The organism is Rubricoccus marinus (assembly GCF_002257665.1).
GTDB classification, from domain to species: domain Bacteria; phylum Bacteroidota; class Rhodothermia; order Rhodothermales; family Rubricoccaceae; genus Rubricoccus; species Rubricoccus marinus.
This window is the reverse complement of record NZ_MQWB01000001.1, coordinates 2,845,723-2,890,315: the sequence shown is the minus strand read 5'-3', so window position 1 is coordinate 2,890,315 and position 44,593 is coordinate 2,845,723. Positions and strand designations below refer to the sequence as shown.

The window sequence follows — 44,593 nt, the reverse complement described above, 5'->3', positions numbered from 1 at the left end:
GGCCAGCTTCTCCGCCGACACGATCCTCGTGGATCAGAATGCCCGCATCAAGGCGGACTACGAGTTCCAGTTTTCGTTCGACCTCACGCAGGACGACGGGCTCGTGGTCGGCCGCATCCGCGCGATGCGCGAGGGCGACACCGTGTACCGCGAGGCCGGCTTCACCGCCGACACCACCCGCTACCAGAGCGGCGTCATCACCAACGACGATATCGCGGGTGGCACGTTTGTCGAGCCCGTGCTGGAGCTAGATGTGGAGGACGGACCGTACTCCGACAACCTCTGGACCTTCGAGGTCATCGGCAGCCGCGCCGACTCGGAGAACTACATCCTTCACGAGCGCACCTTCGTGCGCCGCGCCACGGGTGAGGAGTTCACGCTCACGCTCCGCAGCGACAAGCCGTTCACGATGTACCGCCGGGACCGCCCGGAGGAACTGGAGCAGCCCGAGACGAAGACCGCCTACGCCGAGCGCTTCCGCGCCGCCGCGGCTTCCCTCCTGCACCGCTCCGAGCAGTAAACGACGTCGTCCCAATCGCGGGCCCACTTTTTCCGCCACGCGAACGGCCGCCTGCACACGGGGCAGGTCTTCGTGGGCAGGTGGGGCTTCTTGTGGGCCATCGGATGATCCGGCCTCTGGCGCAGACCCGCGCCAGAGGCCGCTTTGCGTGAGCGGGGAGTGGAAAACCCCGAACGGGCAGACGGGTTCACGGCCTGAACCCGCCCGCGACGCGTTGACGACACATTCGATCGAAACCCTCCGCACAGCCCGCTACCTCACGCTGGGCGGCCCCCCGCCAGAGGACCTGACGGCAGATGCGTTGGGCGGCGTGCGCGAGGTGTGGCTGGCGTGTCACGGCTACGGCCAATCCGCGGCGCGGTGGGCGCGGCACTTCGAGCCGCTGGCGAGCGCCGAGCGGCTGATCGTGGTCCCAGAGGCGCTAAGCAAGTTCTACCTGGACGACCGCTACCAGCGCGTCGGCGCGAGCTGGATGACGCGCGAGAACCGCGAGAGCGAGGTCGCCGACCAGATCCGCTACCTGGACGCGGTGATGACCGAAGCCTGTGGCCGCGCGGGAGTCGATCTCGCTAGCGTTCGCCTGGTCGGGTTCGGCTTCAGCCAGGGCACGGCGACGATCATGCGCTGGCTGGAGCAGAGCGCACTCGTGGCCCAACGCCCGCGCCGGGCCAACCGCGTGATCCTCTGGGGCGGCCGCGTGCCGACCGATCTCGACCTCGGCGCGCAGCGCCCATGGTTGGAGCAGGCCGACCTCCACATCATCGCCGGGGACCGTGACGCGGTCGCGACGCCGGGCCGCGTGATCGCGCAGGAGACCGCGCTCCGCGAAGCGGGCATCCCTTACCAGACGATCACCTTCTCGGGTGAGCACCGCCTCAACGCGCGCGTCCTCGCAGGCCTGGGGGCGCTGTGAGCCCGGCGCCGCCCCGGTCCGGTACGCCGCCAGAGGCCTCTGGCGAGCGCCTTGCAGCCGGGCGCTTCGCGCCGAGCCCGACGGGCGATCTGCACTTGGGCAGCGCTCTGGCACTTGTGGCATCGTGGGCAAGCGTGCGGACCAAGGGGGGGCGCTTCGTGTGGCGCGTGGAAGACCTCGACGGGCCGCGCACCGTGCCCGGAAGCGCCGAGCGCCAGATGGAGGACGCACGCTGGCTCGGCTTGGACTGGGACGAAGGGCCGGACCCCGCCTCTGGCGAGGACGTGGGGCCACACGGGCCGTACTGGCAATCCAGACGGAGCGCGCTCTACGACGCGGCGCTGGCGGACCTCGCCGCCAGAGGCCTGCTGTTCCCATGCCGACGCTCGCGGAAAGACCTCCAGTCCCTCGCGAGCGCGCCGCACGGAGCGGCCTCTGGCGCGTCGGCGGGCCTGCCGCCGTACCCGCGCCGCTGGCGTCCTGCAGACCTCGCGCCCGAATGGTTCGATGACCTCGGCCCCCGTCCCGACTGCGCGCTCCGCTTTCGCGTCGATGGCGCGCCGGTCACGTTCGAGGACCGCGTGGTGGGGCGCGTGACCGAAGACGTGCAGCGAGCCGTCGGCGACGTAGTGCTGAAGCGGCGGGACGGCGTGTTCGCGTACCAGCTCGCCGTCGTCGTGGATGACCTCGCGATGGGCGTGACCGAAGTCGTGCGTGGCATGGACCTCTTGGACTCCACGCCGCGGCAGATCCTGCTCCTCCAAGCGCTCGGCGGCGCCGTTCCCACCTACGCCCACGTGCCTTTGCTCGTCAACGGCTCGGGCGAGAAGCTCTCCAAGCGCGACGGCGCGGTGTCGCTCCGCGAGATCCGCGACGCCGGCGCCTCGCCAGAGGCGGTCCTCGGCTGGCTCGCGTGGGCGCTCGGCCAGATCCCCGAACCGCGGCCTCTGGCGCCAGAGGCCCTCGCACAGGACTGGCAGTGGGGTGCGGTCCGTCCCGATCCTGTCGCGGTCCCACGAACTCTCAGCCGCACGCTCTCTCACCGATGACCCACCCCGCCATGCGCATCGCCTCCCTCGCATTCCTCTTCGCTCTCGCTGGCTGCGCGAGTTCGGGCAACGGCGTCTCGGAGCCGCCCCCGCTCGGGACGTGGCGCGGGACGCTCCTCTCGCTTGACGCCGGGACCGCCATCCCAGCCCAACTCATCATTGAGGAGGGCGTCCGCGTAACGCTGATCGCGGGGGCCGCTCGCGCGATGGGCACGGACGCACGGAGCGCGGGCACACGCCTCATTTTCCGCGTAGACCAGTTCCCGGTCACCAACACCACGCGGCGCTCGCTGCGGTGCGATCTCGCGAACACCGGGACGGACGCCTGGGAGGGAGACTGCCGCGCGGGCGCCGCCACGTACAGGCTTCGCCTCTTGCAGTCTACGCGGGCCTAGAGGCGACGCGCCAGAGGCCCTGTAAGGTTTAGCTCGCCGCCCGGCGCTCCTCCAAAATCGGCGCCTCGCCGTGCTCCACCACGCCGCGCGTGACGCGGACCACGGTGGAAGGCTTGGCCTCTGGCGCGTCGAACATGAGGCCAAGCATGGACTCCTCCAAGACCGCGCGGAGGCCTCTGGCGCCGGTCTTGAGCGCGAGCGCCTTTTCCACGACCGCATCCAGCGCGTCGTCGTCGAAGACGAGCTCCACGCCGTCCATGGCGAAAAGCTTCTCGTACTGCTTGGTGAGCGCGTTCTTGGGGTCCGTGAGGATGCGGCGGAGGTCTTTGGCCGTCAAGCCGTCCAGCGGCGCCATGACGGGCAACCGCCCGATCAGCTCCGGGATCAGCCCGTAGCGCATGAGGTCCTCGGGGCGGGCGTCGCGGAACAGGTGCGGATCGTCGGCCTCGACGCGCACGCCCCCGGCGTTGAAGCCGATGGCGGAGTGCGAGCGCCGCCGCGCGATAAGGGGCGCGAGCCCGTCGAACGCGCCACCGCAGATGAACAGCACGTGGCGCGTGTCGAAGGAGATCAGGTTTTGCTCCGGGTGCTTGCGTCCACCTTTTGGCGGCACGCCGGCCACGGTCCCCTCCAGCATCTTGAGCAGCGCCTGCTGCACGCCCTCGCCGCTCACGTCCCGCGTGATGCTCGCGTTGTCGCCCTTGCGCGCCAGCTTGTCGATCTCGTCGACGTAGATGATGCCGCGCTCGGCGCGCTCGATGTCGAAATCGGCCGCTTGGAGTAGGTGGCTGAGGATGCTCTCCACGTCCTCGCCCACGTAGCCGGCCTCGGTCAGCGCCGTGGCGTCGGCGATGGAGAACGGCACGTCCAGGACCTTCGCGAGCGTGCGCGCCATGAGCGTCTTGCCCGTACCGCTCGGGCCCACGAGCAGGATGTTGCTCTTCTCGATCTCCACGTCGTCGTAGGCGTGGAGATGCTCCTCGGCCTCGATGCGCTTGTAGTGGTTGTAGACGGCGACCGAGAGCGCGCGCTTGGCGCGGCTCTGCCCGATCACGTGCTCGTCCAGCGCCGCGTTGATCTCGCGCGGCGTCAGCCGGTTGTTCCGCGCGTTGAACGGCCGCCGCGCCGGCGCCGGGTACGGCTGCATGTCCCCGCGCACGATGCCGTTGGCGTCGTAGATGCAGCGGTCGCAGATGTACACGTCCGGCCCGGCCACCATCGAGGAGACCTCGTGGGCGGTGCGTCCACAAAACGAGCAGCGAATGAGGTCGTCGGCCGGGACCATCTGACGGGGAGCCGTGGGTGGGAAAGCGCGGGGCACATGTTAAGGCCCCGCCTCTGGCGGTGACGGTGGAGGGTGCGAGGAGCGGCGCGTTTCGCCAGAGGCCTCTGGCGGGCGCGATCTTGCGGGCACACCTCCGCCCGCAAGATGCCCTACCTCGACCACGCCGCCACGACGCCCCTCCGCGAAGAGGCGCTGGACGCCATGCTGCCGTGGCTGCGCGAGGAGTACGGCAACGCGTCCTCCCAGCACGGCCCGGGGCGGCGCGCGCGCGTGGCCGTCGAGAACGCGCGGAAGGCCGTGGCCGCCGTCCTGGGCTGCGAGCCGGCCGAGGTCCTCTTCACTTCGGGCGGGACCGAGGCCGACAACGCCGCCCTTCGAGGCGCGCTCGGGCCTCTGGCGCCGGAGGCCCGCACCGGGCTCGTGACGAGCGCTGCGGAGCACGACGCCATCCTGCGCACGGCCGAGGCGTGGCGCGAGGCCGGGCACGCCGTAGCGGTCGTACCGCCTCTGGCGAGCGGCGCGGCGGACCCGGAGGGCCTCGCCGCAGCCACGTCAGAGACCACCGGGCTGGTCTCCGCGATGCTCGTCAACAACGAGGTGGGCGCCGTGTCGGACATCACGCGGATCGCGGCGGACGCGCACCGGGCTGGCGCGCTCGTGCACACCGACGCTGTGCAGGCGCCTGGCTTGCTGCCTCTGGCGGTGGACGCGCTGGGCGTGGACCTGCTCTCGCTTTCCGCCCACAAAGTGAATGGCCCCAAGGGCATCGGCGCGTTGTTCGTGCGCGCGGGGACCGCGTTCGCGCCCTCCGTGCACGGCGGGGCACAGGAGCGCGGCCGGCGCGGCGGGACCGAAAACGTCGCCGCTATCGTCGGCTTCGCGACTGCGCTGACACTCGCGGAGCAAGAGCGCGAAGAGACCTATGCGCGCCTCTCGCGCCTGCGCCAGAGGCTCGCGGCCCAGATCCGCGCGGCGCTCCCGGAGGCCGTCTTCAACACCGCCGATGCGACGGAAGGGGAGAGCCCGTCCTCGCCAGAGGCCTCTGGCGCCCTCGATCCCCAGAACGCAATCCCGACCGCTCCCCACATCCTCAGCGTCTCGTTCCCGCCCGGCCCCCACGGCCCCCTGGACGGCGAAATGATCCTGCTTGGGCTCGACCTCGCGGGCGTCCACGCCTCCGCCGGAAGCGCCTGCACCAGCGGTGCGCTCACGCCCAGCCACGTGCTCCTCGCGATGGGCGTCCCGCGCGAGACGGCTGCCGCGACCGTGCGCTTCTCCCTCGGCCGCACTACCACCGAGGCCGACATCGACGCGGCCTCTAGCGCGCTGGCCGCCGTCGTTCGTCGCGCGCGAGGCGTGTAGATTGGGGGATCGTGACCGATCCTCCACCCGACCACCTGCCGCCACTCCTGCTCGGGGATGTCCCGTGCGACGGAGAGGTCGTGAGCACCTGGGACGCGTTCCGCGAGGCCGTCGCCGCGTCGCCTCGCCGCATCGGCGTCATGCGGGCGTCGGCCCCCGGCGGCCCGTCCGCCCACGACCTCACGGCGTGGCTGCGGGGCCCCGGGCGCACGCCGCGCGTGGTCGTCATCGGCGGCGAGGACGAGCTCGCTCTGCTGGCCTCTGGCGCCAGCGAGGTGCTGGAGGCCGATGCGAGCCGCGCCGAGACCGAGCGCGCCGTCGCGCGCGCCCGCGCCAGAGGCCTCTGGCGCGCCGACGCCGAGCGCTTCCGCGTGATCGTGGAGCACTCCCGCGACGTGGTGACCGTGGTGGACGAAAAGGGCCGCTACGTCTACTCCAACCCCGCCACGGAGGAGCACCTTGGCTACGCGCCAGAGGCGCTCCGGGGCACGAGCGCCTTTGACATGTTGCACAAAGAGGACGTGCCGCACGTGATGGGCGTCTTTCTCGAAGCCATCGGGACGCCGGGAACGTCGCGGTCGGTCTCGTACCGCGTGCGGATGGCCTCGGGCGAAGTCCTGAACATGGAGGCCGAAGGCCGCGCGCTCGTGGGCGCCGACGGCGAGCCGTACGCCATCATCACCTCGCGCGACGTGACCGAGCGCGTGCGCGCCGAGGCCGCGCTCCGCGACAGCGAGGCCCGATACCGCTCGCTGCTCGGCGCGCTGCCGGACGTGATCTCGCGGATCCGCCGCGATGGTCTCGTGCTCGCCTTCCACGTGCCGCCCGTGTTTACCACGGAGTTCCCCGCCGACGCCCTTCTCGGGAAGGTGCTGCCGCAGGAGATCCCGGCGCCTCTGGCGAAGAAGTTCAAGGACGCCATCGCCCAGATCGAGGCCGGGGCGCCGGGGCCGGTGACGTACCGCTACGAGGTGGAGGTCCAGGGCGAGGCGCGCCACCGCGAGGTGCGCATCGTGCCGCACGGGCCAGACGAGGTGCTCTCCATCCTGCGCGATGTGACGCCGGAGGTCAACGCCGAGAGGGGCATCCGGCAGAGCAAAGCGGAACTGGAAGCCTCGCAAGCTGATCTCCGCGCGCTCGCGGCACGCCTCCAGGACGTGCGCGAGGAAGAGCGAACGCACCTCTCGCGCGAGGTCCACGACTCCCTCGGCCAGCAACTCACCGCCATTCGCTACGCCGTCGGCTGGTTTGGGCGGCAGCTCCCCGGCCATGCCGAGGCCGAGCGCCGCCTCGCCGACGCCAGAGGCCTCATCGACGAGACCATCCAACAGGTCCGCCGCATCTCCGCCGACCTCCGCCCGGGCGTGCTGGACGATTTCGGGCTCGTCACCGCGCTGGAGTGGTTCGCCGAGCGCACGTCGGAGCGTACCGGCCTGGACATCTTGGTCAAGGCCTCTGGCGACGCCAGCGGCGCGCCGGACGACGTGGCGACGGCGGCCTTCCGTATCGTGCAGGAGGCCCTCACCAACGTGGCGCGCCACGCCGAGGCAACCTCGGTGGTGATCAACGTGGAGGTGGAAGACTCCCGCCTGCACGTGCGCGTCACCGACGACGGCGTTGGCCTAGACGCCGACGCGTTGCAAGCGCGCCGCTCGTTGGGCGTGCTCGGCATGCGCGAGCGCGCCCGCGCCCTCGGGGGCACGTTGCGCCTCGCGGGATCCCCTGGCAGGGGTGCCACCGTTCTGGTCTCCTTCCCGCTCCCCCCGCCCCCATGATCCGCGTTTCCATCGCCGACGACCACGCCGTGGTCCGCCGCGGCCTCGCCGAGATTCTTCGCCAGACCGACGACATCGAGGTGCTGGCCGAAACCGCCGACGGCGACGCGCTCCTGGATTCCCTCCGCGAGCGCAGCCCCGATGTCGTGGTCATGGACCTCCGGATGCCGGGCCCCAGCGGGCTCGACCTCGTCAAACACCTCCGCGCCGAGTTCCCGCAGTTGAAGGTCCTGGTGCTTTCGGCCAACCCGGAGGACCAGTACGCCGTCCGCATCGTCCGGGCCGGGGCCTCTGGCTATCTCACCAAGGAGAGCGCCGAGGCCGAACTGGTGAGCGCCGTCCGGCGCGTCGCGGGCGGCAAGAAGTTCCTCACGCCCGGCATGGCCGAGGCGCTGCTGGACCAACTGGACTCTGACCCCGACGAGGCCCCGCACGCGCAACTCTCCGACCGCGAGTTCCAGGTCATGCGGCTTATCGCGTCGGGCCTCCCGGTGAGCGCCGTCGCTGAGAAGCTCTCGCTCTCGGTCAAGACGATCTCGACGTACCGCACGCGCCTGCTCCAGAAGATGGGGATGGCCAACAACGCCGAGATCACGCGCTACGCCATCGAGCAGGACCTCGTGGATTGACCCGCGCGCTCAGTGCAGGCGCTTCGCCAGAGGCCACGTTGTAGGACAGACGCGGACGGGAAGCGGGGGCGGGAGCCGACGCGAGGACAGGGCGCGCCCAGGGGGCTTCTCAGCCTCGTCAGAGTAGGTTAAGGCATGCATCCTCCCCTCCGCGTTTTCGTCGCCGACGACTCCCAGATTATCCGTGGTCTCATCGCCGACCTGCTCCTCGCCTCCGATGACCTCGAACTGGTCGGTGAGGCCGCGGACGGCGTTGAGGCGATCACCCGCGCGCAGGAGGTCCGCCCCGAGGTGGTAGTTCTGGATTTGCAGATGCCGCGCATGAGCGGGCTTCAAGCGCTCCGCGCGCTCCAGGTGCGCCTGCCCGAGACGAAGGTGGTCATCCTCACCAACCACGGCGATGCGGTGTACCGCCGGACGTGCATGGACGCGGGCGCTACGCACTTCCTGGACAAGTCTCTGGACCTCGACGGCATCGGGGATGTCCTCCGTCAGGTAGCCAGAGCGCGGGCGTAGTCCAGACACGGACGGGCCGTTGGAGGTCGCTCCGATAGCGGGCCGCCGGGCCGTTCCGGACCTTTGCACGAGGCGTCCACGGTGCCTCGTATGGAGTGCCCTCGTGGCGCACCGTTCTACCCGGGAGCGCAGCACATCTAATGCGCTCCCGCGTGCCGCCCCAGGTCGAGAGGGTCCTGGGGCGGCTTTTTTTGTGCTGCTCGCCCGCGCCAGAGGCCTCTGGCGTCAGCGGAGCCCGTAGGCGGACAAGGCCTCCCGGAAGACCGTCGCGTGGAGGTCGGCGGTGTCGTGCGCGGACGTGCGGCGGTCTGCGCGTGCGCCGCGCGTGGCGTAGCCGCCGGAGAGGAGCAGGCACAGCGGCACGCCCGAGGCTCGGACGGTCTCGCATACGTAGCGGTCTCGGACCGCGAGCCCCTCGCGCGTGAGCGAGAGGCGTCCGAAGCGGTCGTCGGCGAGCACGTCCACGCCCGCGAGGTACACCACGAGATCGGGGTCGCTCTCGCGCAGCGCCAGAGGCAGGTGGTGCGCGAGCGTCGCGAGGTACTCGTCGTCCCCCGTCCCGTCCGCCAGCGGCACGTCGCGCGTGGACGGCGGCTTGACGAACGGGTAGTTCTTGGCGCCGTGGAGCGAGAGCGTGTACACGCCGCCGCGCGGCCACGCGCGTTCGCCGCCGAACACGAACGCGTTGCCGTCGCCCTGGTGCACGTCCAAGTCTACCACGAGCGCGCGCCGTAGCCAGCCCGCACGCTGGAGGCTGATCAGCGCGACGGCCACGTCGTTGAGCACGCAGAAGCCACGGCCGCCCTCGGGGTGAGAGTGGTGCGTGCCGCCGGCGAGGTTGCCGGCGAGGCCTCTGGCGTCCGTAAGCGCGGCGAGGCAGGCGTTCATCGTCCCCTGCACGGCAAGGCGGCTGCGGCGCCAGAGGCCGGGGCTCTGCGGCAGGCCCATGCGGCGCTCGGCCTGACGCGTGAGCGTGGAGGTGGCAAGCGCGTCGAGGTACTCGCGCGTGTGGACGAGGAGGAGGTCGCTCCAGTCGGCCTCGCGCGGCGTCATCACGTCCTCTGGGGCGATCACGCACTCCGCTAGCAGGATCTCGTGGAGCGCGGAGAACTTGCCCATCGGGAAGGCATGCTTCTCGGGCAGCGGTACAACGTAGCCGGGGTGGTAGGAGACTTTCAGGGCGGGAACGCGTGGGGCGCGGCCTCTGGCGCCAGAGGCGAGGGTTTGGTGGAGTTCCGAACGGCCGTAACCTGTGCGCCGATCCTTCCCCCGATCTCATGATTCGCACCTCCGCTTTTCTCTTCGTGCTCAGCGCGCTCGTTGGGTGCAACCCGCTGATGTACGTGCCGCAGCCGATCCCCGCGGCGCCCCGGACGACGGGCGTAGAGGTCCAGGGCGACCTCGGCATGGCGTTCCTCTCTGGGCAGGTCCGCGCGACGGGCTCCCCTGCCGATGGCCTCGGTCTCTACGCCAGCGGCCACTTCGCGGGCGGGGGCTCGGGCAGCGACGGCGACTGGAACCACAGCGGGCGCGGCGGCGAGGTCGGCGTGCTCGGGCTCGGGCGCTTTGGCGAGATCGGGTTCGTCGAGGGCGGCATCGGCGTCGGCACGACGAGCGTCCGGGCGTACGATTACTACTTCGACAGGGGCCCGGACGACATCCGCGCCGACGTGGTCCGCTCCAGCGCCCACATCGGCGTCGGCGTGGAGCGTGATCTGGAGCCGGGGTACGGGCGGACGGAGTACATGTCCGTCGGCTTCCTCGTGCGTGGGACGTACGTCAACGTGCAAAACGTGAGGGCGACCGACGGTGGCTTCACGTCGTACGAGGACGAGGCGCAACGCTTTATCGAGCCCGCTTTCCGCTTCCGCTACGACGCGGACGTGTTCGCGATCGAGACGCAGGCGGGGATCAGCCTCCCGCTGGAAACGGATGCGTACCGGCAATACGATGCGTACCCGTTGTTCGGCGGCGTGGGCCTGAGCTTCCGACTGGACCGCCTGTTCAGCTCGCGCCCGCCTTCGCGCCCGGCCATCCCCAACGCTCCGTAATGGTGGCCTCTGGCGCCAGAGGCCTGCGCCCTCGGTCCGCGCGGACGGCTACGCCGCGACGGCGCGCCTCTGGCGCTCGGGACGGAGCCACAGCGCCCGCTCGGTGAGCAGCAGCAGCAGCGCCAGCGCCAGAGGCCACTGGTAGCGCTCGGCGTAGGTCTCGTAGCGCTCGCCGCCTGCCACGGCGCGGTCCAAGCCGTCCAGTCGGCGGTCCACGTCGGCGGCGACGGAGCCGCGGCGCCCGAGGCGGAACACGCTCCCGCGCCCGGCGACGGCCCGGAGCGAGGCGTCCTCGTACCGCGTCGTGACCTCGGCGCCCTCGCGGTCGGTTTTATAGCCCACGATGGCGCCCTGGCGGCGAAGCGGGATCTTCCCGCCGTCGTCAGTCCCCACGCCGATGGCGAACAACTCGGCGCCGCTCTCGCGCAGCGCGTCCGCGCCAGAGGCCCCGCTGCCTTCGTGAGCCTCGCCGTCGCTCACGACGAGGACGGCGCGCGGGCGGTCGGCTTCGGCGGCCTCTTCGAACGCGGCGCGGGTCACGTCGAGCGCCGCGCCGAGGTCGGTCCCTTGGAGCGGGACGAGCGACGGCTCGGCGGCGTCGAGGAACAGGCGGAAGGCGGAGCGGTCGGTCGTGAGCGGGCACTGCAAAAACGCCTCGCCCGCGAAGACGACGAGCCCGACGCGCGCGCCCGGACGCTCCTCCACGATGCGCTGGATCTCCAGCTTCGCGCGCTGCAGCCGGCTCGGCGCCACGTCCTCGGCCTCCATCGACTGCGAGACGTCGAGCGCCACCATGAGGTCCAACGACTCCTGCGTCGTCTCGCGCAGGGTGCGCCCAAACCGCGGCCCTGACAGCGCGATCACCACGCACGCCACCGCTCCGGTCACGAGCGCGGCCCCGACGACGCGCCGCCGGACCACCCCTCCAGAGGCCGCAACGGCCGGTGAGGCGCCGGGCCCGAGGAACAGCGCCAGTGCCGCCTGCCTCTGGCGCGCCGCGTACGCGTAGAGCGCCGCCGCCAGAGGCGCGAGGAGCAGGAGCCAGAGGGCTTCGGGGGTGGAGAAGTTCATGGGTGAGGAGAAGGGAGAATGCCGCCAGAGGCCATTGCTCGGGACCGGGCCTCTCGCGTTACGGGACGGTGCGGAGGCGCGTGGTGCTCAGGGCGATGGAGAGCGCCAGAAGCCCGAGCGCAGGCCAAAGCGCGAGCGGGTACTTCTCGTCAACGTCCAGGAAAACGGTTTCCTCGATCTCGGTCTTTTCCAACTCGCCGATGGCCTCGTAGATGGAGCGGAGTGCTTCGGTGTCGGTTGCGCGGAAGTAGCGCCCGCCTGTCTGGCGTGCGACGGCCTGGAGCGTCTCTTCGTCCACGTCCGCGGCGGGACCGAGAAGGCTGCCCCCGAACGGGAGCCGGCCGCGCTGGTTGGCGCCGTCGCCGCCCACGCCGATAGCGTAGACGCGCACGCCGAGCGCTTCGGCGGCCTCGGCGGCCGTCAGCGGGTCCACCTCGCCGCGGTTGTTCTGGCCGTCGGTGAGGAGGATGACCACCTTGCTGTCCGCGTCCGAATCCCGCAGGCGCGAGACCGCGGTCGCCAGCGCCGTGCCGATGGCCGTCCCGTCCTCCACGACGCCGATGCGGACCTCGCCGAGCATCCGCTGGAGAAAGCGGTAGTCCAGCGTCAGCGGCGCCTGGGTGTACGCCCGCGCAGCGAAGACCACGAGCCCGATGCGGTCCGACGTGCGCCCTTCGACGAACTCGCCCGCGACACGTCGCGCGGCCTCGAACCGGTTGGGCACGAAGTCCTCGGCCGTCATCGAAGTCGAGATGTCCAGCGCGAGCACGATGTCGATGCCCTCGGACGTGCGCTCAACGCTGGCGTCGCGGGTTTGAGGCCGCGCCATCGCAAGGGTGCCGAGGACGAGCGCCGCCAGGAGCAGCGCCTCGGGAAGCCACCGCAGACGCGCCCAGACCGTTGTCGGCACGCCAGAGGCATCGGCAGTGGCGGGGAACGAGACCGCCTGCCCGGTCCTGCCTCTGGCGGCCCACGTGCGCCACGCGAGCCACGCGATGGGGAGGAGCAGGAGGAGCCAAAACGGCTGAGCGAGGATCACGCCAGAGGGTCGGGTGCGGGCGGCTCAAACTCGCCACGCGGCGCCCCTCGTGCCCGGCGCAAGGCGGCCTCTGGCGCCAGAGACTTCCCCTTTTAGAACTTCGGCCTTGGGCTCTTTGGGCGGTGCCCAGTGTCGTCACGAAGAGGCGCGCGGATGCGGGAGCAGTCCCGCCAGAGGCCGCGTCCCGGAGATCGGGTCCTCGGAATGCCCGCTCAGGAGGGGCAGTCGCTGGCGTCCATCCTGCCGCCCTCCAGAGCAGCGGCGTCCATCGTGATATTGGCCTCGTCGATCCCGGTCACTACCGCAGTGCCGCCGGCGGACTGTGCCTTGTTGCAAAACGTGATCGCGATCTGGGTTGGGCTGCTCACTGCGATCGCGAAGCGCGCGTTGTACCCCTCGTAGTACGCGTTCCCGCCGGTAGAGTACCCGATGGCATCGAGCGTGAGGCCGGTGTAGGCACCCTGCCCACCGCCGTGGAGCTTCGGCTTGAGTGCCCACACCTGGCTGTCCGAGATCATGCGGAGCGCGTCGTTGACCATCGCGTCGCCGGCGGCCTGTTCTTGGTTGCGCTCGAACGCCTGCAGGCCCACGACGACCGCGAGGCCGACGATTACGATGCCGAGGACGAGGAGGAGAAGCTGTTGCTGACCCATGGAGAAGAGCGTAGGGGAGGAGTGCCCGCGAGGAAGGGCTGACCCCTGATATCGGCCTCTGGCGCTACATCTCGCGTTCCGAGGCGTTTATGGTGCCGCTATGGACATCTCCTCGTGCGGTTTACGCCCCTCAAAGAGAGGCCCAGTGGCTACCGCCAGAGGCCTCTGGTGGCTACGCGCTCGCGGCACGGACGGCGTCCACAAGCGCGGGCAACACGTCTCCGGCGCGGCCCCCCACGGTCTCGTCTAACTCGTGCGCGATGGCGCTAGGCTCCGGGTTGACCTCGGCGACATAGGCGCCGGCCGCGCGCGCTGTCAGGGGCAGCCCGGCAGCGGGAAACACGACCGCGCTCGTACCGACGGAGAGGTACACATCGGCGTCCAGCGCGGACTGCTCGGCGCGGTGAATGGGCTCCTCGGGGAGCATCTCGCCAAACCAAACCACGTCGGGACGGATGAGGCCGCCGCAGGCGGGGCAGACGCCGGGCTCGCCTCTGGCGATGGCGCCGGTATTGTCGCCAGAGGCCGGGCGCTCGCACGCGATGCAATGGGAGCGGAGCAGCGAGCCGTGGAGTTCGACGACGTGCTCGGAGCCCGCGCGGACGTGAAGGCCGTCCACGTTCTGGGTCGCGAGGAGGAACGATCCGCCTCTGGCGACGACGAGGCGCTCCAACTCGGCCAGGGCCTCGTGGCCCGGGTTCGGCGCCACCTCCTCCACGACCTGCCGCCGGTGCGCGTACCAGCCCTGGACAAGCGTCGGGTTGGCGAGAAACGCCTCGACGTTAGCGAGCTCCTCGGGCCGGAACTGTTGCCAGAGGCCGTCGGGATCGCGGAACGTTGGCACGCCGCTCTCGGCGGAGATCCCCGCGCCCGTCAGCACGCCGACGTGCCGGGCCGTGGCGAGGCGTTGGACGAGGGCGGTCGAGAACAGCATGGCAGCGGGCCTCTGGCGTTAGAGACGGGGAGTGGTTACGGCGTAGCGTCCGATTTTTGCGTGGCTTCCGCGGCTTCTCGCGCGGCTTCCTCCTGCGCCTTGAGGTGCGCTTCGACGGCGTCCAGACCCGTGCGAGCGCGCGTGAGCACGTCGCCAGAGGCCTCGGGGCCCGGGCGGAGGTCGGCGAACTTGACGCGGTCTGCGGCGCGGAGGGCCCCTCGGAAAGCGGCGCGGGGCTCGTCGGGCAGGCGCGAGGCAAGCGTGGCGTCGATCTCGCGAGTGGTGCGCTCGCGAGCCGGGACGCCCACGCGGCGCTCCAGGTAGACCCGGAGCGCGTCGGCCAACTCCACGAACCACGCCTGCGACGCCTCTGGCGTGGGCGGCGACGCCGCGAGCGCGTCGAGCCGCGCGAGGGCCTCGGGGTACGGGCGCGCACGCGGCGTGGGCCGCTGGCGTGCAGGCTTTTTCCATAGGCGCCAGAGGCCCCAGCCAGCGAGCGTGAGGACCGCGAGGCCGAGAATGCTGAGCAGCGCCCAGACCGGCCGTGGATCGGGGAACGCGAACGGCTCAGCAGGCGGCTCCGGCTCGGCGTCGGGGCCCGGGACGAGGCGGCGCACGCGGACCTCGCGCGAGGCAGAGGTCACCTCGGTCGTGTCCGCGCCAGAGGCGAAGCGCACGGAGACGGACACCATCGCGGAGTCCGCAGTGAAGGCGAGTGCGCGGTACACCACGCTGTCGGTCTGCACGCGGCCTCTGGCGCGAGGCGCGAAGCGACGCAGGTCGGTCGCCTCAGCATCGCCCAGGGCGACGAGCGGCGCGGCCTCAGGCGTGCTCTCGAGGGGAATGGCAGGAAAGAGCACCTGCACGCCCGGCGCGTGATCGGCCGCGACGGCGACCTCGAAGGCCTCGCCGAGCGCGACCGTATCGGCGAGGACGTAGAGCCTCACGCGCGAGGCGTCCGGCCCAGACTGTGCTGCGGCGGTCGGCGCCATCGCGCCAGAGGCCAGCACGAGCCCGGCGAGCAGAGCGGTGGTGGAGACCGGCCCGCGCCTCTGGCGCCGGAGGCGAGGCACCCATCCACAGTTCCTGGAGTCCAGTCTCTCTGTCATTCCCGGTTCCGCCGCCGGAAAAACGCCGCCAGAGGCCCCACGAAGTCCTCGCCGGTGCGGACGGTGACGGCGCCCACGCGGGCGCGCTTGAGCGTCTCGACGGTTTGTACCTCGCGGTCCTGCGCGCGGCGCGCGAACGCCTCGCGGGCCTTCCGGCTGGAGGTATCGATCAGGACCGGCTGGCCCGTTTCCGAGTCCCGCAGCGTGACGAGGCCGACCGACGGCAGCTCTTCCTCACGCGGGTCCACTACGCGGACCGCCACCACGTCGTGCCGTGCTGCGAGATGCCGCAGCGACTTCTCGTAGCTCGCCTCCGAGCTTCTGGCGCCAGAGGCCGACTCGCGGAAGTCGCTCACAACGACCACGATGGCGCGGCGCTTGAGCACCCGAAGGGCGTGCTCGAAGGCATCTCGTAGGTCCGTCCCGGTATGCTCCGGCTCGTGGACGTAGAGGTCTCGGATGACCCGGAGCACGTGGCGGCGACCTTTGCGCGGTGGCACAAAGCGCTCTACGCGGTCGGTGAAGAGCAGCAGGCCCACCTTGTCCTGGTTGCGGATCGCGCTGAAGCCCAGGACGGCGCAGACCTCGGCGGCGAGCTCGCGCTTGAGCGTGCCGGTGCTGCCAAAGGCCTCGCTCGCGCTCACGTCCACGCACAACAGCAGCGTTTGCTCACGCTCCTCTTCGTAGAGCTTGACGAACGGCTCGCCAGAGCGCGCCGTCACGCTCCAGTCGATCGTCCGCACGTCGTCGCCGATCTGGTACGGGCGCACCTCGGCGAACTCGATGCCGCGGCCCTTGAACGCCGAGTGGTACTCGCCTCCAAACACGTCTTCCACGAGCCCCTTTGTGCGGATCTCGACGTGCCGGATTTTGCGGAACAGCTCGCGGGGGATCACCGGGAGGAGGGGGGCGTGAAGAAAACGAAACGGGCGGGCCTCTGGCGCCAGAGGCCGAGGGGTTCTCGGAGCCCGGCGTCTGCTCCGGTTAGATTACGGCTCGGGCGCGGGGCACGTCTCCCCCTAGCGGGCGTGGCCCTCCTTCCTCTTTCCTCTTCGCTCCTTCCTCAGATGGCCCGCATCGCCGTCCTCGTCTTTCCCGGCTCCAACTGCGACCACGACGCCTACCACGCCGCGAAGCACGTCTTCGGGCAGGACGCGCGCTTCGTGTGGCACAAGGAGGACAGCGTCGGTGACGCCGACCTCGTGATCGTGCCCGGGGGCTTTTCCTACGGCGACTACCTCCGCTCTGGCGCCATCGCGCGGTTCTCGCCCGTGATGAACGACGTGGTGCGCCACGCGAACGAGGGGGGGCTGGTGATGGGCGTGTGCAACGGCTTCCAGGTGCTCTGCGAAGCCGGGCTGCTGCCAGGCGCGCTGCTCCGCAACGTCAGCCTCCGGTTCGTCTGCCGCGATGCCCACCTCCGCGTCGAGAACGCCGAGACGCCGTTCACCAACGCCGCGGCCTCTGGCGACGTGCTGACCATCCCGGTCGCGCACGGCGACGGCAACTATACCGCCGACGAGGCCACGCTGGACGCGCTCGAGGCCAACGGCCGCGTCGTGTTCCGCTACGTGTCGGCCTCGGGCGAGGTCACGCCAGAGGCCAACCCCAACGGCTCGGCGCGCAACATCGCGGGCATCATAAACGAGGGCGGAAACGTGCTGGGCATGATGCCGCACCCGGAGCGCTGCGTGGAGGAGCTGCTCGGCCACGAGGGCGCCGACGGTGCGGTCCTGTTCCGCTCGGCGCTCGCGCACCTCGGCGAGCCCGCTGAGGCCGTCGCGCCGTGATTCGCGTTCCGGCTGAGGTCCAACGCGCGTTCGCGCTCCCGGTCTCGCCAGAGGCCGCGTTCGCCCTCATGCGCGACGTGCCCGCCTGGGGGGCCCTGTTTCCCAACGTCGCGCGCATCACGGCTCTGGAGGAGGACGTGTGGCAGTGGGACATGAAGCCGCTCGGCCCACCGGGCTTCGAGGCGCGGACCGTGTACGCGTGCCGCTACGTTTTCAACGCCGAGGCGCACGAGGTCACCTGGACGCCCGAGCCGGGTGTTGGCAACGCTACGTTCGCAGGGGGCGTGCGTTTCGCGCCAGAGGCCTCTGGCGGCGGTACCGCCGGAACGCTGTGGCTCGACGCCGCGCTGGACATCCCGGCGCCGCGCTTTATGGGCGGCATCGTGCGACCGGCCGTCGCGTTCGAGTTCGGGCGAATGACGGACCAATTCCTGTCCCGCCTAGAGACCGCCGTACGCGATCTCTAGGCGCCAGAGGCGCTCGCCCAGGGGAGGCCTCTGGCTCGAGGACTACTTGACGACGGTGTACGTGGATACGCGGCCGAGGTCGGCGTATAGGCTTTCTAGGACGAAGCTTCCATCCGCTGCGGCGACGTCTTCGGCCGTGAATGACTCGCTCGCCCCTACCAGTTCGGCTGTGAATCTCCCTTCGCCGTCGTCATCGAAAACGACGATGGAGATGCGAGACGTGGACGTCGCAACCTCGAAGCTGTCGGAAAACGTGAATGTGAGCGGCTGCGAGAGGTCGACGTCCTGGACCACCTCGCTTTGGAGGTAGTCGCCCCCGCCGGGGTCCTGCACCTCTAGGAACAGGTCTGGCCCGGTCCCGTCGTTGTCCCATCTCCGCTCCGGCAGGTCCTGGACCGTGATGGAACTGATCGTGACCGGAACGGCCGGCTCCTCTTGGATCTCGTCGATGAAGTCGCAACCCGTGAAAACGAGGGCGCAGAGGACGAGCGGGGCGAAAATGCGTGCAGGCATGGTGAGAGACGTGTTGTTACGCAGAGGTATCGCCCTCGGACGATGGCCGCTTAAGAAGACCCTGCTTGCGAAACGAGATCATGGTCGTTTCCAGCGTGCCGTGCCGCATTCTTCGCCGCACCTCTTCGAGGTCCATCCCGTCGTTGAGCCAGATCAGCGCCGCGGTGTGCGTGAGCGAGTGCGGGCTGATGCCCGGCCGCTTGAGCTTCGCCTCGCGGAGGTAGCCGTTGATGCGGCTGCGGATGGACCGCGTGTTGAGCCGCGTGCCATCGCTGCGGTGGCCGTGGCTGACGAACAGCGGGGCCTCTGGCGACGTGTCCTCGCGCTTCTGGAGGTAGGTCACGAGCGGGTCCAACGCCAGAGGATCGAGCGGGACCTGCTGGTCCTTGGACTGCCGACCCTTGCCTTGCACGCGGAGAAAGGCGCCCATGAGCGTGTGGTCCAGGTCGCCGCGGTCCGAGCGGACGAGTTCGATCTCGGCGAGGCCTCCGTAAATCATCAGGCTCACGAGCGCGCGATCGCGCAGGCCGATGATCGTCGCCTGCGGGATAAGGTCGAGCAGGCGCTCCACGTCCTCTTGCGCCAGGACGCCTCGGGTGTGCTGGCCCGGGCGGCGGTTTCCCTTGACCGCGCGGGCGGGGTTTTCCGCGAGGTCGCCTCTGGCGACGAGGTACTCACACAGGCGGCGGAGGGCGGTGAGGTAGGTGGAGACCGAGACCTGGCTCAACTCGCGCTCCTCCATGAGGTAGCGCTTGTACGCCGTGACGTCGTCCTCGCGGAAGCCGAAGCGCGCGTGCGCGCCACTCCCCAAGCGCGCGCCGTGGTACCGCTCGAACTCGTTGAGGGAGCGCCGGTACGTGCCAATGGTGGCGTCGCTCTTGCCTTGGAGGTAGTCCGTGAGGAACCCCTGGAGGCGTTCGGCGAGGTCACCGGCGGTGAGGAACAGGGGGCGATGGGTCCCGCCAGAGGCGGTCTCTCGGTCGGCCATGCGCGCGGGGCGGAGTACGCCGGGCTGAATAACGGTTATCCAAGCTAGGGCGGGCCTCTGGCGCCTGCAACCGGGGTGCGCCCGGTCTGTACGCGAGCCAAGCGCCAGAGGCGAGCCGAACAAAAAAGGCCCCCACCCGGATGGGGTGGAGGCTTCTGCTGACACGCCGAAGCGGTCTTAGAACAGGTTGCTCTCGGCCGTGATGGACTCCAGCGACGCGCGGTAAGCCGCGAGGAAGCTGGCCGCCATCGAGCCGTCGATGATGCGGTGATCGTAGGAGAGCGAGACGTACATCATCTGGCGGATGGCGATGACGTCGCCCAGGTTCGGGTCCTCGACCACGACCGGCCGCTTGACGATGGCTCCGGGGGAGAGGATGGCCACCTGCGGCTGGTTGATGATCGGCGTGCCCATCAGGCTGCCGAGGCTGCCGACGTTCGTGATGGTGAACGTGCCGCCCTGGAGCTCGTCGGGCTGGAGCTTCTTGCTCCGCGTCCGCTCGGCGAGGTCCGCGATGTTGTGCGTGAGGCCGGTCAGGTTCTGCTGCCCCGCGTTGCGCACGACCGGGACGAGAAGCCCCTTGGTACCGATCGCGACGGCGATGCCGATGTGGAACGCCTTCTTGATGTGGATCTCGTTGCCCTCCACGGAGGAGTTCAGGAGCGGGTGCGCGCGGAGCGGCTCCACGGCGGCGTGCAAGAAGTACGGGGTGTACGTCAGCTTGACGCCCTCGCGCTTCTGGAACTCCGTTTTGTGCGCGTTGCGGTGCGCGACCAAGCCGGTCACATCGATCTCCGCGAACGAGGTCACGTGTGCGCTCGTGGACTTCGAGCGCGTCATGTGCTCTGCGATCAGCTGACGCATCCGGTCCATGTGCATCACCTCCACGCCATCGCCAGAGGCGTCGGACGTGGGAGCCGGGCGTGGTGCGGGCGTAGCGGCCTTGGGAGCCGCTGGCGCCGGCTGGGCCGGGGCGACGGGCGTAGGCTGCGCGGGGGCGGCCTGAGCTGCGGGCGGGGTCTGGGCCGCTGGCGCGCTGGCGCCCCGGGTCTCCAGGTAGCCCATCACGTCGGCTTTGGAGATGCGGCCGTCGGAGCCCGTGCCCTTGATGCTCTGAAGCTCGGAGAGCGAGACGCCCTCGGTTTCCGCGATGGAGCGGACAAGAGGGGAGTAGAAGTTGCCGTCGTCGTCGCGGCGCGGGATCGGGCCGCTGTCGCCGTCGCCAGAGGCGGCGTGCTGGGCGGGCTCGGCGAGACCGGGGCCTCCGGGCTGGCCGGAGAACCCGTAGCTCTTCTCGGCGGGCTCGGGAGCGTCGCCCGAAGCGGGCGCGGCCTCTGGCGTGCTCTCGGAGAGCGCCGGAGACACGTGAGCGTTCGTGGGCTCTGGCGAGGCGGGCGACTGCACGGTGCCGTCGACGGCGGAGCCGATGATGGCGATGGGCGTGCCCACGTCGACGGTCTCGCCCTCCTCGACGAGGATCTGGACAAGCGTGCCGGCAGCAGGGGACGGGACCTCGGAGTCGACCTTGTCGGTCGAGATCTCCAGCAGCGTCTCGTCCTGCTCTACCTCGTCGCCGACGGCCTTTTTCCATTCGAGGACCGTCCCTTCCATCACGCTCTCGCCCATCTTGGGCATGACCACTTCCACGCCGCCGCCTGCGGGCGCGCTGGACGGATCGGGCGCGTCGCTAGAGGCCTCTGGCGCGGCCTCCGCTTCGGCGGATTCCTCGGTGCGCATGATGGGCGCGGCCGGCTTGGCAGCGGGCTCCACCTCGGCCAATGCGGCAGGCTCGCTCACGTCGAGCGGCTCAGCGGCCTGCTCGGCGGCCTCTGGCGCGTCGCCTCCGCCAGAGGCTCCGCCGCCGTCGGCGGGCGCGTTCACGTCGGTCTCGATGATGGCGATGGGCGTGCCCACCTCCACGGTGTCGTTCTCCTGCACGAGGATCTCGACGATGCGGCCCTCGGCGGGCGACGGGACCTCGGAATCGACCTTGTCGGTCGAGATTTCGAGGAGGGTCTCGTCCTGCTCGACCGTCTCACCGACGGCCTTTTTCCATTCGAGGACGGTGCCTTCCATGACACTCTCGCCCATCTTGGGCATGACAACATCGACGCGGGCCATTTCGGGAGGGGATTCGGGTTCGGAGGAGAGAGGGGCGAAGATACGGGCTGCTAGCCTACGCCCCCGCACTCGGAAGCGCTCCCATACAAGCGGTGAAGAGCGCGCGGCCTCTGGCGCCAGGGGCTCACACGAGACGGTGCACCTCGGGGGCCACGCTCCGCCCGCGGAGGTCGACGCGGCCGAGCGGCTCGGCGGCGAATTGGCCGGGGGGCACCCGCGCCCAGACCGCGTCGGTGACGAGCACCTGCGAGTCGTATGTCTTGTTCAGCCCCTCCACGCGCGCGGCCACGTTCACCACGTCGCCGGTGACCTTGTACTCCTTGTGCTGCGCCGAGCCGACCGTTCCCGCAATCACCTCGCCCGCGTGCAGCCCGATCCCGACCCGCACGGGCTGAAGCTCGCCAGAGGCCACCTCTGCTTCCACGCGCGCTACGATGTCCAACGCCGCCTCCACGGCGCGCATGCAGTCGTCCGGCGTCGCCAGAGGCGCACCGAACACGGCCATGAACCCGTCGCCGAGGAGTTGGTGCACGATGCCGCCGCGCGAGGTCACGGCGTCGATGGTGAGGCCGAAAAAGCGGTTGAGGAACGTGACCACGGCCTCGGGCTCGGCCTGCTCGGCGAACGTCGTGAAGCCGCGCACGTCCAGAAACATGATGCACGCGTGCGTGCGCCGACCGGGCGGGTCGGCGTCGTAGCGCAGCAACTCTTCCACGACGGCCGGGGCCGTGTGGCGGCCGAAGATGTTCAGGATCCGCGTGTGCTCGGTCGCCTTCTGCGCCGCGTCGAGCGTCTGCGCGGACTGCATCGCGAGGATGGTGAGCAGCCGCCCGTCCTCTGGCGTGAACGCCACGCCAGAGGCTCCGGCGGGTTGCGCCTCCAATGAGGCGGCGGTCGCGCGCTTGTTGTACAGCGTGAGCACGCCCAGAAAGCGCCCGGCCGAGATCAGCGGCGCGCAGAGAACCGAGCGAACGGACTCGCCCCACTGGAAGCCCGAGAACGGCGCTTCCGCACGGGGATCCGCGAGGCGGAGCGTGCGGCGGTTGGCGTCCATCCAGGCCATGAGCGCTTCATCCGGCCGGAGGTCGGAGCCTCTGGCGTCGCGGACCGTCCGCACAAACGTGGCCGCGGCGTCGCCAGAGGCGCGGCCGACGAGCGTGACGACGCCTTGCTCGGCGCCGATGGCGTCGACCGAGCGGCTGACGAGCGTGTGGACGGCGGCGTCGAGGTCCTTCGCGCTGCCGAGCGCGACGGCGATGTCGTTGAGCAGGGAGAGTTGCCCGACGTCGCGGCGGAGTTCGTCGAGTTCGGTCATGGAAGGAGAGCGCCGCAGTGTGGAAGTAGGGGCTCTGAGTGCTTGGATTTTAACTCTCTAGAGTACACCTTGGAGCTGGCCTCCCTGGCCTCTTCCCATGACTGCTTCCCCCCCCGCCTCTGGCGCGTCTCCTGACGACGGCTCGTTCCTCGTCGGCCGTTCCGTCGGTCCCTACCGGATCGAGGAGCGGATCGGCGGCGGCGGTATGGGCGTGGTGTACCGCGCGACGGATACGCGTCTTGGCCGGACCGTCGCGCTCAAGTTCCTAGCGGCCCGCCTCCGCGCCGATCCCACGGCGCGCCAGAGGCTCCGCGAAGAGGCCCGCGCCGTGGCGGCGCTGGACCACCCGCACGTGGCGAGCGTGTTCGACGTGGGCGAGACCGAGGACGGCCGGGAGTACGTCGCGATGGCGTTCTACGAGGGCGAGACGCTGGAGGCGCGCCTCCAGCAGGGGCCTCTGGCGCCAGAGGCCGCGGTCGAGATCGCGTGCCAGATCGCGAGCGGGCTGGGCGCGGCGCACCGCGCCGGCATCGTACATCGTGATGTGAAGCCCGCGAACGTGATGCTGGTGGGAGAGCCGGCAAGCGCGAAGGTTCTGGACTTCGGCATCGCCAAGACCGAGCACGTTCACCTGACGCAAGAGGGCGAGAGCGTCGGCACGGCGCTGTACATGAGCCCGGAGCAACTCCGCGGCGAGCCCACCGACGCGCGCTCCGACGTGTGGGCGCTCGGCGCCGTGCTCTACGAGATGCTCGCCGGGCGCCGACCGTTCGGGGGCTCGTACGCCGCCGCCATCGGCTACGCCGTGTTGCACGAGGACCCGCCGCCTCTGGCGGGAGACCTGCCGGACGGGTTGGAGGCCGTGGTCCTTCGGTGCCTCGCCAAGTCGCCAGAAGCCCGCTACGCGTCGATGGAGGCGCTCGCGGCGGACCTCGACGCTTTCCAGGATGGCCGCGTGCCCCCGGCGCCGGAGGCGACGCCTGCCCGAGCGGGTACAGGCCTCTGGCGCTGGGCGGCGGCTCTCCTCGCGGTGGTCTTGGTGGCCATCGCAGTCGTGGTGCTCTGGCCGGAGCCCGCGCGAGCCGAGTCGCAGCGGCTCGTCGTGCTCCCGTTCCGCGCCAGCGGCCCGGATGCGGAGGCCCTGTCCGAAGGGCTGGTGGAGGCGGTCACGAGCAAGCTCGGCGCGCTTGGCCCCTTGCGGGAGCGCGTGCGCGTGGTGCCCGCGAGCGAAGTGGAGGCGGGGATGACGCCGAGCGAGGCGCACGAGCGCTTCGGCGCCACGCTCGTGGTCGAGGGGTCGGTCGCGACCGAGGGCGACGAGGTCCGCGTCACGTTCGGACTCGTCGAGGTGGGGCGCGAGGGGCCGGTTCAGGGTCCGACGGAGCAGATCGACGACGCCAGAGGCTCTTCTTTCGCACTACAGGATGCCGCCGCGCTCGGCGTGTTGCGGATGCTCCGCATCGAAATCGGGGCGGCAGAAAAGAGCGCGCTGGCCTCTGGCGGGACCGGGGACCCCGAGGCCAACGAGCGGTACCTCCGCGGCCGCGGCGTGCTCCGCAACCAGCAGTCCGACGCCGACGTGGCGCGCGCGCGGGACCTCTTCGGGGAGGCGATCTCGCGGGACCCCGCCTTCGCGCTCGCCTACGCCGGCCTCGCCGAGGCGGAGTGGCAGACCTACCGCCGGACCGACGCGGTCGAGTGGGCGGACCGCGCCATCGCCAACGCCAAGCACGCGCTGGAACTAGACGATGGTCTCGCGGAGGTCCACATTTCGCTCGCCATCATCTACCAGGGGCGCCAGCGCTTCCGGGACGGTCTGGCCTCTATCGACCGCGCGCTGGAGATCGACCCCACCAACGGCGAGGCCGTCCGGCGGCAGGCGAAGATCTACGCCGACCTGGGCCGCGCGCCAGAGGCCGAGCGGGCGTTCCGGCGCGCCATCGCGCTCGCGCCGGACCTCTGGCGCCCCTACAACAGCCTCGGCGTGTTCTACCTGGACGAGGGACGCGCTGCGGAGGCCGCCGCGCAGTTTCAGAAGGGGTTGGAGATCAATCCGGTCAACCTCTCGCTGTTCATCAACCTCGGGGTCGCGTCGGTGATCTCGGGAGACTTCGAGCAGGCGCAGCGGGCCTTCGAGGAGGTGCTGCGTCTCGACCCCGACGACTCCGACGCCGCCTACAACCTCTCGACCGTTCGGGCGTTTCTCGGCGATACGGGGGGCGCCGTTGAGGCGGCCCAGCGCGCCGTCGCCCTCCGGCCCGACGATTATGAGGCTCACGAGGCGCTTGCAGAGGCGCTGTGGAACGCGGGCAAGCAAGGGGAGGCCCGCGCCTCGTTCCAGACCTCTCTCCGCCTCGCACGCGGGCACCTCACCGTCGGGCGTGATCCGGACGTGTTGAAGGTCATGGCCCGGGTGTTCGCGCTGAGCGGCCAGCGGGACAGCGCCCGCGTCTACCTCCGCGAGATCGGCGAGCGCATCTCGCCAGAGGCCGCAAGCGTGCAGGAAGTCTTCGTCATCGGCGTCACGCACGAGCTAGCGGGGCAGCGGGCGGAGGCGCTCTCGTGGCTGCGGAGCGCACTGGACCGCGGCTTCGGTGCCGAGCAGATCAAGCGGTCTCCGTGGCTCGGCGACCTGCGCGAAGACCCCCTCGCGATTTCCCTCCTCACCCCCGATCCCTGACCCATGAAACGACTCCTCTGCCTCGCGTTTCTCCTCGCCGCCGCCTCTGGCGCGCAGGCCCAGGATTCTCCGACCCCCGACGAGCAGGACGAACAGCGCATCCGGGACGCCTACGACCGCGCCGCGATGTTTCAGGTGCTGCACGTCACGCGGATCGAAGGGGAGGGGTACGTCTACTTTTTCGAGCCCTCGCAGTCGTTCCAGGATCAGGACGCTCGCGGCGAGCCCCGCGTGCTCTACTCCCAGGGCGGCGCTCTCATCGCCCGATCGACCGGCGTCAGCAAGGCGATCGTGTTCGTGGAGAGCAGCTACGACGGGTATTCCGGCCTGGCCCCCAACGGGCTGCTGCTGACCGAGGACAACCCGGTCGGCCGGATGGAGACCACGCAACGGGACGGGCGCCCTGGGCCCTTCCTTAGCAGCCACACCATCCGGGTGCTGGTCTGCACCAGCCCTGCCGACGAGAACGGGTGCGACCGGTGGATCGAGGCCACGCCCCCGGGCGCCGACGGGTCGGACATCTTCTACGGGACCGAACTCCTCATCATCAGGGGGCCTGAGTTGGGAGGCGAGGCGCGGCCCGTCGACGACTAGCCCCGGCCTCTCGCGCCGACCCTCTCGCCAGAGGCCTCTGGCGCGCAGCGGGCCCAGTCCTGCTGCCACCTGATGTGCATCCGCTCCCTCCGGTTCTATGAAACGCTTGTTGCTCGGCCTCGCATTCGCACTCGCCGCCTCTGGCGCTCAGGCGCAGGACGCGCCGCCGGACAAGAACGCGGAACTGAGAGACGCCTACGACCGCGCCACCGCTTTTCAAGTGCTGCACGTCCAGCGCGATGGCGAAGGGGGCTACGTCTACCAGTTCGAGCCCTCGCCATCTGCCGCCGGTACAGACGCCGACGGCCAACCTCGCGTGCTCACCTCCGATGGTGGCGTGCTGATGGTTCGGTCGAGTGGTGTGCCGAAGGTCCTCGTGTTCGTGCAGAGCGACGGCGGACCTCTCGGGCTGTCTCCCAACTCGCTGCTGCTCACCGAGGACAACCCCGTCGGCCAGATGAAGGTGGTGGAGCGCGATGCTCGCAGCGAGGACCCACTCTCTCGCTACACCCTGCGCGTGTACGTGTGCGTCGCCTCGAACGGGAAGGACGGCTGCGCGCGATGGGCCGAGGCGGCCCCACCCAAGGCGGAGGCGTCGCTCGGCGGCACCCAGCTTCTCCTTCTCGACGGTGGCGAGGCCAGGCCCGTCGAGGACTGAGAGCCTGCCACGTCATCCGCCAGAGGCCTCTGGCGAAAACCAAAAGCGCCCGGCCCCCACAACGGGAGCCGGGCGCGATGCCGTTCAGCCTCTGGCGCCAGAGGCGCCGGGCGGTCTAGCTGTTGACCGTGAAGTCGACGCGGCGGTTCTGCGCCTGGCCGGCCTCGGTGTCGTTGCTCGCCACGGGGCGGGCCTGGCCGTAGCCGACCGCCGTGAGGCGCTCTGCGGCGATGCCCTTGTCAGCGAGGTAGGCCAGGACGGCCTCCGCGCGCTGCTGGCTGAGCTGCTGGTTCGTCTGCGCCGAACCCGTGTTGTCCGTGTGGCCACCGATGGTGACGTTGAACTGCTCGTACTCCATCAGCGTCTCGGCCACCTGATCCAGGATCGTGGTGGACGTGCCGACCATGTTGGCCGTGCCGGTCGTGAACTGCACCGGCTCGATCAGCGCCTCCTCGATCCGCGCCTCCGCCGCGACCACGTCGGGGTCTGGGGCGACGACGTTGATCTCGGAGAGGTACGAGTACCCCTGCGGGACGGCGGCAGCAGCCTCGGCGTCGAGCGCCATCTTGTCCTCCTCGGAGTCCACGTCGCCGCGGAGGCCGATCTGGCGCTCGCGGAGCGTGATGCCCGGGTTGGAGCGCACGCGGCCGAGGTAGCCCAGGAACGTGCCCATGCCTGTTCCCATGCCGCCAGAGGCCTCCGCCGACGGGTCGACGAGGAGCTCGTTGCGGACCGTGGCCGTCGGGTAGACGGCGTTGGCCTGCTCGGCGATCTCGGCCTTCATCGCCTCGGTCGGGACCGTGCCCGTGAGGACGACGTCGCCCCCGTCGAAGCGGAGGTCGAAGTCGTAGGCGTCTGCCATCACGTCGCCACCGGCGACGGACGCGGCACCAACGGGCACCAACTCGCTCTGGCCGATGGTCTCAACGCCGGAGCCGGCGAGGAGCGGCGCAATCACGAGCGCGACAACGGAGATGAGCTTGACGAGGATGTTGAGGCTCGGGCCGGAGGTGTCCTTGAGCGGGTCGCCCACCGTATCACCGGTGACGGCCGCCTTGTGCACGTCGGAGCCCTTGCCGTACTTCACGCCGTCAAACTCGACGCCGCCCTCAATGCGCTTCTTCGCGTTGTCCCAGGCGCCACCGGCGTTGGACTGGAAGATGGCCATGAGGACACCGGAAACGGTCACACCCACGAGCAGGCCACCGAGCATGTTGGCACCGCCGACGAAGCCGATGAACACCGGCGCAGCGAGGGCGAGCAGGCCCGGAAGCACCATCTCGCGGAGAGCGGCCTTGGTCGAGATGTCCACGCAGCGCGCGTGGTCGGCCTTGGCCGTGCCCTCGCGGAGACCGGGGATCTCGGCGAACTGACGGCCGACCTCCTTGATCATGTCGCCAGCGGCGCGGCCGACGGCGTTCATCGCCATGGCCGAGAACACGAACGGCAGCATCGCGCCCAGGAGCACACCCGCGAGGATGTTCGGGTTGGCGACGTTGATGGAGTCCAGGCCGGCCTGCTGCATGAACGCTGCGAACAGCGCGAGTGCGGTCAGGGCAGCCGAGCCGATCGCGAAGCCCTTACCGATAGCGGCGGTCGTGTTGCCGACGGCGTCGAGCAGGTCGGTGCGCTCGCGAACCTCTGGCGGAAGCTCCGCCATCTCGGCGATACCACCGGCGTTGTCGGAGATCGGGCCGTAGGCGTCGACGGCGAGCTGGATGCCCGTCACGCTCAGCATGCCGAGCGCGGCGATCGCGATGCCGTAGAGGCCCGCGGCCCAGAAGGAGCCCATGATGGCGAGCGCGAGCACGACCGTCGGGAGGCCCGTCGAGTACATGCCGACGCCGAGACCCGCGATGATGTTGGTCGCCGAGCCCGTAACGGAGGCGCGAGCGATGTCGGTCACAGGCTTCGTGTGGGTCGCCGTGTAGTACTCGGTGATGAGACCGATGGCGGTACCCGACGCGAGGCCGATCACGACGGCCAGGAAGACCTTGAACGACGTGTAGGTCTTGATGCCGACGATGAGCGTGTTGGCCTCGAACTCCGCCGGGAGCATCCACGTGATGATGAAGAAGCTCAGGATGGCCATAAGGCCCGCTGCGCCGAACTCACCGATGTTGAGCGCGCGCTGGGGGCTGCCGCCTTCCTTGACCTTCACGAAGAAGGAGCCCAGGATGGAGACGAGGATGCCGACCGCCGCGAGCACGAGCGGGAGCAGGACCGCGCCGAGAATCATGCCGCCCTGTGCGTCGAGAGCCGTCATGAACGCGCCACCGAGCACCATCGCGCCGATGATGGAACCGACGTAGGACTCGAAGAGGTCGGCGCCCATGCCGGCCACGTCGCCCACGTTGTCGCCCACGTTGTCGGCGATGGTCGCCGGGTTGCGGGGGTCGTCCTCGGGGATACCTTCGTAGACCTTGCCCGCGAGGTCAGCGCCGACGTCGGCGGCCTTGGTGTAGATGCCGCCGCCCACGCGCGCGAAGAGCGCGATGGAGGACGCGCCGAGCGAGAAGCCGGCGAGCACGTTGAGGGAGCGCGTGAGCTCGAAGTTGCTCAGGCCCACGACGCCGTCGGCGTCGAACATGCCGGAGTAGACGACGAAGAGGCCGCCGAGGCCGAGGAGGCCGAGGCCGACCACGGAGAGGCCCATGACCAGACCGCCCGAGAACGCCACGTTGAGCGCCTCACCGAGGCTCGTGCGAGCCGCGTTGGTGGTGCGGACGTTGGCCTTGGTGGCGACGCGCATGCCGAAAAAGCCCGCGAGGCCGGAGCAGACCGCTCCAACGATGAACGAGAGCGCGATCAGCGGCGAGGAGTCCTCGCGACCGAGGTTCACCAGCAGCAGCAGCGCGGCGACGACGACGACGAAGACGGCGAGCACGCGGTACTCGCGGCGGAGAAACGCGTTGGCGCCTTCCTGGATGTCGCCAGCGATCTCAGCCATCCGGTCGGTGCCGACGGGCTGCTTGTTGACCCACTGAGAGCGGAGAAAGGCGTAGCCCAGCGCGATCACGCCCGCGAGGGGCACGAGCAGGGCTAGTAAGGATTCGTTCATCTGAAAACGGGGTGGGTGAGTGTCCGGGTTAGCCCCGGCGGTTGTACTGGTTCATCGCGGTGGTCATCCCGTCGCGGGCGAACACCAGTGCCGCCTCGCACGCGAGGGCGACGGCATCTCGGGCAGCCTCGCGCTCGTCCTCGGGAAAGGGAGAGAGCACGAAATCGACCTGCGTACCGGGCGCAAAAGTATCCCCCACACCTACACGCAACCGGGGAAACTCGGTGGAGCCTAGTGACTGGATAATGCTCTTGATGCCGTTGTGACCGCCAGCACCGCCCTTTGGCCGCAGCCGGAGCGCGCCGACGGGTAGCGCGAGGTCGTCGTAGATCACGAGGCCGGCCTCTGGCGCGAGGTCGTACTCCGCCAGGAGCTCCGCCAGAGGCCCGCCCGAGCGGTTCATGAACTGCTGCGGCTTGACGAGCAGGACCGGCACGCCTTCCCAAACGGCGCGGGCCACGAGCGAGCCCGCCTCCGGCGTGGTCACGGCCACACCCAACTCGTCCGCCAGGCGGTCGATCACGGCGAAGCCGATGTTGTGGCGCGTGGCGGCGTACTGCGCGCCGGGGTTGCCCAGGCCGACGAGCAGCACCTGGGGCTGCGGCCTCGGGCGTGAATCCCCGGAAGCGGTGGCGCCAGAGGCCGCGGGCGCGGAGCGGGAAAGGAGGCGGCGGAGGAAGCTCATAGAAACAAAAAGAGCCCTCCTCCCGAGCGGAAGGAGGACTCTCCGGGGGGAATGGCGTTCGCCAGAGGCTTAAGCCTCGGCGTCGTCGCCAGCGGCGTCGTCGGCGGGGGCCTCGTCGGCAGCGTCGCCGAGGAGGAGGGCGTCGTCGTCCGCCTCGACTTCCTCAACGCGAGGAGCCGTGATGGAGACGATGGTGCGCTCGGGCTCGGTGAGCACGTCGATCGTGTCGCCGAGCGAGAGGTCGGAGACGTGCAGGGAGTCGCCCACCTGGAGCGTGGACACGTCGATGGTGACGTAGCCCGGGATGTCCTTCGGGAGGCTGGAGATCGTCAGCTCGTGGAGCGGCTGCGCGAGCTGGCCACCGGCCTTGATGCCCGGAGCCGTGCCTTCGAGGCGGATCGGGATGGTGAGCGTCAGCGTCTGGCCCTTCGTCAGCGCGAGGAAGTCCACGTGGAGCGGCTCGTCGGTGATCGGGTGGAAGTCGATGTGCTTGAGGATGGCCTCGTGGTCCTCGCCGCCCATCGTCACCTCGACCCGGTAGTTTTCGGTCGTGTGGATGAGGGGGCGGAGGTCGAGAGTGGGCACGGAGAAGTGCACGGGCTCGGTGGACGGGCCGTAAAGCACGCAGGGGACGCGGCCGGCGTTGCGGACGGCCTTGACTTCTTTCTTGCCGCCTTCGCGGGGCTCGGCGGCGTGGAGGGTGATGGAATCCATATCAGGAGGGGGTGTGCTGGAAGTCGGGGCGCCAGAAGCCTCTGGCGGGGCGGCGGGCGCCGCGCGGTCACCTCACGATTGGCGCTCGCGCGCCGGAGGCGTCAGTCGTCGAAGAGCGTCGAGATCGACTCGTCGGTGTAGATGCGGTGGATGGCGTCGGCGAAAAGCGGCGCCACGGTGATGACCTCGATCTTGTCGCTCTGGCGGCGGAGCGGGACCGTGTCGGTCACGATGAGGCGGCTGAGCGCGCTGGCCTCGATGCGCTCGTAGGCGGGGCCGGAAAGCAACGCGTGCGTGCAGAAGGCCTGGATCTCCAGGGCGCCAGAGGCGTGGAGCGCGTCGGCGCCGGAGGTCAGCGTGCCGGCGGTGTCCACCAGGTCGTCGATGAGGAGGCAGTTGCGGCCCTTGACATCGCCGATGATGTTCATGATCTCGACCTCGTTGGCCTGTGGCCGACGCTTGTCGATCAGCGCGAGGTCGGCGCCGAGCTTTTTGGCGTAGGCGCGGGCCACCTTGGAGGCGCCCACGTCTGGGGCGACGACCACGAGGTTCTCGCGGAAGGCGGCGCCCAGCGGGTTCGTGTCCAGCCACTCCTCGAACACGACCGAGCCGTAGAGGTGGTCGACGGGAATGTCGAAAAAGCCCTGGATCTGCGCGGCGTGGAGGTCCATCGTCAGCACGCGGTCCACGCCGGCCTCTTCTAGCATCCGCGCGAGCATCCGCGCGGCGATGGACACGCGGGGCTGGTCCTTGCGGTCCTGCCGGGCGTAGCCGAAGTAGGGGATGACGGCGGTGATGGTGCGCGCGCTCGCGCGGCGCGCGGCGTCGACCATCAAGAGGAGCTCCATCCAGTTGTCGCCGGGGGGCGGCGTGGACTGGATGATGAACACCTCGTGTCCGCGGATGGACTCGTCGTAGCGGACGTAGATCTCGCCGTCGGAGAAGTTGCGGAGCGTGACGCCGCTGAGGCCCTCGCAATCCGCATCGTCCGCGATGCCGCGTGCCAGCGCCGGATTGCACCGGCCGGCGAAGAGCATGATGGGAAGGTTGTCGTGCAAAGCGGATCGCGGGGACACAGAAGCGGGAGGCTAGCCCCGCCGGAGCCCCTGGGTCTACCCCGCGCGGCGCCTTTCACCGCGTTTCCGCCAGAGGCCTCGCGAATGCAAACGGTTGAAGGCGGAGCGTACGCCCCATCCAACAGGCTCGGTTACGCTCGCATCGCGCCAGAAACACCCCTGTCGCGCCTCTGGCGCCAGAGGCCGCCGACCGCGGCCTGTGTTGCCCCAGGAGGATTCGAACCTCCACAACCACTTCCAAAGAGTGGTGTGCTGCCATTACACCATGGGGCAAACGTCCGCGGCCCGGCGCCGTGCGCCAGAAGCGGAACAGAGCGAAACTACAGAAGCCTCTGGCGCTCTGTCGGCCGGCACCCCGTCCTTGCTCCCCTTTTCATTGCCCGCACCCCGCCCCGCCCCCGATCCGCGCGACGCCATCGGCGTGCTGGGAGGCCTCGGCCCGTACGCCGGGCTCGACCTCGTCCGCGCCATCTTCGACGAGACCCACGCACACGCCGACCAGGAGCACCTGCCGGTCGCGCTGCTCTCGTACCCGGGCCGCATCCCGGACCGGAGCACGTGGATCCACGACCACACCGCGCCGAGCCCGGTCCCGCCCATGCTGGACGTTTTGCGGAAGCTGGACGACGCGGGCTGTGCCGTCGCCGGGATCCCGTGCAACACGGCCCACGCGCCGGCGCTGTTCGACCTCTTGCGCGGCTACCTCGCCGCGGACGGGCGCGACATCCGGCTGCTCCACATCGTGGACGCCATCGTGGCGCGCGTGCAGGAAGTGGCGCCAGAGGCCGAGACGGTCGGCGTGCTGGCCACGGACTCGTCGATCGCGAACCGGCTTCACGAGATCGGACTGGAAGCGGCCGGGATGCACGCCGTGGTGCCTCTGGCGGAGGTGCAGCGCGAGGTGCAGGCGTCGATCTTCGATCCGTCCTGGGGGCTCAAGGCGTTCTCGCACCCGCCGAAGCCGAAGGCCCGCGAGGTACTGCTCCGCGCGACCGAGCACCTCATCGAGCGCGGCGCCGAGGCGGTCATCTTGGGCTGCACCGAGTTGCCTCTGGCGATCCCCGAGGCCGTCCACGACGCCAGCGGCGTGCCGTTTGTCAGCTCCACGCGGGCGCTCGCGCGGGCGCTGATCCGTGAGACGCACCCGGCCAAGCTCAGGCCCCTGACCTAGCTCGCGCCCCGGCCTCTGGCGCTAGAGGCGGCGGCATGTGTGCGTTCTATCTTGGCGCCCCGCCCGTTCCTGGGCAGATCCGGACCCCGAATGCTTCGCGAACGCAGTCTCTTCCTCCAGCGCGGCCTCTTCCTGGCGGACCTCGCCCTTATCGCGGTCGCGTGGGTGGTGGCGTACGTCATCCGCTTTCAGGTCCTGACGCCGGTGGACTCGGTCCCGCTGAGCTACTACGTGCAGTTCCTGCCGTTTGTCGCCGCGATCTGGGGCGGGGCGTTGTTGCTCTCGGGGCTGTACCAGACGCGCCGCGCGCAGCGGCTGACGCTCGTCGTGTGGGCCGTGGCGCGGGCGGTTGGGCTGAGCCTTCTGGTCTCGCTGGGGGCCTCGTTCTTCTACCGCGAGTTCTCGTTCTCGCGGCTGCACATGGTGTTTTTCGCCATCCTGTCGTCGGGCTTCCTCGTCGGCCTGCGGCTGGCGATCTACGCAGGGCTCCGGCGCGCGCGGCAGAAGGGCGCGAACGTCCGGCGCGTGCTCATCGCCGGCGCGGGCAAGGCCGGTCAGCGCCTCTCGCGCGCGTTCCGGCACTACCCGTGGATGGGCTTCGAGGTGGTGGGTTTCCTGGACGACCGCGGCACAACGGTGGAAGCCGAGCCGCCCGACCCGTTCTACCCGGAGCAGACGTTTACGCCAGAGGTGATCGGCACGCTGGAGGAGGCCGGCGAGGTGATGGACCGGCTCGCGAGCGAGAACCGGCCCGTCGACATGGTCTACGCCGCGCTGCCTCTGGCGGCGTCGCGCAAAATCGAGGGGCTCGCGGCGGAGTGCTCTATCCGGACGGCGAGCCTGGCGCTCGTGCCCGACCTGTTCCACATCGAGCTGCTTCTCAACAGCCGGATCTCGGACGTGGACGGCCTGCCGGTTATCCACCTCATGGACGAGGCGCCGTTCGACATCCGAACGGTCGTCAAACGAGGCCTCGATATCGCGTTTTCGGGCCTCGTGCTGCTGGCGCTCGCGCCGCTGCTGGCCGGCATCGCGATCGCCGTCAAGCTTTCCAGCCCGGGCCCGGTCTTTTACCGCCAGAGGCGGATGGGCCTGAACGGGCTCACGTTCGACATGCTCAAGTTTCGGTCCATGCCTGTCAACGCGGAGAAGGCCTCTGGCGCCGTCTGGGCGCAGCCGGGCGAGAACCGCGCGACGCGCGTGGGCGCGTTCCTGCGCAAGACCTCGCTGGACGAGCTGCCGCAGTTTTTCAACGTGCTCCGCGGCGACATGTCGGTGGTCGGGCCGCGGCCGGAGCGGCCGGTCTTCATCTCGGAGTTCCGCCACCGCATCCCTGGTTACATGCTCCGCCACAAGGCGAAGGCGGGCATCACGGGCTGGGCGCAGGTCAACGGCTGGCGCGGCGACACGAGCCTGGAGAAGCGCATCGAGTACGACCTCTACTACATCCAGAACTGGAGCCTCGCCTTCGACCTCAAGATCATGGCGATGACCGTCGTCAAGGGGTTCGTCAACGAGAACGCGTACTAGCCTCTGGCGCCAGAGGTGGAGACTTCGGGCGGGAGCGCCAGAGGTTAGAGGCCCTGGCTGCCCAGCAGCGGCGTGAAGCGGCCCGTCACCAGGCGGTAGTACTCGTGGTGCGCGTTCGCGGGCTCCGTCGAGCGGAAGAGGTAGTTCTGCTCCACCGTCCGCGTGATGGTGTCCACCTTGTCGATGGCGAGCGAGTACCGCTGCCGCACGGCCTGTTGCCCGACCACGCACGGATCGTCGCGTCGGGCGACGAGCGAGGCGCGCATCCGCTCCCAGTAGCCGAGGTAGGCGCGGACACCGATGTGGTACTCCAGCATGGCCGCCTCCGTGTCCAGCAGCGTCCGCTCCACGCGGTCGTAGAGCGCGAGGGACTCGGCGCCGCCGTCGTCGATGGCGGTCTGGAAGGCGCCGTTGACGGCCCGGAAGAACTCCGGCGGGGCGGGAAGCGGGGCGGGCTCGCCCGTCAGGCTTTGCATGTAGGACCGCCGCGTGCCGCCAGAGGTCGCGAGGACGGAGGTGAACTGGGGGAGCAGCGCGGCGTTGGACGCGCTGAGCGAGCGGAGGTCGGCGTGGAGCTGGTCGATGGCGTGGAGCGCGCACTCGACGCGTTCGAGGCGCTGGAGGTCGTCCACGCGGCGGCTGCTCTGGCCGAACAGGCCGGAGACGACCGAGCGCGCCGTGCCGAGCGCGCGGCTGGCGGCGTCGATCTGCGGCACGAAGCCACCCACCGCGACGGCGGCGTCGCTCGTGAGCCCGATGCGGCTGACGAGTTGGTCGAACCACGTGCGCGCGCGGTCGTCGCGGAGCTCGCGGCGGATGTCGGCAAAGGCGGTGTCGAAGCCCTCGTAGGTCGTCGGGTCCGTCAGTTCGAGGACCGTCCCGAAGAAGTCCGTCACGAGGGCCTGCCCTTGCAGCGCGCGCGTGTTGGACTCGATGTCGCGGAGCACGTCGAACCCGCGCTGGTACTTGACGCGGGCCACGTTGAAAAAGCGGTTGCGCTCGGCGCGGTCGCGACGCTCCGCCAGCGCGATCTGCCCCTCAAGCGCGTTGATCCGGTCGATCTGCTGGTCCTGCTGCGCCACGCGGTCGCGGAGCGCGCGGGCCTCGCTCTCAATCCGGGCGATCTCGCCCTCGAACCGGGCAGTGGCGGCCTGCTCGATAGCGGCGACGGTGGAGTCCGTCTCTGCCGGCTGGGCCGCGAGCGGAGCCGTGAGGACGAGGGCGAGGGCGAAGCTGAAGAGAGCGCGCATCGGCGTCGGGGCGTGAAGGGGCGGGAAGCTAGGCACGCCTCTGGCGCGCGCGTTTCCCTCAAGAGGGAGCGGTGGGCGCAAAGCCGATCTCGGGGTAGAGGTCTCAGGGCGACGTCTGCGAGCGCTGCGCGATCAGCCCCCTCCCGGCCCCCGCGTCTGGGGGAGGAGATGCCTTGCTATCGGGACCCGCAGCCTCTGGCGCCAGAGGCCCGGATCACGAGACCGCCTCTGGCGGGATCAGCCCAGGCCGAGAAGCTTCCCGCCCTGGTAGATCGCGAACGAGAAGCCGTACGCGAGGGCGAACATGTAGCCCCACATCGCCAGAGGCCACAGCCAGGAGTTGAGCTCGCGCTTGGCGATGGCGAGCGTGCTCATGCACTGCAGCGCGAAGACGAAGAACACCAGCAGGCTCACCGCCACGAGCGGCGTAAAGACCGGCGTGCCGTCGGGGTAGCGGTCGGCCTTGATGGCGTCGCGCAGGGCCAGGCTTTCCTCGTTGGCGTCGGCGCCGGCGCTGTAGATCGTCGCGAGGGCGCTCACGATGACCTCGCGCGCGGCGAACGAGGCGACGATGCCCGCCGAGATCTTCCAGTCGAAGCCCAGCGGGCGCATGACCGGCTCGATGGCGTGGCCGAAGCGGCCGATGTAGCTGTTGCGCACCTGGTAGCCCGCGACCTCGTCCTGCACGAGTTCGGCGTCGGCGGCCTCTTGCGCCGACGCAATCGACGCGGCGTCGGTCTCTTCCAGCTCGGCGCGGACGTCGGGCTCGACCTCGACGAACCGCTCGCCGACCTGCGCCTCGGCCGCCTCTGCTTGCGCCGCCAACTCCGGCGGGAGGTCCACCTTGGGGTAGCTCGCGAGAAACCACAGCACGATGCTGAGGCCGAAAATGATCTTGCCCGCGCGGACCACGAACACCTTTGCGCGGTCGCGCATCCGGCGCCAGAGGTGCTTGGGCTGCGGCATCCGGTACGGCGGGAGCTCCATCACGAAGGACGAGCCCTCGCCCTTGAACACGAACTTCCGCAGCACCCACGCCGCGAAAAACGCCATCACGGTGCCCAGGACGTACAGCGAGGTCATCGCGAGCCCCTGGTACCCGATGATGCCGAACAGGGCGCCAGAGGGGATAAAGGCCGCGATGAACAGGACGTAGACCGGCAACCGCGCCGAGCAGCCCTGGAGCGGGACCACCATGATGGTGATGATCCGGTCGCGCTCGTCGGCGAGGGTACGGGCGGCCATGATGCCCGGAATCGCGCAGGCGTACGCCGAGAGCATCGGGACCACGCTCGCGCCGCTGAGGCCTACGCGGCGCATCGCGCGGTCCATGATGAACGCCGTCCGGGCCATGTAGCCCGAGTCCTCCATGAGCCCGAGAAAGAAGAACAGCAGCAGGATCTGCGGCAGGAAGATGAGCACGTTGCCGACCCCGCTCAGCGCGCCCTCCACCATCACGTCCTCGAAGACGCCGTCGGGCAGGACCGCGCGCATCCCCTCGCCGGTCACGCCGACCAGCCACTCGATCAGGTCCATCGCCGGGACGGCCCATGAGAACACGGCCTGGAAGATGACCAGCAGCACGCCGCCGAAGATCAGCGGCCCCCAGATCTTGTGCGTCACGACGGCATCGATCCGGTCGGAAAGCGTCGCCTCGCCAGAGGCCGCCTCTTGCGTCACGACCCGGGCCGCGACGGGGCTGATCCAGCCGTAGCGGCCCTGCATCTCGGCGATCTTGTACGGCACGGGCCGCGCCTCCAGCCTCTCTCGCGTGGCCAGAATGGTCGCGTGGAACTGCGGGGCCTTGGTTTCCCAGGCCGCCAGAAGCGGGTCGGACGTGAGCGCGCCCAGCACCTCGAAGCGGCGCTGCCCCTCGGGGACGGACGCGGCCTCTTGCGCGAGGGCCTCCGCCAGAGGCTCGATCTCGGCCTCGACGGCGGGCATCAGCTCCCAGCCCACGCCCTCGGCGCGCTTCGGCGGGTTCAGGATGGCGGCGCGGAGCGCGTCGATCTCGGCCTTGCGCGCGACGATGGGGAGGACGGGCACGCCGAGCGTCTGCGCAAGGGCCTCGTGATCGACCGTGATCCCAGCCTCCTCGGCCGCGTCCATCATGTTCAGCGCTACGACCGTCGGCAAACCGAGGTCGAGCACCTGGGTGACGAGGTAGAGGTTGCGCTCCAGGTTCGTCGCGTCCACGACGCAGACGACCACGTCCGGCGCGGGCTCGCCCTTGATCCGGCCCACGAGGGCGTCAAACGCCACGCGCTCATCGACCGAGCGCGGGTTGAGGCTGTACGTCCCCGGCAGGTCCACGATCTCGACCGCCGCCTCGCCGTCGCCACGCCCCGCCAGAAGCCCGCTTTTCCGCTCGACCGTCACGCCGGGGTAGTTCGCCACCTTCTGGAACGAGCCGGTCAGCGCGTTGAACAGCGTGGTCTTCCCAACATTGGGGTTGCCCGCCAGGGCAACGGTGTGGACGCGTGTGAGGGTTTCCATGCTACCAGTAGAGGCCTCTGGCGCCAGAGGCGGATGCGTTCTGTACACGTCGGTTCACTCTGCGTCCCAGGCCTGCGGCCACCATACTCGCCCGTAACACCGAGGGGCAGGTCACGACGCCACCTCGATCACCACGCGCGACGCCTCGGCCTTCCGCACGGAGAGGTGGAAGCCGCGGACGCGGACATCCATCGGGTCCCCCAGGGGGGCCAGCCGCACGACCTCGACCGGCGTGCCGGGCACAAGGCCCATTTCCAGCAGACGCATCGGTGGATCGCCGTCGTAGCCAGAGATGGTGCCTCTAGCGCCAGAGGCGAGCGTGTCCAGCGTCTGCGTCACGAGAGGCCTAGGGCGTGTCGGTCGCGAAGAGGCCCATGGCGACCTCGCGGCGGAGGGCGACGCGGGAGGCGCCGAGCGCCAGCACGCACTTGTCGCCGGTCGCCATCACGCAGGCGTCGCAGCCCTCGCGGATGCCGAGATCGCGTAGGCGCGAGCATGTGGCATCGTCCAGGCCCATAAAGCACACACGGATCGTCTTCCCCGCGGGGAAGGACGAGACCGGAGCGGGAGGGGCGTCGAACACAGGGGTGCTTATCTGGACCGGTTCTAAGGTAGGCTGCGGCGGGCCTATGCGCTCGGTCAAGTTTTGTTGCAGGTCTCGCGAGGTCGGCGGGTGGCCTCTGGTGCCAGAGGCGCGGCTGTCGAAAGAACGTGAACCCTCGGCGCGTGAATGCGCACGCGGAGGAACCGCGCGTTTTTCAACCCCCGTAGCGCCCAGAAGTGCGACCCTTCGGAAAAGCAGACGCCTCGCATGATCCTTCTCCGCGACCTCTCCCTCGCCTTTGGCGGCCGCCAACTCTTCGACGGCCTCACGTGGACCGTCCGTCCCGGCGAACGCGTCGGCCTCGTCGGTCCCAACGGGGCGGGCAAGACGACGCTTCTGAAAGCCATCGCGGGAGAGCTCCCGCTCGATGGCGGCGAGATCATCCGCGAGGGGAACGCGACCGTCGGCTTTCTGCGGCAGGACACGCAGGAGCACGACACGTCGAAGTCGCCTCTGGCGGAGGCGCGAGAGGCCTTCGGGGACGCGCTGGATCTGGAGCGCGAGGCGCACGAGATCGCCGACAAGATGGAGGCCATGCCGGACCATACGAGCGAGGCCTACGAAGCTCTCGTGTGGCGCATGGGGCGCGTGCAGGAGCAGATGGCCATGCACGACGTGCACTCCATCGAGGCGCGGACGGCGACGGTCTTGGGCGGGCTCGGCTTTAGTGCCGAGGAGATGGAGCGCCCGCTCTCCACGTTCTCGGGCGGCTGGCGCATGCGCGTCGCGCTCGCGCGGATGCTGCTCTCCGAGCCTGATGTGCTCCTGCTCGACGAGCCCACCAACCACCTCGACATTGAGTCCATCGGCTGGCTGGAGGGCTACCTCAAGAACTACCCGGGGGCCGTCGTCCTCGTCTCACACGACCGGTACTTCCTGGACCGGATGACCAACCGCACCGCCGAACTGGTGCGCGGCCAGATCGACGAGTACGCGGGCAACTACGACTTCTACATCAACGAGCGCGAGGAGCGCCGCCGCCTCTGGACGGCGCGCTACGAGAACCAGCAGAAGGAGATCTCCGAGATGGAGCGCTTCGTGGAGCGGTTCCGCGCCAAAGCCACCAAGGCGAAGCAGGCACAGAGCCGCATCAAGGCGCTGGAGCGCATGGAGCGCATCCCGCCGCCGCCGCAAGAGGCCGGCGAGATCCACTTCCGCTTTCCCGACCCGCCGCCGAGCGTCCGCGTCGTGGCCGAGGTCTCGGAGTTTTCCAAGAGCTACCCCAACGAGGAGGGCGGCGAGAACGTCGTGTTCGATCGGGCGCCGCGGCTGCTCGTGGAGAAAGGCGACACCATCGCGCTCGTGGGCAAAAACGGCGCAGGCAAGTCCACGCTTGCGCGGATGCTGCTCGCGCAAGAGGACTTCGAGGGCTCGCTGGAGATCGGCGCGCGCGTAAAAGAGGCGCACTTCGCACAGCACCAGGCCGAGGCGCTCCCGCGTGACGCGACGGTTCTGGAAGCACTGCGCGAGAAGGGCCGCGGTCAGTCCGAGACGCAGCTCCGCAGCCTGCTTGGCGCGTTCCTGTTCAAGGGCGACGACGTGTTCAAGTCCGTGAGCGTCCTCTCCGGCGGCGAGCGCTCTCGCCTTGCCCTGGCCCGCACGCTGCTCTCGCCCGCCAACTTCCTCGTCCTCGACGAGCCCACCAACCACCTCGATCTCGCGTCCAAGGACGTGCTCTCCGAGGCCATCCGGCAGTACACCGGCTCGGTCGTCCTGATCTCGCACGACCGCCACTTCCTCGACGCCGTGGCGGACCGCGTGTGGTACGCCGAGGACCGGACCGTCCGCACGTATCAGGGCACCTACACCGAGGCCGAGTGGCAGCGCGAGCAGGGCACCGCAGCGGCCTCGCTCAAGGCCTCTGGCGCCAGCGCGGCGCCCACCAAGGGCCTCGCGGCCTCCGGCCACGGAGCCTCCGGCGGCACGCAAAAGGCCATCCCGACCAAGACCGGCGGCAAGCGGACCAAAGAGGAGAAGCGCCGCGCCGCCGAGATGCGGCAGCGCGTCTCTCGCGCCACGCGCGGCGAGGAGACGTTGGACCCGGCCTCGCTCTCGCCCGACGAACTGGCTTACGCCATCGACGCGCTCGAAGCGGCCGTGGCCGCCAAGACGAAGGAAAAGGTGGACCTCGAACGAAAGCTCGCCGATCCAGACTTGTACGCCGACGCCAAGCGTTTCAAGCAGACCTCGGACGCGCACGCCAAGGCCTCGGACATGGAGACCCACCTGATGTCGATATGGGAAACGCTCGCCGAGGCCGCTCTCGCTTAACCGGTCGGCCTCTGGCGCCAGAGGCCCCGTTCAGAGCGCGCACAGTCCCGCCCGTGCGGATTGTTGATCGGTCTCGCCAGAGGCTTCGGTACTCTGAGGTATTCGCCCTCCCGTTTCTGGACACTCCACTACATGTCCCGCTTCTCTCTCGTCGCCGTCGCTCTCCTCACACTCGCGGGCTGCTCCTCGGGTGGCTCCACGCAGACGGTCTCCGCCATTCCCGTGCTGCCGCCGCTGGACCCGCTGCCGGACGTGGAGGTCGTCACCCGCGCTGAGTGGGGCGCAGAGCCTCTGGCGTTCGCCGTCCCGCCGCAGACGCCGGACGCGATCACGATCCACCACACGGCCACGTACCAGAACGCGGACCGCACGCCAGAGGCCAAGATCCAGGCGCTCCAGCGCTTCTCGCTGTCCTCGGACACGCTGGATGACGGCCGCCCTAAAAAGGCCTGGGCGGACGTGCCGTACCACTACTACATCGCGAGCGACGGCACCATCCTGGAAGGGCGCGACGTGCGGCTGGAAGGCGACACGAACACGAACTACGACCTCCACGGCCAGATTCAGATCGTCGTGGAGGGCAACTTTATGGAGGAGCAGCCCACCGAGCGCCAGGTCGCGAGCACGATGAACCTCGTCCGCGCTCTCGCGGCGCGCTACGACATCCCCCGCAACCGCCTGGAAGGCCACGGCGACCGCGCAACCGGCCAGACGCAGTGCCCGGGCGACGCGCTCCGCATCTTCTTCCCCAAGTTCAAGGGCACCATGCCGCTCTCGCGGCTGGATCCCTCACGGCTCTAGAGAGCTTCAGAACAGACCGACGCCAGAAGCGCAGGGCCTCTGGCGTCGGAACGGGTTGAGCACGTGGCCTCTGGCGGCGCATAGCCGCGCCAGAGGCGGGCGCGGCTCTAGCTCGGGTCCTCGCCGCCTTCGGTGAGCTCGCCGTGGTAGCGCTGCACGTGGGCCTCGATAAACCACAGGCCGCGATCCGCGATGTGCGTGATCTGGTCGTAGAGGTCCGTGGTCCCCGGGTCGCCGATCTCGTCGGCTTTGCCGTTGTCCTCGCGGATGTACTTGGCGTACTCCGCCCAGCGGTCGGCGAGGGTGGTGAGGAAGTTGGCTTCGCCTTCTCCGGGGCCAGGGAACGGCGAGATGCGGCTGGTCTCGGCGGCCATCCGCACGGTTCCGTAGGCGTACCCGCCGAGGAGCACGACGCGCTCTGCGGCGAGGTCGGCGGGCTCTTCGAGCTTCTCTGCCAGCTCGTCGTAGAGCAGGTGGAGCTGGTAGAAGTCCTTGCCCTTCACGTTCCAGTGCGCCTGCTTCGTCTGGGAGTACAGGTCGGACGTGTCGGCGAGGGTCTGGTTGAGGAGCGCCGTGAGCTTGTGGCGGTCCTCCTCCGAGATGTCGATGCGGGTCTTGTAGGGGGTCTGCGCCGTCAGGGCGCCATTGGAGTCAGACATGGGAAGAGGTGTTGGAGAGTGGAGCCTGTAAACCCCACGCCAGGGACGGTGATCCGGCGCCACGGCGTCTTAACTCTGGCCCCCCTCATGCCACGCGAGCGCAGAGCCTCTGGCGCCAGAGGCTTCGGAGAGGGGGAGGCGCGCATGGAGTCGTTTGGAGCCTCTGCGTGGATCGCGTACGATAGGCGTACACATCTGTCCCGAACGCATGCGCGCGTTGCTCCTCTTTTTCTCGCTCCTCGTGGCCTCTGGCGCGGCGGCGCAGAACCCTCCCGGGCCGCCGCCGCCGCCGGATAGCACCTCGGCGTGGCGCTATTACCCGCTCCACCTTGGCGATGTGTGGCAGTACCGTGTGCAGGTGGATCAGGGCGAGGTGCCGCCGTACGTCTACACCCTGAGGCGCCGGGTGGAGGCGGACACCCTCGTAGCGGGCCGCACGTACGCCGTCGTGCAGGAGTGGGCGCGAGAGGTGCCGGCGGGCGCCCCGCCCCCGCCAGAGGCTCGGCGCTACCTCGCGCGGTTCGATACGCTCTCGTCGCGCGTCGCCACGCGCGAGATCGGCGCGGCGGAAGAAACGCTCTCGGCGTGCGCGCTTTCCGAGTCGTTCCCGCGGGCGTCTGGGGAGCAGCGCGAGGTGACCTGCGCGGATGGGGGGCTCTCGGTGATATCGGGCGGGTACGCGGAGTCCGTCGCCATCGGTGCGGAGACGTACACGCTCACGGCCAAGACGATCAGCCGGAGCAGCACGATCGACCGCTCGGAGACGTACGCGGCCGGCGTCGGGCTCGTGCGGAGCGCGTTCGAGGAGGCGGGGGCGCGGACGCTCGAACTCGTCACGGCTCGCATCCAGGGACGCTTCTACGGCGACGCGCCAGAGGCGGACTTCCCAGGCATCCCGGACACGACGGACGCGGCGCGGTACTACCCGCTCGCAGTGGGAGACCTGTGGCAGTACAGACTGTGTGACGGCCCTAAAGGGCTTTGCGTTCGGGATGAGGTCACGCTGACAGAGGTCATCGGTACGGAAAGCGTCGGGGACACGACCTACGCGGTCGTCCGCGACAAGGTGTACGAACGCACAGGCCTAGGCGAGGGCGACTACCTCTCGACGGGGCAGTCCCAGCGACTCGTCCGTTTTGACCGCCGGACGGCGACCGTACGTGTCCGGAACGAGGCCGACGAGAGCACGGACAGTTGCCCGCTCGACGCGGACCTGGAGGGGCAGATTCAAGGAGGCCCTTGTGACGGTGTGTCCGTCACCATGTTTGAGGAACAGGTCAAGGCGTTCACGATCGGGGAGATGTCGCAGTCTTACCAGTTGGGCGTTGGGCTGATCGGTTATTTCTCAGGCTTCAGCTTCTCCGAAGAGCTGGTCTACTCCCGCGTCGGCGGGGTCGAGCGCGGCACGCCCGTGCCCGTCGTGGACGTCGCCGGCGAAGCCCAGCCTCTGGCGACCACGCTCGCGCTGACCGCCTTCCCCAACCCCACCGCCGGGCCTCTGGCGATAAACGTCACCGGCGCTAGAGGCCCGGTGCTCGTGGAGGCCTTCGACGCGATTGGCCGTCGCGTGCTCTCGCGCGAGATCGCGCCAGAGGCCAGAATGGAGATCGACGCCTCCGGCTGGGCACCCGGCGTCTACGTCCTCCGCGCGACCTCTGGCGAACGGTCCGCAACCGCGCGCGTCGTACGGCGCTAGGCCTCCGACGCCAGAGGCGCGTGGACGTTGTCACCGCGAGGAGCGCAGCGACGCGGCGATCTGGTAGGCCGTGCCCGGCGCCATGGGACCGCCGCGCATCGCTCGCGCTGACAATCGCATAGAGAGGCCTCTTGCGCCAGAGGCCGAGCCGG

41 protein-coding genes, 1 tRNA gene and 1 pseudogene are annotated in these 44,593 nt (G+C 69.7%); 19 read left to right on the top strand and 24 right to left on the bottom strand.

Annotated elements, in window-relative coordinates; all coding sequences use genetic code 11:
- Nucleotides 1–520, top strand: a 520-nt coding sequence (locus BSZ36_RS12160; protein ID WP_179271168.1) for a hypothetical protein, incomplete at its 5' end; no start/stop codon positions are given.
- Here the strand turns inward: BSZ36_RS12160 and BSZ36_RS20100 are convergent.
- The gene (locus BSZ36_RS20100) at nt 463–621 is read right to left on the bottom strand and encodes a DUF2256 domain-containing protein (RefSeq protein ID WP_094549314.1); all 159 of its coding nucleotides are present in this window, start codon (nt 619–621) and stop codon (nt 463–465) included. The two genes, BSZ36_RS12160 and BSZ36_RS20100, sit on opposite strands and share 58 nt — an antisense overlap.
- A gap of 113 nt (nt 622–734) precedes the next feature.
- Here BSZ36_RS20100 and BSZ36_RS12150 point away from each other — a divergent pair, with 113 nt between their 5' ends.
- From BSZ36_RS12150 to BSZ36_RS12140, 3 genes are read left to right on the top strand one after another with little or no spacing between them, the layout of a single operon-like run.
- Nucleotides 735–1,433, top strand: coding sequence for an alpha/beta hydrolase (locus BSZ36_RS12150; protein ID WP_094549312.1), 699 nt, complete (start codon nt 735–737; stop codon nt 1,431–1,433).
- A complete protein-coding gene (gluQRS, locus tag BSZ36_RS12145) occupies nt 1,430–2,482 on the top strand; it encodes a tRNA glutamyl-Q(34) synthetase GluQRS (RefSeq protein ID WP_094549310.1) in 1,053 nt (350 codons plus the stop codon). Before BSZ36_RS12150 ends, gluQRS begins: the two co-directional genes overlap by 4 nt.
- On the top strand, nt 2,479–2,877 hold the full coding sequence (locus tag BSZ36_RS12140) for a hypothetical protein (protein WP_094549308.1): 399 nt from the start codon (nt 2,479–2,481) through the stop codon (nt 2,875–2,877). Before gluQRS ends, BSZ36_RS12140 begins: the two co-directional genes overlap by 4 nt.
- Nucleotides 2,878–2,905: 28 nt before the next feature.
- On the opposite strand, the gene clpX is transcribed toward BSZ36_RS12140, so the two are convergent.
- Nucleotides 2,906–4,162, bottom strand: a complete 1,257-nt coding sequence (gene clpX, locus BSZ36_RS12135; protein WP_094549306.1) for an ATP-dependent Clp protease ATP-binding subunit ClpX — start codon at nt 4,160–4,162, stop codon at nt 2,906–2,908.
- Between the two features lie 144 nt (nt 4,163–4,306).
- Between clpX and BSZ36_RS12130 the strand changes: the two genes are divergently transcribed.
- The 4 genes from BSZ36_RS12130 to BSZ36_RS12115 all read left to right on the top strand — a co-directional run bounded on the left by BSZ36_RS12130 (nt 4,307) and on the right by BSZ36_RS12115 (nt 8,444).
- A complete protein-coding gene (locus BSZ36_RS12130) occupies nt 4,307–5,524 on the top strand; it encodes a cysteine desulfurase family protein (RefSeq protein WP_094549304.1) in 1,218 nt (405 codons plus the stop codon).
- An 11-nt stretch (nt 5,525–5,535) separates the two neighbouring features.
- The gene (locus BSZ36_RS12125) at nt 5,536–7,299 is read left to right on the top strand and encodes a PAS domain-containing sensor histidine kinase (protein ID WP_094549302.1); all 1,764 of its coding nucleotides are present in this window, start codon (nt 5,536–5,538) and stop codon (nt 7,297–7,299) included.
- Complete coding sequence (locus BSZ36_RS12120; protein ID WP_094549300.1) at nt 7,296–7,928, top strand: response regulator; 633 nt, start codon at nt 7,296–7,298, stop codon at nt 7,926–7,928. Before BSZ36_RS12125 ends, BSZ36_RS12120 begins: the two co-directional genes overlap by 4 nt.
- Nucleotides 7,929–8,063: 135 nt before the next feature.
- The gene (locus BSZ36_RS12115) at nt 8,064–8,444 is read left to right on the top strand and encodes a response regulator (protein WP_094549298.1); all 381 of its coding nucleotides are present in this window, start codon (nt 8,064–8,066) and stop codon (nt 8,442–8,444) included.
- Between the two features lie 225 nt (nt 8,445–8,669).
- Here the strand turns inward: BSZ36_RS12115 and BSZ36_RS12110 are convergent, their stop codons facing one another.
- Nucleotides 8,670–9,563 carry a histone deacetylase family protein gene (locus tag BSZ36_RS12110; protein ID WP_218827657.1) on the bottom strand — a complete coding sequence of 298 codons (894 nt, stop codon included), beginning with the start codon at nt 9,561–9,563 and terminating at the stop codon, nt 8,670–8,672.
- A gap of 158 nt (nt 9,564–9,721) precedes the next feature.
- On the opposite strand from BSZ36_RS12110, the gene BSZ36_RS12105 reads away from it, so the two are divergent.
- Nucleotides 9,722–10,495, top strand: coding sequence for a hypothetical protein (locus BSZ36_RS12105; protein ID WP_094549294.1), 774 nt, complete (start codon nt 9,722–9,724; stop codon nt 10,493–10,495).
- 48 nt (nt 10,496–10,543) lie between these two features.
- On the opposite strand, the gene BSZ36_RS12100 is transcribed toward BSZ36_RS12105, so the two are convergent.
- The 6 genes from BSZ36_RS12100 to BSZ36_RS12075 all read right to left on the bottom strand — a co-directional run bounded on the left by BSZ36_RS12100 (nt 10,544) and on the right by BSZ36_RS12075 (nt 16,197).
- Complete coding sequence (locus tag BSZ36_RS12100; RefSeq protein WP_094549292.1) at nt 10,544–11,566, bottom strand: VWA domain-containing protein; 1,023 nt, start codon at nt 11,564–11,566, stop codon at nt 10,544–10,546.
- 58 nt (nt 11,567–11,624) lie between these two features.
- Entirely contained in the window at nt 11,625–12,605 is a 981-nt protein-coding gene (locus BSZ36_RS12095) for a vWA domain-containing protein (RefSeq protein WP_094549290.1), read from the bottom strand.
- A gap of 212 nt (nt 12,606–12,817) precedes the next feature.
- On the bottom strand, nt 12,818–13,258 hold the full coding sequence (locus tag BSZ36_RS12090; RefSeq protein WP_094549288.1) for a hypothetical protein: 441 nt from the start codon (nt 13,256–13,258) through the stop codon (nt 12,818–12,820).
- 172 nt (nt 13,259–13,430) lie between these two features.
- On the bottom strand, nt 13,431–14,192 hold the full coding sequence (locus tag BSZ36_RS12085) for an SIR2 family NAD-dependent protein deacylase (RefSeq protein WP_094549286.1): 762 nt from the start codon (nt 14,190–14,192) through the stop codon (nt 13,431–13,433).
- 35 nt (nt 14,193–14,227) lie between these two features.
- The gene (locus BSZ36_RS12080; protein WP_094549284.1) at nt 14,228–15,265 is read right to left on the bottom strand and encodes a hypothetical protein; all 1,038 of its coding nucleotides are present in this window, start codon (nt 15,263–15,265) and stop codon (nt 14,228–14,230) included.
- 32 nt (nt 15,266–15,297) lie between these two features.
- Nucleotides 15,298–16,197, bottom strand: a complete 900-nt coding sequence (locus BSZ36_RS12075; RefSeq protein WP_094549282.1) for a DUF58 domain-containing protein — start codon at nt 16,195–16,197, stop codon at nt 15,298–15,300.
- 171 nt (nt 16,198–16,368) lie between these two features.
- Here BSZ36_RS12075 and purQ point away from each other — a divergent pair, with 171 nt between their 5' ends.
- Together purQ and BSZ36_RS12065 are read left to right on the top strand one after the other, a co-directional pair.
- The gene (purQ, locus tag BSZ36_RS12070) at nt 16,369–17,091 is read left to right on the top strand and encodes a phosphoribosylformylglycinamidine synthase subunit PurQ (protein ID WP_094549280.1); all 723 of its coding nucleotides are present in this window, start codon (nt 16,369–16,371) and stop codon (nt 17,089–17,091) included.
- Nucleotides 17,088–17,558 carry an SRPBCC family protein gene (locus tag BSZ36_RS12065; protein WP_094549278.1) on the top strand — a complete coding sequence of 157 codons (471 nt, stop codon included), beginning with the start codon at nt 17,088–17,090 and terminating at the stop codon, nt 17,556–17,558. Before purQ ends, BSZ36_RS12065 begins: the two co-directional genes overlap by 4 nt.
- A 42-nt stretch (nt 17,559–17,600) precedes the next feature.
- Here BSZ36_RS12065 and BSZ36_RS12060 read toward each other — a convergent pair whose 3' ends face one another.
- The 4 genes from BSZ36_RS12060 to BSZ36_RS12045 form a co-directional block, all read right to left on the bottom strand.
- Nucleotides 17,601–18,071 (bottom strand): hypothetical protein, encoded by a 471-nt coding sequence (locus tag BSZ36_RS12060; protein ID WP_094549276.1) that lies wholly within the window; start codon nt 18,069–18,071, stop codon nt 17,601–17,603.
- Between the two features lie 16 nt (nt 18,072–18,087).
- Entirely contained in the window at nt 18,088–19,059 is a 972-nt protein-coding gene (locus BSZ36_RS12055; RefSeq protein ID WP_094549274.1) for a tyrosine-type recombinase/integrase, read from the bottom strand.
- 177 nt (nt 19,060–19,236) lie between these two features.
- Nucleotides 19,237–21,180, bottom strand: a complete 1,944-nt coding sequence (sucB, locus tag BSZ36_RS12050; RefSeq protein WP_094549273.1) for a 2-oxoglutarate dehydrogenase, E2 component, dihydrolipoamide succinyltransferase — start codon at nt 21,178–21,180, stop codon at nt 19,237–19,239.
- 124 nt (nt 21,181–21,304) lie between these two features.
- The gene (locus BSZ36_RS12045; protein ID WP_094549271.1) at nt 21,305–22,495 is read right to left on the bottom strand and encodes an adenylate/guanylate cyclase domain-containing protein; all 1,191 of its coding nucleotides are present in this window, start codon (nt 22,493–22,495) and stop codon (nt 21,305–21,307) included.
- Nucleotides 22,496–22,592: 97 nt separating this feature from the next.
- On the opposite strand from BSZ36_RS12045, the gene BSZ36_RS12040 reads away from it, so the two are divergent.
- The 3 genes from BSZ36_RS12040 to BSZ36_RS12030 all read left to right on the top strand — a co-directional run bounded on the left by BSZ36_RS12040 (nt 22,593) and on the right by BSZ36_RS12030 (nt 26,427).
- Complete coding sequence (locus tag BSZ36_RS12040; protein WP_094549269.1) at nt 22,593–25,175, top strand: serine/threonine-protein kinase; 2,583 nt, start codon at nt 22,593–22,595, stop codon at nt 25,173–25,175.
- Between the two features lie 3 nt (nt 25,176–25,178).
- Nucleotides 25,179–25,769, top strand: coding sequence for a hypothetical protein (locus tag BSZ36_RS12035; protein WP_094549267.1), 591 nt, complete (start codon nt 25,179–25,181; stop codon nt 25,767–25,769).
- 97 nt (nt 25,770–25,866) lie between these two features.
- The gene (locus BSZ36_RS12030) at nt 25,867–26,427 is read left to right on the top strand and encodes a hypothetical protein (protein WP_094549265.1); all 561 of its coding nucleotides are present in this window, start codon (nt 25,867–25,869) and stop codon (nt 26,425–26,427) included.
- A gap of 115 nt (nt 26,428–26,542) precedes the next feature.
- On the opposite strand, the gene BSZ36_RS20095 is transcribed toward BSZ36_RS12030, so the two are convergent.
- The 6 genes and pseudogenes from BSZ36_RS20095 to BSZ36_RS12005 all read right to left on the bottom strand — a co-directional run bounded on the left by BSZ36_RS20095 (nt 26,543) and on the right by BSZ36_RS12005 (nt 32,236).
- Nucleotides 26,543–26,992 (bottom strand): OmpA family protein, encoded by a 450-nt coding sequence (locus tag BSZ36_RS20095; RefSeq protein ID WP_342760092.1) that lies wholly within the window; start codon nt 26,990–26,992, stop codon nt 26,543–26,545.
- A gap of 372 nt (nt 26,993–27,364) precedes the next feature.
- A pseudogene (locus BSZ36_RS12025) lies at nt 27,365–29,488 on the bottom strand (sodium-translocating pyrophosphatase); the annotation flags it as partial.
- A 28-nt stretch (nt 29,489–29,516) separates the two neighbouring features.
- Nucleotides 29,517–30,173: an aminoacyl-tRNA hydrolase gene (gene pth, locus BSZ36_RS12020; protein ID WP_094549261.1), complete on the bottom strand. Its 657-nt coding sequence runs from the start codon at nt 30,171–30,173 to the stop codon at nt 29,517–29,519.
- 69 nt (nt 30,174–30,242) lie between these two features.
- Nucleotides 30,243–30,887 (bottom strand): 50S ribosomal protein L25, encoded by a 645-nt coding sequence (locus BSZ36_RS12015; protein WP_094549259.1) that lies wholly within the window; start codon nt 30,885–30,887, stop codon nt 30,243–30,245.
- A gap of 101 nt (nt 30,888–30,988) precedes the next feature.
- Nucleotides 30,989–31,924, bottom strand: a complete 936-nt coding sequence (locus tag BSZ36_RS12010) for a ribose-phosphate diphosphokinase (protein ID WP_094551306.1) — start codon at nt 31,922–31,924, stop codon at nt 30,989–30,991.
- 241 nt (nt 31,925–32,165) lie between these two features.
- Nucleotides 32,166–32,236 (bottom strand) — tRNA-Gln (locus tag BSZ36_RS12005).
- A gap of 103 nt (nt 32,237–32,339) precedes the next feature.
- Between BSZ36_RS12005 and BSZ36_RS12000 the strand changes: the two genes are divergently transcribed.
- Both BSZ36_RS12000 and BSZ36_RS11995 read left to right on the top strand, forming a co-directional pair.
- Nucleotides 32,340–33,134: an aspartate/glutamate racemase family protein gene (locus tag BSZ36_RS12000; RefSeq protein ID WP_179271167.1), complete on the top strand. Its 795-nt coding sequence runs from the start codon at nt 32,340–32,342 to the stop codon at nt 33,132–33,134.
- A gap of 90 nt (nt 33,135–33,224) precedes the next feature.
- Nucleotides 33,225–34,664, top strand: coding sequence for an undecaprenyl-phosphate glucose phosphotransferase (locus BSZ36_RS11995; protein ID WP_094549254.1), 1,440 nt, complete (start codon nt 33,225–33,227; stop codon nt 34,662–34,664).
- A 44-nt stretch (nt 34,665–34,708) separates the two neighbouring features.
- Here BSZ36_RS11995 and BSZ36_RS11990 read toward each other — a convergent pair whose 3' ends face one another.
- From BSZ36_RS11990 to BSZ36_RS11975, 4 genes are all read right to left on the bottom strand, one after another.
- Entirely contained in the window at nt 34,709–35,914 is a 1,206-nt protein-coding gene (locus tag BSZ36_RS11990; RefSeq protein ID WP_094549252.1) for a tol-pal system YbgF family protein, read from the bottom strand.
- Between the two features lie 237 nt (nt 35,915–36,151).
- Entirely contained in the window at nt 36,152–38,410 is a 2,259-nt protein-coding gene (feoB, locus tag BSZ36_RS11985; protein WP_094549250.1) for a ferrous iron transport protein B, read from the bottom strand.
- A gap of 111 nt (nt 38,411–38,521) precedes the next feature.
- Nucleotides 38,522–38,749, bottom strand: a complete 228-nt coding sequence (locus BSZ36_RS11980) for a FeoA family protein (protein ID WP_179271166.1) — start codon at nt 38,747–38,749, stop codon at nt 38,522–38,524.
- 7 nt (nt 38,750–38,756) lie between these two features.
- The gene (locus BSZ36_RS11975) at nt 38,757–38,993 is read right to left on the bottom strand and encodes a FeoA family protein (RefSeq protein WP_218827656.1); all 237 of its coding nucleotides are present in this window, start codon (nt 38,991–38,993) and stop codon (nt 38,757–38,759) included.
- 228 nt (nt 38,994–39,221) lie between these two features.
- Between BSZ36_RS11975 and BSZ36_RS11970 the strand changes: the two genes are divergently transcribed.
- Together BSZ36_RS11970 and BSZ36_RS11965 are read left to right on the top strand one after the other, a co-directional pair.
- Entirely contained in the window at nt 39,222–41,285 is a 2,064-nt protein-coding gene (locus BSZ36_RS11970) for an ABC-F family ATP-binding cassette domain-containing protein (protein ID WP_179271165.1), read from the top strand.
- A gap of 132 nt (nt 41,286–41,417) precedes the next feature.
- On the top strand, nt 41,418–42,086 hold the full coding sequence (locus BSZ36_RS11965) for a peptidoglycan recognition protein family protein (protein ID WP_094549246.1): 669 nt from the start codon (nt 41,418–41,420) through the stop codon (nt 42,084–42,086).
- A gap of 107 nt (nt 42,087–42,193) precedes the next feature.
- Here BSZ36_RS11965 and dps read toward each other — a convergent pair whose 3' ends face one another.
- Nucleotides 42,194–42,745 carry a DNA starvation/stationary phase protection protein Dps gene (gene dps / locus BSZ36_RS11960; RefSeq protein ID WP_094549244.1) on the bottom strand — a complete coding sequence of 184 codons (552 nt, stop codon included), beginning with the start codon at nt 42,743–42,745 and terminating at the stop codon, nt 42,194–42,196.
- Nucleotides 42,746–42,953: 208 nt separating this feature from the next.
- Here dps and BSZ36_RS11955 point away from each other — a divergent pair, with 208 nt between their 5' ends.
- Nucleotides 42,954–44,441 (top strand): T9SS type A sorting domain-containing protein, encoded by a 1,488-nt coding sequence (locus BSZ36_RS11955; RefSeq protein ID WP_094549242.1) that lies wholly within the window; start codon nt 42,954–42,956, stop codon nt 44,439–44,441.
- Nucleotides 44,442–44,593 lie beyond the last annotated feature (152 nt).

Bases quoted from the DNA above. Each gene is read 5' to 3' on its own strand.
- BSZ36_RS20100 (WP_094549314.1), bottom strand. From the start codon at position 621: ATGGCCCACAAGAAGCCCCACCTGCCCACGAAGACCTGCCCCGTGTGC.
- BSZ36_RS12140 (WP_094549308.1), top strand. From the start codon at position 2,479: ATGACCCACCCCGCCATGCGCATCGCCTCCCTCGCATTCCTCTTCGCT.
- clpX (WP_094549306.1), bottom strand. From the start codon at position 4,162: ATGGTCCCGGCCGACGACCTCATTCGCTGCTCGTTTTGTGGACGCACC.
- BSZ36_RS12130 (WP_094549304.1), top strand. From the start codon at position 4,307: ATGCCCTACCTCGACCACGCCGCCACGACGCCCCTCCGCGAAGAGGCG.
- BSZ36_RS12120 (WP_094549300.1), top strand. From the start codon at position 7,296: ATGATCCGCGTTTCCATCGCCGACGACCACGCCGTGGTCCGCCGCGGC.
- BSZ36_RS12115 (WP_094549298.1), top strand. From the start codon at position 8,064: ATGCATCCTCCCCTCCGCGTTTTCGTCGCCGACGACTCCCAGATTATC.
- BSZ36_RS12110 (WP_218827657.1), bottom strand. From the start codon at position 9,563: ATGGGCAAGTTCTCCGCGCTCCACGAGATCCTGCTAGCGGAGTGCGTG.
- BSZ36_RS12105 (WP_094549294.1), top strand. From the start codon at position 9,722: ATGATTCGCACCTCCGCTTTTCTCTTCGTGCTCAGCGCGCTCGTTGGG.
- BSZ36_RS12100 (WP_094549292.1), bottom strand. From the start codon at position 11,566: ATGAACTTCTCCACCCCCGAAGCCCTCTGGCTCCTGCTCCTCGCGCCT.
- BSZ36_RS12090 (WP_094549288.1), bottom strand. From the start codon at position 13,258: ATGGGTCAGCAACAGCTTCTCCTCCTCGTCCTCGGCATCGTAATCGTC.
- BSZ36_RS12085 (WP_094549286.1), bottom strand. From the start codon at position 14,192: ATGCTGTTCTCGACCGCCCTCGTCCAACGCCTCGCCACGGCCCGGCAC.
- purQ (WP_094549280.1), top strand. From the start codon at position 16,369: ATGGCCCGCATCGCCGTCCTCGTCTTTCCCGGCTCCAACTGCGACCAC.
- BSZ36_RS12060 (WP_094549276.1), bottom strand. From the start codon at position 18,071: ATGCCTGCACGCATTTTCGCCCCGCTCGTCCTCTGCGCCCTCGTTTTC.
- BSZ36_RS12055 (WP_094549274.1), bottom strand. From the start codon at position 19,059: ATGGCCGACCGAGAGACCGCCTCTGGCGGGACCCATCGCCCCCTGTTC.
- sucB (WP_094549273.1), bottom strand. From the start codon at position 21,180: ATGGCCCGCGTCGATGTTGTCATGCCCAAGATGGGCGAGAGTGTCATG.
- BSZ36_RS12045 (WP_094549271.1), bottom strand. From the start codon at position 22,495: ATGACCGAACTCGACGAACTCCGCCGCGACGTCGGGCAACTCTCCCTG.
- BSZ36_RS12040 (WP_094549269.1), top strand. From the start codon at position 22,593: ATGACTGCTTCCCCCCCCGCCTCTGGCGCGTCTCCTGACGACGGCTCG.
- BSZ36_RS12035 (WP_094549267.1), top strand. From the start codon at position 25,179: ATGAAACGACTCCTCTGCCTCGCGTTTCTCCTCGCCGCCGCCTCTGGC.
- BSZ36_RS12030 (WP_094549265.1), top strand. From the start codon at position 25,867: ATGAAACGCTTGTTGCTCGGCCTCGCATTCGCACTCGCCGCCTCTGGC.
- BSZ36_RS20095 (WP_342760092.1), bottom strand. From the start codon at position 26,992: ATGGCGCTCGACGCCGAGGCTGCTGCCGCCGTCCCGCAGGGGTACTCG.
- pth (WP_094549261.1), bottom strand. From the start codon at position 30,173: ATGAGCTTCCTCCGCCGCCTCCTTTCCCGCTCCGCGCCCGCGGCCTCT.
- BSZ36_RS12015 (WP_094549259.1), bottom strand. From the start codon at position 30,887: ATGGATTCCATCACCCTCCACGCCGCCGAGCCCCGCGAAGGCGGCAAG.
- BSZ36_RS12010 (WP_094551306.1), bottom strand. From the start codon at position 31,924: ATGCTCTTCGCCGGCCGGTGCAATCCGGCGCTGGCACGCGGCATCGCG.
- BSZ36_RS11995 (WP_094549254.1), top strand. From the start codon at position 33,225: ATGCTTCGCGAACGCAGTCTCTTCCTCCAGCGCGGCCTCTTCCTGGCG.
- BSZ36_RS11990 (WP_094549252.1), bottom strand. From the start codon at position 35,914: ATGCGCGCTCTCTTCAGCTTCGCCCTCGCCCTCGTCCTCACGGCTCCG.
- feoB (WP_094549250.1), bottom strand. From the start codon at position 38,410: ATGGAAACCCTCACACGCGTCCACACCGTTGCCCTGGCGGGCAACCCC.
- BSZ36_RS11970 (WP_179271165.1), top strand. From the start codon at position 39,222: ATGATCCTTCTCCGCGACCTCTCCCTCGCCTTTGGCGGCCGCCAACTC.
- BSZ36_RS11965 (WP_094549246.1), top strand. From the start codon at position 41,418: ATGTCCCGCTTCTCTCTCGTCGCCGTCGCTCTCCTCACACTCGCGGGC.
- dps (WP_094549244.1), bottom strand. From the start codon at position 42,745: ATGTCTGACTCCAATGGCGCCCTGACGGCGCAGACCCCCTACAAGACC.
- BSZ36_RS11955 (WP_094549242.1), top strand. From the start codon at position 42,954: ATGCGCGCGTTGCTCCTCTTTTTCTCGCTCCTCGTGGCCTCTGGCGCG.